The sequence below is a fragment of the Pseudomonas alkylphenolica genome, from assembly GCF_016009175.1.
GTDB classification, from domain to species: domain Bacteria; phylum Pseudomonadota; class Gammaproteobacteria; order Pseudomonadales; family Pseudomonadaceae; genus Aquipseudomonas; species Aquipseudomonas alkylphenolica_B.
Genome location: NZ_JADUCM010000002.1, coordinates 170743 through 228413 on the forward strand (window position 1 = coordinate 170743; position 57671 = coordinate 228413).

51 protein-coding genes (2 of these 51 only partly in view) are annotated in these 57671 nt (G+C 58.9%); 28 read left to right on the plus strand and 23 right to left on the minus strand.

The window, feature by feature from the left end; all coding sequences use genetic code 11:
* Both I5S59_RS03050 and I5S59_RS03055 read left to right on the plus strand, forming a co-directional pair.
* Positions 1-1761, plus strand: the 3' portion of a protein-coding gene (locus I5S59_RS03050; RefSeq protein WP_128325714.1) for an alkyl/aryl-sulfatase. It extends 261 nt beyond the left edge of the window; 1761 of the gene's 2022 nt are visible here — the last part of the coding sequence; its start codon lies beyond the left edge, outside the window; its stop codon occupies positions 1759-1761.
* A gap of 154 nt (positions 1762-1915) precedes the next feature.
* A complete protein-coding gene (locus tag I5S59_RS03055) occupies positions 1916-2428 on the plus strand; it encodes a hypothetical protein (RefSeq protein ID WP_197875341.1) in 513 nt (170 codons plus the stop codon).
* Between the two features lie 268 nt (positions 2429-2696).
* On the opposite strand, the gene I5S59_RS03060 is transcribed toward I5S59_RS03055, so the two are convergent.
* From I5S59_RS03060 to I5S59_RS03070, 3 genes are all read right to left on the minus strand, one after another.
* Positions 2697-4028, minus strand: a complete 1332-nt coding sequence (locus I5S59_RS03060; RefSeq protein ID WP_197875342.1) for a transposase — start codon at positions 4026-4028, stop codon at positions 2697-2699.
* Positions 4025-5926, minus strand: a complete 1902-nt coding sequence (locus I5S59_RS26410) for a transposase (RefSeq protein WP_232239552.1) — start codon at positions 5924-5926, stop codon at positions 4025-4027. The genes I5S59_RS03060 and I5S59_RS26410 overlap by 4 nt, the downstream gene beginning before the upstream one ends.
* A 104-nt stretch (positions 5927-6030) precedes the next feature.
* A complete protein-coding gene (locus I5S59_RS03070) occupies positions 6031-6993 on the minus strand; it encodes a hypothetical protein (RefSeq protein ID WP_232239553.1) in 963 nt (320 codons plus the stop codon).
* 634 nt (positions 6994-7627) lie between these two features.
* Here I5S59_RS03070 and I5S59_RS03075 point away from each other — a divergent pair.
* Positions 7628-9262, plus strand: coding sequence for a TnsD family Tn7-like transposition protein (locus tag I5S59_RS03075; protein WP_197875343.1), 1635 nt, complete (start codon positions 7628-7630; stop codon positions 9260-9262).
* A gap of 27 nt (positions 9263-9289) precedes the next feature.
* On the opposite strand, the gene I5S59_RS03080 is transcribed toward I5S59_RS03075, so the two are convergent.
* Complete coding sequence (locus I5S59_RS03080) at positions 9290-10204, minus strand: hypothetical protein (RefSeq protein WP_197875344.1); 915 nt, start codon at positions 10202-10204, stop codon at positions 9290-9292.
* 704 nt (positions 10205-10908) lie between these two features.
* Here I5S59_RS03080 and I5S59_RS03085 point away from each other — a divergent pair.
* A complete protein-coding gene (locus I5S59_RS03085; protein WP_197875345.1) occupies positions 10909-12141 on the plus strand; it encodes an acetamidase/formamidase family protein in 1233 nt (410 codons plus the stop codon).
* Positions 12142-12209: 68 nt separating this feature from the next.
* Here I5S59_RS03085 and I5S59_RS03090 read toward each other — a convergent pair whose 3' ends face one another.
* The 3 genes from I5S59_RS03090 to I5S59_RS03100 all read right to left on the minus strand — a co-directional run bounded on the left by I5S59_RS03090 (position 12210) and on the right by I5S59_RS03100 (position 15258).
* Complete coding sequence (locus tag I5S59_RS03090) at positions 12210-12926, minus strand: murein L,D-transpeptidase catalytic domain family protein (protein ID WP_197875346.1); 717 nt, start codon at positions 12924-12926, stop codon at positions 12210-12212.
* A 264-nt stretch (positions 12927-13190) separates the two neighbouring features.
* Entirely contained in the window at positions 13191-14225 is a 1035-nt protein-coding gene (locus I5S59_RS03095) for a L,D-transpeptidase (protein ID WP_197875347.1), read from the minus strand.
* A gap of 121 nt (positions 14226-14346) precedes the next feature.
* A complete protein-coding gene (locus I5S59_RS03100; protein ID WP_197875348.1) occupies positions 14347-15258 on the minus strand; it encodes a LysR family transcriptional regulator in 912 nt (303 codons plus the stop codon).
* A 129-nt stretch (positions 15259-15387) separates the two neighbouring features.
* Here I5S59_RS03100 and I5S59_RS03105 point away from each other — a divergent pair, with 129 nt between their 5' ends.
* The 12 genes from I5S59_RS03105 (at position 15388) to I5S59_RS03160 (ending at position 27785) form a co-directional block, all read left to right on the plus strand.
* Positions 15388-16344: an AraC family transcriptional regulator gene (locus I5S59_RS03105; RefSeq protein WP_197875349.1), complete on the plus strand. Its 957-nt coding sequence runs from the start codon at positions 15388-15390 to the stop codon at positions 16342-16344.
* A 147-nt stretch (positions 16345-16491) separates the two neighbouring features.
* Positions 16492-17823: an aromatic acid/H+ symport family MFS transporter gene (locus I5S59_RS03110; RefSeq protein ID WP_197875350.1), complete on the plus strand. Its 1332-nt coding sequence runs from the start codon at positions 16492-16494 to the stop codon at positions 17821-17823.
* Positions 17824-17926: 103 nt separating this feature from the next.
* The gene (locus I5S59_RS03115; protein WP_197875351.1) at positions 17927-19180 is read left to right on the plus strand and encodes an OprD family porin; all 1254 of its coding nucleotides are present in this window, start codon (positions 17927-17929) and stop codon (positions 19178-19180) included.
* Between the two features lie 115 nt (positions 19181-19295).
* Positions 19296-20252 (plus strand): AraC family transcriptional regulator, encoded by a 957-nt coding sequence (locus I5S59_RS03120; RefSeq protein ID WP_197875352.1) that lies wholly within the window; start codon positions 19296-19298, stop codon positions 20250-20252.
* 106 nt (positions 20253-20358) lie between these two features.
* On the plus strand, positions 20359-21717 hold the full coding sequence (benA, locus tag I5S59_RS03125; RefSeq protein ID WP_197875353.1) for a benzoate 1,2-dioxygenase large subunit: 1359 nt from the start codon (positions 20359-20361) through the stop codon (positions 21715-21717).
* Entirely contained in the window at positions 21714-22202 is a 489-nt protein-coding gene (benB, locus tag I5S59_RS03130; protein ID WP_197875354.1) for a benzoate 1,2-dioxygenase small subunit, read from the plus strand. Before benA ends, benB begins: the two co-directional genes overlap by 4 nt.
* A gap of 25 nt (positions 22203-22227) precedes the next feature.
* Positions 22228-23238 carry a benzoate 1,2-dioxygenase electron transfer component BenC gene (benC, locus tag I5S59_RS03135; RefSeq protein WP_197875355.1) on the plus strand — a complete coding sequence of 337 codons (1011 nt, stop codon included), beginning with the start codon at positions 22228-22230 and terminating at the stop codon, positions 23236-23238.
* A gap of 63 nt (positions 23239-23301) precedes the next feature.
* Positions 23302-24063, plus strand: coding sequence for a 1,6-dihydroxycyclohexa-2,4-diene-1-carboxylate dehydrogenase (locus tag I5S59_RS03140; protein WP_197875356.1), 762 nt, complete (start codon positions 23302-23304; stop codon positions 24061-24063).
* 19 nt (positions 24064-24082) lie between these two features.
* Complete coding sequence (locus I5S59_RS03145; protein ID WP_197875357.1) at positions 24083-25204, plus strand: muconate cycloisomerase family protein; 1122 nt, start codon at positions 24083-24085, stop codon at positions 25202-25204.
* Between the two features lie 11 nt (positions 25205-25215).
* Positions 25216-25506, plus strand: a complete 291-nt coding sequence (gene catC, locus I5S59_RS03150) for a muconolactone Delta-isomerase (RefSeq protein ID WP_197875358.1) — start codon at positions 25216-25218, stop codon at positions 25504-25506.
* Positions 25507-25544: 38 nt separating this feature from the next.
* Positions 25545-26477 carry a catechol 1,2-dioxygenase gene (gene catA / locus I5S59_RS03155; RefSeq protein WP_197875359.1) on the plus strand — a complete coding sequence of 311 codons (933 nt, stop codon included), beginning with the start codon at positions 25545-25547 and terminating at the stop codon, positions 26475-26477.
* A 102-nt stretch (positions 26478-26579) separates the two neighbouring features.
* Entirely contained in the window at positions 26580-27785 is a 1206-nt protein-coding gene (locus I5S59_RS03160; protein ID WP_197875360.1) for a benzoate/H(+) symporter BenE family transporter, read from the plus strand.
* Between the two features lie 2 nt (positions 27786-27787).
* Here the strand turns inward: I5S59_RS03160 and lpdA are convergent, their stop codons facing one another.
* A complete protein-coding gene (gene lpdA / locus I5S59_RS03165; RefSeq protein ID WP_197875361.1) occupies positions 27788-29188 on the minus strand; it encodes a dihydrolipoyl dehydrogenase in 1401 nt (466 codons plus the stop codon).
* Positions 29189-29398: 210 nt separating this feature from the next.
* Between lpdA and cfaB the strand changes: the two genes are divergently transcribed.
* Positions 29399-30583, plus strand: a complete 1185-nt coding sequence (cfaB, locus tag I5S59_RS03170; RefSeq protein WP_197875362.1) for a C17 cyclopropane fatty acid synthase CfaB — start codon at positions 29399-29401, stop codon at positions 30581-30583.
* Between the two features lie 4 nt (positions 30584-30587).
* Here cfaB and cls read toward each other — a convergent pair whose 3' ends face one another.
* Positions 30588-32027 (minus strand): cardiolipin synthase, encoded by a 1440-nt coding sequence (gene cls, locus I5S59_RS03175; RefSeq protein WP_197875363.1) that lies wholly within the window; start codon positions 32025-32027, stop codon positions 30588-30590.
* A 128-nt stretch (positions 32028-32155) separates the two neighbouring features.
* On the opposite strand from cls, the gene I5S59_RS03180 reads away from it, so the two are divergent.
* Complete coding sequence (locus I5S59_RS03180) at positions 32156-32683, plus strand: DUF3617 domain-containing protein (protein WP_197875364.1); 528 nt, start codon at positions 32156-32158, stop codon at positions 32681-32683.
* Positions 32684-32689: 6 nt separating this feature from the next.
* On the opposite strand, the gene folE2 is transcribed toward I5S59_RS03180, so the two are convergent.
* Positions 32690-33577: a GTP cyclohydrolase FolE2 gene (gene folE2, locus I5S59_RS03185; RefSeq protein WP_197875365.1), complete on the minus strand. Its 888-nt coding sequence runs from the start codon at positions 33575-33577 to the stop codon at positions 32690-32692.
* A 36-nt stretch (positions 33578-33613) separates the two neighbouring features.
* Positions 33614-33964, minus strand: coding sequence for a glutamine synthetase (locus I5S59_RS03190; RefSeq protein WP_420066434.1), 351 nt, complete (start codon positions 33962-33964; stop codon positions 33614-33616).
* A gap of 161 nt (positions 33965-34125) precedes the next feature.
* Between I5S59_RS03190 and zigA the strand changes: the two genes are divergently transcribed.
* From zigA to I5S59_RS03205, 3 genes are read left to right on the plus strand one after another with little or no spacing between them, the layout of a single operon-like run.
* Positions 34126-35334: a zinc metallochaperone GTPase ZigA gene (gene zigA, locus I5S59_RS03195; protein WP_197875367.1), complete on the plus strand. Its 1209-nt coding sequence runs from the start codon at positions 34126-34128 to the stop codon at positions 35332-35334.
* Entirely contained in the window at positions 35334-35969 is a 636-nt protein-coding gene (locus tag I5S59_RS03200; RefSeq protein ID WP_197875368.1) for a DUF1826 domain-containing protein, read from the plus strand. Before zigA ends, I5S59_RS03200 begins: the two co-directional genes overlap by 1 nt.
* A gap of 42 nt (positions 35970-36011) precedes the next feature.
* Positions 36012-36983 carry a CobW family GTP-binding protein gene (locus I5S59_RS03205; protein WP_197875369.1) on the plus strand — a complete coding sequence of 324 codons (972 nt, stop codon included), beginning with the start codon at positions 36012-36014 and terminating at the stop codon, positions 36981-36983.
* Here the strand turns inward: I5S59_RS03205 and I5S59_RS03210 are convergent.
* Entirely contained in the window at positions 36980-37372 is a 393-nt protein-coding gene (locus tag I5S59_RS03210; RefSeq protein ID WP_128321980.1) for a DUF3301 domain-containing protein, read from the minus strand. The two genes, I5S59_RS03205 and I5S59_RS03210, sit on opposite strands and share 4 nt — an antisense overlap.
* Positions 37373-37490: 118 nt before the next feature.
* Between I5S59_RS03210 and pdxY the strand changes: the two genes are divergently transcribed.
* On the plus strand, positions 37491-38363 hold the full coding sequence (pdxY, locus tag I5S59_RS03215; RefSeq protein ID WP_197875370.1) for a pyridoxal kinase PdxY: 873 nt from the start codon (positions 37491-37493) through the stop codon (positions 38361-38363).
* On the opposite strand, the gene I5S59_RS03220 is transcribed toward pdxY, so the two are convergent.
* Positions 38360-38845 carry an acyl-CoA thioesterase gene (locus I5S59_RS03220; RefSeq protein ID WP_197875371.1) on the minus strand — a complete coding sequence of 162 codons (486 nt, stop codon included), beginning with the start codon at positions 38843-38845 and terminating at the stop codon, positions 38360-38362. The two genes, pdxY and I5S59_RS03220, sit on opposite strands and share 4 nt — an antisense overlap.
* A 322-nt stretch (positions 38846-39167) precedes the next feature.
* On the opposite strand from I5S59_RS03220, the gene I5S59_RS03225 reads away from it, so the two are divergent.
* On the plus strand, positions 39168-40928 hold the full coding sequence (locus I5S59_RS03225) for a cation:proton antiporter (RefSeq protein WP_197875372.1): 1761 nt from the start codon (positions 39168-39170) through the stop codon (positions 40926-40928).
* A 144-nt stretch (positions 40929-41072) separates the two neighbouring features.
* Here the strand turns inward: I5S59_RS03225 and I5S59_RS03230 are convergent, their stop codons facing one another.
* From I5S59_RS03230 to uvrD, 3 genes are all read right to left on the minus strand, one after another.
* Positions 41073-41480 carry an SMI1/KNR4 family protein gene (locus I5S59_RS03230; RefSeq protein ID WP_128321976.1) on the minus strand — a complete coding sequence of 136 codons (408 nt, stop codon included), beginning with the start codon at positions 41478-41480 and terminating at the stop codon, positions 41073-41075.
* Between the two features lie 111 nt (positions 41481-41591).
* Positions 41592-42449, minus strand: coding sequence for a Tim44 domain-containing protein (locus I5S59_RS03235; RefSeq protein WP_197875373.1), 858 nt, complete (start codon positions 42447-42449; stop codon positions 41592-41594).
* A gap of 180 nt (positions 42450-42629) precedes the next feature.
* Positions 42630-44813: a DNA helicase II gene (uvrD, locus tag I5S59_RS03240; protein ID WP_197875374.1), complete on the minus strand. Its 2184-nt coding sequence runs from the start codon at positions 44811-44813 to the stop codon at positions 42630-42632.
* A 223-nt stretch (positions 44814-45036) separates the two neighbouring features.
* Between uvrD and I5S59_RS03245 the strand changes: the two genes are divergently transcribed.
* On the plus strand, positions 45037-47916 hold the full coding sequence (locus tag I5S59_RS03245; RefSeq protein WP_197875375.1) for an EAL domain-containing protein: 2880 nt from the start codon (positions 45037-45039) through the stop codon (positions 47914-47916).
* A 24-nt stretch (positions 47917-47940) separates the two neighbouring features.
* Here I5S59_RS03245 and I5S59_RS03250 read toward each other — a convergent pair whose 3' ends face one another.
* Both I5S59_RS03250 and zwf read right to left on the minus strand, forming a co-directional pair.
* Complete coding sequence (locus I5S59_RS03250) at positions 47941-48264, minus strand: hypothetical protein (RefSeq protein ID WP_197875376.1); 324 nt, start codon at positions 48262-48264, stop codon at positions 47941-47943.
* Positions 48265-48348: 84 nt separating this feature from the next.
* Entirely contained in the window at positions 48349-49791 is a 1443-nt protein-coding gene (gene zwf, locus I5S59_RS03255) for a glucose-6-phosphate dehydrogenase (protein ID WP_197875377.1), read from the minus strand.
* Positions 49792-49895: 104 nt separating this feature from the next.
* On the opposite strand from zwf, the gene hexR reads away from it, so the two are divergent.
* Positions 49896-50762, plus strand: a complete 867-nt coding sequence (gene hexR / locus I5S59_RS03260; RefSeq protein WP_128321970.1) for a transcriptional regulator HexR — start codon at positions 49896-49898, stop codon at positions 50760-50762.
* Between the two features lie 31 nt (positions 50763-50793).
* Here hexR and I5S59_RS03265 read toward each other — a convergent pair whose 3' ends face one another.
* Positions 50794-51105: a hypothetical protein gene (locus I5S59_RS03265; RefSeq protein ID WP_197875378.1), complete on the minus strand. Its 312-nt coding sequence runs from the start codon at positions 51103-51105 to the stop codon at positions 50794-50796.
* A 195-nt stretch (positions 51106-51300) separates the two neighbouring features.
* Here I5S59_RS03265 and I5S59_RS03270 point away from each other — a divergent pair, with 195 nt between their 5' ends.
* Positions 51301-51519 (plus strand): PA3496 family putative envelope integrity protein, encoded by a 219-nt coding sequence (locus I5S59_RS03270; protein ID WP_197875379.1) that lies wholly within the window; start codon positions 51301-51303, stop codon positions 51517-51519.
* Here I5S59_RS03270 and I5S59_RS03275 read toward each other — a convergent pair.
* Positions 51461-52423, minus strand: coding sequence for a LysR family transcriptional regulator (locus I5S59_RS03275; RefSeq protein ID WP_269670174.1), 963 nt, complete (start codon positions 52421-52423; stop codon positions 51461-51463). The genes I5S59_RS03270 and I5S59_RS03275 overlap by 59 nt on opposite strands.
* Positions 52424-52611: 188 nt before the next feature.
* Between I5S59_RS03275 and I5S59_RS03280 the strand changes: the two genes are divergently transcribed.
* Together I5S59_RS03280 and oadA are read left to right on the plus strand one after the other, a co-directional pair.
* Positions 52612-54027, plus strand: a complete 1416-nt coding sequence (locus tag I5S59_RS03280; RefSeq protein WP_128321966.1) for an acetyl-CoA carboxylase biotin carboxylase subunit — start codon at positions 52612-52614, stop codon at positions 54025-54027.
* A gap of 11 nt (positions 54028-54038) precedes the next feature.
* The gene (gene oadA / locus I5S59_RS03285; RefSeq protein ID WP_197875381.1) at positions 54039-55847 is read left to right on the plus strand and encodes a sodium-extruding oxaloacetate decarboxylase subunit alpha; all 1809 of its coding nucleotides are present in this window, start codon (positions 54039-54041) and stop codon (positions 55845-55847) included.
* Between the two features lie 169 nt (positions 55848-56016).
* Here the strand turns inward: oadA and I5S59_RS03290 are convergent, their stop codons facing one another.
* The 3 genes in view from I5S59_RS03290 to I5S59_RS03300 are tightly spaced (at most 16 nt apart) and all read right to left on the minus strand, a layout consistent with a single transcriptional unit that may run on beyond the window.
* Positions 56017-56691 (minus strand): GNAT family N-acetyltransferase, encoded by a 675-nt coding sequence (locus tag I5S59_RS03290; RefSeq protein WP_197875382.1) that lies wholly within the window; start codon positions 56689-56691, stop codon positions 56017-56019.
* A 16-nt stretch (positions 56692-56707) separates the two neighbouring features.
* Positions 56708-57154 (minus strand): GNAT family N-acetyltransferase, encoded by a 447-nt coding sequence (locus I5S59_RS03295; protein ID WP_197875383.1) that lies wholly within the window; start codon positions 57152-57154, stop codon positions 56708-56710.
* Between the two features lie 11 nt (positions 57155-57165).
* A protein-coding gene (locus I5S59_RS03300; protein WP_197875384.1) for an FMN-binding negative transcriptional regulator crosses the window boundary here: on the minus strand, positions 57166-57671 show its 3' portion. Its footprint extends 124 nt past the window's final position; only the last 506 of its 630 coding nucleotides appear in the window; its start codon lies off the right edge, out of view; its stop codon occupies positions 57166-57168.

Here is a 57671-nt window from a genome sequence, read left to right on the forward strand (position 1 = left end):
GGCCCGAACGGCAACATGATCTGGGACCCGAACAAGTACGGTTTCATCAAGGAAGGTGAAACCGCACCGGCCACTACCAACCCCAGCTTGTGGCGCCAGTCGCAACTGATCAACATCTCTGGCCTGTTCGAAGTCACCGATGGTATCTACCAGGTGCGTAACTACGACCTGTCGAACGTGACCATAATCGAGGGCAAGAGCGGCCTCACCATCATCGACCCACTGATATCCACAGAGACCGCCAAGGCGGCACTCGACTTGTACTTCAAGCATCGGCCGAAAAAACCGGTAGTCGCAGTGATCTACACCCACAGCCATATCGACCACTACGGTGGTGTACGCGGTGTGGTGGACGAAAAGGACGTCAAGGCTGGCAAGGTCAAGATCTACGCGCCAAACGGCTTCTTGGAGCATGCAGTGGCTGAGAACGTCATGGCCGGCACCGCAATGAGCCGCCGCGCCAGCTACATGTACGGCAACCTTCTACCACCAAACGAAACCGGACAACTGGGCGCCGGTCTGGGTACGACCACGTCTACCGGTACCGTGACCCTGATTCCGCCGACTGACCTCATCGAAAAGACCGGCGAAACACACGTAATCGACGGACTGACCTACGAGTTCCTCTACGCGCCGGGTAGCGAGGCGCCGGCCGAAATGCTCATCTACATCAAGGAGAAGAAGGCCCTCAACGCGGCAGAGGACTCCACCCATACGCTGCACAATACCTACTCGCTGCGTGGTGCGAAGATTCGCGAGCCACTGCCTTGGTCCAAGTACCTCAATGAGTCCCTGAAGATGTGGGGCAATGAAGTCCAGGTCATGTATGCCCAGCACCACTGGCCGGTCTGGGGCAACAAGGAAGTCAAGGATCAGCTGTCGTCACAGCGCGACATGTACCGCTACATCAACGATGAAACCCTGCGTCTGGCCAACAAGGGGTACACCATGACCGAAATCGCCGAGCAGGTGAAACTGCCCAAGTCGATTGCCGACCGTTTCTCCAACCGTGGTTACTACGGCTCGCTGAACCACAACGTCAAGGCCACTTACGTGCTGCATTTGGGTTGGTATATCGGCAACCCGGCCACTTTGTGGGAGCTGCCGCCGGATGAACAGGCCAAGCGTTACGTCGACATGATGGGCGGCGCCGACGCCGTGCTGAAAAAAGCCAAGGAGTACTACGACAAGGGTGATTACCGCTGGGTAGCCGAGGTGGTCAACCATGTGGTGTTCGCCGATCCGAACAACCAGGCGGCGAAGAACCTGCAAGCCGACACGCTGGAGCAACTGGGCTACCAGGCCGAGAGCGGCCCGTGGCGCAACTTCTACCTGACCGGTGCGCAAGAGCTGCGCAATGGCGTGCAGAAGCTGCCTACACCGGACACCGCCAGCCCCGACACCGTCAAGGCGATGGACCTGGACCTGTTCTTCGACTTCCTGGCCATGCGACTGAAAGGGCCTGAGGTGGGCGACAAGCACATCACCCTGAACCTGGACTTCACTGACCTCAAGCAGAAGTACACGCTGGAGATGGTCAACGGTGTACTCAACCACACCGAGGGCGTGCAAGCGAAGGACGCCGACGCAACCATCACGCTAACCCGTGACACCTTGAACAACATTATGCTCAAGCAGACTACGCTGAAGGATGCTGTCAGCAAAGGCGACGTGAAGATCAACGGCAACGAGGGCAAGCTTGATGAGTTGATGAGCTACATGGACAACTTCGACCTCTGGTTCAATATTGTCACACCGTAACGCTCCTACTGATGCTTGATTGCATCACGGCAAGCCATTGGCACTGGGCCGGTGGCTTGCCGCTTTTTTATTCACTCAATGCAGCAACCCTGGGGTACTTAGACGAAGCTTGTCCTAGTGAAACCGTGCGAACTCTAATTTGAAGGTCAAAAATATGAGCACGCTGATACATAAAATCAAACATGAATTTATGAAAGTCCTTCCGCCGACCATCTTCTTTTTTATCATTTTGCACATTGTCGCCCTTATTCGAGGGCTGATGATCAAGGGGTCGGGAGTTGATCTACCCGTCTCGGCCTCGGTGCTGATTGCCTCCATGATCCTCGGCAAATCGGTGTTGGTCGCGGATATGCTGCCCTTCATCAACCGCTTTCCCGACAAACCCCTGATCTGGAATGTCACTTGGAAGACGCTCATGTATGCGGTGGTCGCGCTGGTTGTGCATTACCTGGAGCGGCTGTACGAGTACTGGAAAGAGGCACCCAGCCTCATTGATGCGAATTCGCTGCTGTGGTCGTCGATGAACTGGCCGCGTTTTTGGGCAATACAGATTCTGCTGGTTACATTGATTTTCATGTATTGCGTGATCGCGGAGCTGGCACGAGTCATTGGTCGTGATCGACTGAAGGTGATGTTCGTGGGCCCGCTTCCGCCAATGCAACGTTGAACCGACGTAAGCCTTTCGACTCATGTCGCCAATCAGCATCGGCAAAAACCTCTCTATTCAGCCAACGCACGAAGGGCACGGGAATAAGGGAAAGAATTCTTTCTCTTAACCGTCTCTGGATTCCACCCAATGCTGCAGGCGTTCTTAATTGCTAACTCAGCGATGTAAACCTGTTTTTTCCACTGTAAACCACCCTAGTTAACAGTGAAAAAAATAGGTTTACAGGCACGCAATCATTGGGCCAGGGACGGAAATCTTCGCTACACCATCACCTAGGTTTGGGGTCCTTATCGTCCTCCATCCAAGCATAGAAAGCTTTGGCCTGATCCTCCTCAGAGAGCTCCTCAACCGAAGGCCGCCGCGGGCGGGCATTCGGCTTCTGCAGAGCATTCGCTAAGGCATCAAGTTGCTTTTTTACAGATCGTTCTGATGCAGTGAGCGATGAGTTGAAAACCTTCTGGGTGACTCGCTCCTGCCGTTCAGCTCGCGCAAACTTCACGACGTTGGACGTGAACGCGGTTGGCAGATCAAACGGACAACGCAGGTCTAGATGCTGTTTGGACACCCGGCCACCCAGAGCCAATTTTTGAAGGTGTTCGACTTGTTTGGCACTGGACGTGTACGCCGCTGAGCGATAAGCCTGGCCGATATCTTGAAGGGACGCTGCATGACGGCCTGCACTGCGGCACTCAATGTACGCCTGCTTCAACAACTCCACCGCCAGACGCTTGATACCGAAGGTGTAACGGTAAATTTCCCGTGCCAAATCACCCTGATTACGGCAAATCGCGCCATTGCCCACACGAACACATTCATCGATGAAAGCTTTCCAGTCGGAACTACCAGGCTCATCGGGCAGCATGATTCTTGGGTCGGTCAGCAAGCGCTGTTGATCCTCACTGTTCCTCTCAAACAGCTTATGGCCCAAGCTGTAGTTGCATACGTAGACCATTGGCGGACCGATACCAGCCATGCTCAAGAGGATATCTGTAACCTTCGCTGCACCAAGCCCCTTTTGGATGTACTGCATTTCATCCAGGATGACTAACGACACCCCATCACGATTCGCCCTACGTCGGCATTCAATCAGCAGCTCAGCAACGGTCAGTCGTGACAGAGGCACCTCAACGAACTCTCGAAGAAGGGCCTTAGCATTGGTGGTACCACGGGCGCTTGCGTACCAATGCGACCGCAACGGTAGATCACCCTGGAAGTGATCGCAGGACAGATCCACGGGGCCCGGCAAAACCTTGCGCAGCGCAGCAATCGTCTGGCTCTTCCCAACCCCAGCAAGTCCTGTAAAACACACCGGCACAGCATCCACTGCAGGTGCTTCATAGAGCCCTCGAGCGTACTCGCTCTCACAAGAGAACAATGCTCGCGCATGCAGCGCTGCGCGCCCCACCATCTCCTGGATGAACTCAATCGTGAATGCGTTGGGAATGAAAGACTCACGCAAGGCTTGAGACAGCACCTCTGCCGCCAACCTGGGTTCGATTTCGTACAGACTTTCCAATGGCTCAGGGCGACGCGTGATGATCTGGCGGACCTGATCAGCCGTTTGGCAGCCGTCGAACCAGCTCGCAATGGCCTCATTCATTTGGCTTTACCTCGGAATCGATCATAATCATCTGCATCTCGCTGCGCCGATGCCGATTTAGGTGGCCGACCAATTCGTCTCACGCCACCCTTACACTCTTCACCGGTATCTTCTTTGAATCTATCATCGTGAAATTGATGAATTGCCGGTATCTCATTACGAAGCGCAGTTTGAGATTTTCGCCTTAAGGCATCTAGTGACTGCAGATCACGCAATGATATGTCACGATCACCCTCAACGGTCCTTTGCGTTGATACAAAGTCCAGTTCGAAAAGAGTGCCTCCTACCTCAATCCATATATGCCGAACACACATAGTCAGTACGTATACGTCAACTTCAATGACACCGCTTCTAGCAACTCGATCAAATATCCCGGTGTTAATCAAATCAACCGACCTATACTTGCGCCCGTACAAATAGACTGCGTCTTGACGTACAACGGCCGGGTGCACAGACAGGAAGCTCTTTATGGCGACCTCTTGCTGCATCCCGATTGCAGAATTACGGAAGCGGCTGTCCCAGTAATTCCAGATACCTAGCGGGGTGGGCTTTATTCCGCACCAATACATTTCGGTTTCCATGCGGCCACTTGCGTCAGACGACCGGTTGTCTTTCAGGACTTGGTGAATCTCCCTACGAGCCATTTGGACAAAATTCAGTCTGCTATGGACATAGGTGGGTTGATCGAGGTCGGATTTTGCTCGCGGGTGCGATGACTCAACCGTAGCTTTAGACTGGCCAGAGAAAACCGGCGTATTTTCAAGGGTGCCTAGCCAATGGATCTCAGGCTCCGTGTCCAGGGCTGCTGCAGGACCTCGATCAAATACCAGCCCACCTGCCAAGCCTTCGCAGGGCCACCACTCCGGTTTGATGGTTACCCCGAAAAGCCCACAAAACCATACTTTGTCTACAGCCATGGAAAACAGACACATCCGATAAGCTTCTTTGGTTTCTTTACCCTCGGCAAATCCAATACCAACCACCATTCCGGACAATCCACACACGGCACGAACGACGCAAAATCCATCAACGGGGCTACCCTCTGTCAGGCCGGAAAGTTTCTCAACTACGTAGTAACCATCAAACTCGACACTTTGATTTAGATTCGTCAATCTTTCTGAGAAACTTCCCAAACTGCCGCTCTGGTCGCGGGTCTTTTGTTTACCTTTTACGCCAATAGATTTTTCTTTAGCACTAACTTGTTTATCGATGCAATACCGCACTTGATCAAAGGTTGGAAATGGGTGCCCTTTACGATTGACGAAAAATGTTGCGCCATTTCGTTCAACGGAAACGCAACCAAATTCCTCTGTAAGAATTTTTCGGTAAACTTGGCTATGAGTTTTGTCAGCGGAACGGAATCTAAGATACGCAGCAAGGATTCTGTCCCTCATGGCGCTATCGGCCCGGTAACCCCACTCTTTGCCATTGGGTGATGGCCGACCCAGCCTGCGCAATTTCCCCGGCCCCTCCCTGTCCCACCTACCGATGCGGTGCAGGGGAGGCATGAGAGCCCACTTGTTTTGTCCAAAAGTAATGTAGGTGTAGAACCACAACCTCAAGCGAGCTGCATTTTGCTGAGGCGACTGGCTTTTGGCGTGAGCGTTGATTACAGCGTCCGGATCGTCACTGGCTAGAACCTCCTGGAGACGAACCATCAGGTCTGAGATAGCCAGAAAACGGCGGTTGACCTTTTGGTCGTAGGTTTCCTTGGCAGAAACCCGCTTTGTTTCACGCTCTGAAATTGCAATCCCCTTAATCGGTTCAAGCCATGGCGGGAATTTGTCCGTCTCCCCTGAAGCCAGCAGCGCACCCGCTTCGAGCGCTTCTTCGAACTCGAACCTTGTGAGGGTGATCAAGGTGGTGCGCACGTCTTTCCCTAGATCGCTGAACTCCACCAAGCGCACCCGGTTGTGGACCGCATCACTGTTCAGGAAATGGTAATAGTGACCTTTGACAAGGCTCCGATAACCTTCTGGGGCAAATAACCTAGCGCCCGTGATCACAGCTCAATCTCCAAGAAAAATTTGCCGTAGGCTGCAAGCAGATCACCACCATCGGTATCGAGAGGATGGTCGATCAGAATCGGCTTGAAGAAATTTACTGGCAGCTTTCTATCCCAGATGTCTTGGTAGATCCTCGCAATAAACTGGTCACGTTTACCCCATCGGGCTGCATACCGGTAAATGATGGGGTGGATCAAGGCTCCAGCATCCACAGCGTCCTCAATCTCTGCGCTAAACTCCCCGAGCAGCTCGGGTTCGAGGGTCAGCGGCAAGCCATGCATCGGAAAAAGCAGATCGAGATTGCCCACGACGATCGGGTCCAGACGATCCAAAGACATTTGAACGGTCCTGATACCGCCGCTTGCATAATGCAGTTGCTCTAGGGCTGTGCGCAGCTCAGCGTGATCACGGTCCTTTTTTTGCTGGTTAGGGGTCTTGGCTGCTGAGTAGCGCCTCTCGCGGAAGGCGTGAGCTTGATCCTTCACTGTCCAATTGACCGCGTAGGGTCTCCCATCTGAACCCATCAAATACAGTAAAAGGTCCCCCTGATAGGGAAAGGGCATTCTCTGTCGGCTACCAGCATTAGTGGTAATCACCACTTGGTGATGCTTGAAGCCAATTTGCTTGGCGATTTCCATCGTCCCAGTGACAGGATGAGGAAAATGTCCTTTGGTGAGTGGATGCCCGTGCAAAGGATGCGGGGCGTGATATGGCCACAGCATCTTCTGCTCGTGAATGTCGAGCAGTTGAGGATGGAAGAGCGCGAGCTGGGTGAACACCGCTTCTGGAGTGGACAGCGAGTGAATCGCACGGCCGAGCTTCCGGCTATTCATTCTGCTGATACGAGAGCCCTTAGGGGCTTCTCGTGGAACCGCTAAAACCGATGGCGTGTAGATATCGCCCCACGCGAAGTGAGCTTGTCGGCTCCTGATGAGGGCAAATCTCTCCTGCAAAGTCATCAATACAGTCCAATGTCTACGGACCCAAGATTGTCATCCAGCCTGGGGATAATTTGCTGGATGCCCCTGTAGCCCTTGCTTCCCGGGCAGGCCCAAGAGTGCCGGGTTGTGGATAACGCTCACCTTCTTGTGGATGAACGAAGTCCTGCAGGACTTGACGTCCCGCATGTTCGGAATAGACAATGGAAAGGTCAGGTCGCTAAATTCTGACTTATCCACAGAGGCCCAAGGTCGCACTTGGGCCTTTGTCTATCTGATTTCTAGCGTTATTCAACTAGTCAGATTTCATTCAATACTTCCTTATTATTAATACGTGTTAAGAATCTAGTACGCAGTTAGTCAGGCATCTGCAATGGGTGGCGCTGGATACACACGGCTCTGTGTGCACATTTTAAAGCGCTTAGCTCAGCAGGATATGTTACCGCCGTGGTTAACTGGGTGACAACTGAAAAGTCACCCCTCTCTGGTCGGAACTGGCTTCAAAATTGTCCAGCTCGTGTCATTATCAAGAGCAACCGTGCGCATCATACCCATCAAAGGCTATATATCATCACTCCCTTATCTCGACTGATAATTTAAGGGATTAGCCCTAACCAAATAAAATATTGAAAACGGCAAGCGTTTGGTGACGGAAATGGCTGATTCTGCAAATGCATCGGTCCCTATCGTTCGATGGCTGCCAGATGAAACCTTTTTCAGCATTTGTTGTCGTCAGCACCGCTTCATGTGCCAAGTTACTACGGCTATCACTACTGCATGGTTATTTGGTGAGGGATCAAGTCGTATGCAGCATGACTTCCCAAGCAGACTGAACTCTTTGCCGCAAAAAGCCAAAGAGGTATGGGGCAGCCCATTTAACATCATTACAGAACATACGATATTGCCGTTGTTTTTTCATTTTCAATCTAAGGAAAGAATTGAAGACATCTTTGATACGGTTTCAAACAATTCTTTAGGCACCTTAAAATTTCGACTGGGTCTGGTGACCGGTCGCTTTGGCGCAGAGCATCCACTGAAAGCATGCCTCGAATGTTTAAAGGAAGACCGTATCAAGTATGGGGTCGCCTACTGGCACCTGTCCCATCAGTATCCAGGCGTCACGATATGCCCTAAACACGGAACTCTAATTGGGATTTGCTCAGCCAACCGGCAATGGTCGGACTCAGCGCTATGGGTGCTACCCACCGAAGACATAATAGCGAGCGTTGCAGAGCAACCCATATGTCCGACAGTGGAGCAAATTCTCAAGCGCTTAGGACACTCGGTGATTGAGTTAGCCAAGCTAGGCGTCTCTGTGCAGTTTCGTCCTGAAGATGTCACGGCTGCTTATAACGAAGCTATTCGTCGTCTCTCCGTAAACACAGAAGGATGCATTGATGTCGAAGCAGACCTAGCTTCGTTCGCTTTACAACTGCAACCGTATCTTCCACTGGCCTCGCTTCCGACGACTCCACGGAAAGCTGGAAATTTTATACAGAGTCTGACCCGCACACCGCGCGTTAACTCCCATCCGCTCAAACATTTGATTCTGATCACCTGTATCTTCGGCGAGTTTGCGCAGTTTTTGGGTGCGTTACACAGGTTCCAGTCTCTAGGTGATCAGGAGATCCCACTACATTCTCCAGACCACGGAAGACGAGCAGTAGACGATAAACCAGCACACGGATTTAAAGGTCAGGAAATCAGCGACAGGGTCTTCAAAAAACTGAAGCCTAAAAAACTGAAACCCCAGTTTCGGGAGCAGATCTTGGGTTGCTTGCGCAAAGGAGTGGAGAAAAATTCCATAGAGGAACGATATGGTATCTCGGTTTCTACGATAAACAGGATCCTGAGCTCTGATCCTCACCTGATGGCTGCTTGGAAAACTCAGCGCAGGGAGCTATTGCTACACGATCACCGTACGAAGTGGGTTAGCGGCATCGGCATGAATCCAGACGCAAGTCCGAAAATCCTGAGATTAATGCTCCCCAAGATCTATCAATGGCTATACCGGAACGATAATGATTGGTTGATGGCTCAAACAAAGCGGATGCCAAGTGGCCGCGTAGGCAACTATCAAAAAATTGATTGGAGTGCACGCGACCGGCAGCTATGCGAATCAATTGAATTAAGCATTCAAAAATCGAAAGCTTCGGGTACGAATTTTCCTGTTCGAGCTAGTCATATTTTCGCGTTGGTGCCGACACTGCATAGGTGCCTAGAGAAAAGAAATCGCTACCCAGAAGCACGAAAGCTATTAGAACGCATTATCCAATCGGCCAAGACTTAATATGCAATTGCAGCGACGCTCAGTAATCTATTCCCGGCAAGTGGTCGCATACCTACCATTACCATAATTACGCCATAGAGACTCAATAGGAATTAACTCTTTATCATAGTCCCGTAAATCAACAACAAACTCATCGAAAGCTTCATAGGAATAAATTATAATCTGCAGAATTTCTTCAGGGTGACATTCCAAATTTATCAAAAAAGTCTCGAAGCTTTTTACTTCAAAATTCCTTGAAATCCGATCTATAAGCTCAATCATGGATGTTTGTTCAGATTTCATCCGCTTCGCCGATTTTTTTAGGCTGCGCAACTTATCGGACAGAATGGCCGCTGCAGAATGGATTGAAATAGAGAATTGAAAAGCGCATAGAGCTTCAACGAAGCGAGCACGTTTGAGAGCATCTTCATCCAAGTTGATAACGCTCTCTGCGCTACCGAGGTGTCGCCCAGAACACTTTCTCCACATCACATCGAGATTGTGGCCTTTCGATGAGAAAGGTTGGTCGCAGTATGGGCAAGTGGACAGCAGCACCACGTTGTGCGTGGCACACACGCTCACATGATCAGGGAAATTTCGTCGCCAGTAGGAAAAACCCAAATTTTGCACGTCCTGTCTGACGCATTCCGGGCAGTAGGCGTGCAAGTCGGAATTAATAATCGCCATTCGGGGTTTGAGATACGCCGTTCGAGAATAGGTGACATCTCGGGTATCCCTGATAACAAACTGAAGGGGCAATTGGGTGTGTTCGTGCAGCAAGCGGTTGAAGCCATAGCAACCTTCCCACCCCATCGTTGAGGCGATCACCTTAACTGCTTGGTGAGTAATCTCCCCTTCAGAAAGCCAGCGTAATCTGTCTACCCTCCAATCCATAAAATTCACGAGCAAATTGCGGTCAACATATGAGCGCAGAGATTCATTAGGTTGGATACGCAACAGCATGGATGGGTTGGCCCCTCAGCGACTGATCCCGCGTCTTCGTTCAAGGGTTGCGATTGGGCAACCAACGCCAGATATCAGGTGTAAAAAAGGCACCCAAAGGTGCCTTTTCGGAAGGTTCGAGGAGTAGTCGCAGCGATCCTTTAACTCCCAGCCTTGCGACCTTGGGTTCAGAATCCGACCGGCTATGCCCGTCGTCACTACTTCAGAGAAACCAGCATTCTCTGCTGCCGAAGTTGCGGGGGACCTTGCTGGTACCCAGTCCCGACGGATGCGCAGTTGCAGTCCTCGACTACAAGCCTATACAGGGTGACACGCGTGTCAATTAGATTCTGAGGCGTAATTCCAAGCAGGGTGCATCACTGCACCCCGCCAGCCCGGATTGGTCCCGAACAGGATTACCTGCGACAGCTTTAATTCCCGTGCGACAGGTTTAATTCCCTAAATCCACATAACCGTCGCAACTACAAGGGAGCCTCTTTTTGGCTCCCTTTTTGTGTTCGGCATACAGATCAACGTGCCGATTCCACTTAGTCGTGCCTGCAAGTGCCTGGCCGGGAGGAGCCCCTGCATTTGAGGAAAGCTATTGCACCGTTTAGAGGCAGTTTCTGCTTCATTCCTGCGGTGCCGAGCCTGTAAACAGCCATTTTGTACGTTGGCGTGGATTTTGCGGTGGCTTCGCTGAGCTAAATCAACGAGGACGATTCATGCTTGCCAATCGCCGTTTCATTTCCTGCTTTCTTCCATTTGCCTTTCTCCCGCTGGCCGAAGTTGTTCAGGCAGACACACAGCCACCGTTTGCCATTCTGGAACAGCTCTCTGCAATACCGACCAAGTTGGAACAAGGTCAATATGCGGGGAATTACTATGTACCTTCCTCGCTGGAGAATGTCAGTTGGGGATACTTGCCAAATCGCACCGCGAAGCCGGTTTTGAGCATCCCCTCCGGAAGCGTGGTGACCTTTGACACATTGTCCCATGAAGGCCTCATGGAAGATCAGGGGCGGGATCCGGTCGCTTATTTCGGGGCGCACGGTGTCAAGCCAGGGCAGGTGTTGAAGGAAGCCATTGCCTTGACAGCCTCCGATCGTGCCCATGATTTCGCCAAGGATGGTCCCCACGTGGTTACGGGTCCAGTTGCCGTGGAAGGGGCGCAACCGGGCGATGTGCTCAAGGTTGAAATCCTGGCAGTTGAGCCACGGGTTCCTTATGGCGTTATTTCAAGTCGACACGGCTTTGGTGCGCTTCCGGGCGAATATCCCAAAACCCCAGCCCAGGCCAATGCGAGCGCCGAGCACCCGGAGCGCTACGGCAACCTATCGATCTTTACACCCATCGAGCAGGGCGAGGCGGGGTATGTCGGTACCCTGGATGGTGGCGCGGGCAAGAAGATACGATTTCCGCTGCACCCCTTCATGGGCATCATGGGCGTCGCGGCTAACACCGACCAGCCCGTACATTCTGTTCCCCCGGCCCATTATGGCGGCAATCTGGACGTGAATGATCTGGGAGCGGGCGCCACAGCCTACTACCCGGTAATGGTTCCCGGTGCCCTGTTTTACACCGGTGATAGCCACTTTGTTCAAGGGGATGGCGAGGTGGCGTTGACTGCGCTGGAAGGATCGGCGCGGGCAACCTTTCGCCTCACACTGCTGAAAAGCGGCGCCAAGCAGATTCCTGGCAAATCGATTTCCCAGCCGATGGGCGAAACAGATGACTTCTGGATCACCCTTGGGCTGGATGAGGATCTGGATGAGGCAATGAAGAAGTCCACGCGTGAAGCGATCCGCTTCCTCAAGGCGAAATATGGCATCGATGAAGCGGTTGCGTTCGCCTACCTGAGTGCCGCAACTGACTTTCAGGTCTCTCAGGTGGTCGATAGAACCAAGGGCATCAATTCAATGATCCGCAAGGCAGACTTCAGCGAGTTCGAGGACTAAGGCTGCAATGCCTAACCACAAAAAACCCCGTTTATCGGGGGTTTTTGTGGTTCTGCCGGTCCAGCAAGTTACTTGCTGGCCAGCGACTGATGGGCCAGCGGGCAGCTCTGGGCGCTGAGGTAGCGCGATTTTTTCAGCCAGTCCTGTTGCGGGTAGTAGGCGAAGACATAGCTGCCGCGTTGCAGCGTATCGATAAGCTTGCCGGCAATGGCCGGCCTCACGGCAGGGCAGCCCTGGCTGCGGCCCAGGCGGCCGAGGCCGGGAACGACCTTGGGATCGGCGTAGGCGGCGGCATGCATGACAATCGCACGCGACATGCTGTTGTCGTTGAACCCCGGCTCCAGCCCCTGCAAGCGCAGCGAACGGCCGTGCTTGCCGTTGTAGGTCTGGCCGGTTTCATACATACCGATCGAAGACTGGTAGCTGTTCGGCGTGTTGGAAAATGCGGTCGGTACATCGGCACCACTGTTCTTGCCGTGGGCAACCCATTCCTCGAACAACAGCTTCCGTGCGCGCAAGTCGAACACCCACAGGCGTTTGTCGCGCGAGGCCTTGGAGTAGTCGATTACTGTCAGCAGCTTGTCCTCATCGCTGTCACTGGCGCACTCGTAGGCGGTGAGTGCCAGGGTCAGGGTCGAGAGGCTGGCGCTTGGCGCCAATTGCTGCAGTTGGGCAGCGGTAGGCAGGGGCTGGGCGTAGGCAGTGTGCCAGGCACTCAGGAAAAACAGGCCAATACTGGCCGCTGAGAGCCGGAGGGCTCCCCGCAAGGGTTCGAACATCGACATGGAGTATCCTGTAAAAAACCTGTCTGCGATCGAGGGTGTGTCAGCCGTACGGCGTTAAACCGGGCGGCATTCGTCCCTTGCAAACTGCGCTGTGCGCCTACTGCTGCTTTGCCTAGCAGGGCGCCAGCTCGCTAAATCGTCAACAGGTGCTAAGTCCTAATGGTCGGTTTTGCTATGCGTTGTTATGGCACGTTTTCTAAGCGAAAAATCGGCTTGTTCAGAGCCAAAGCCCGCTACTTTGCTTGATTTCTACAGGATTGCCGATCATTTCTTGACCAATGGTTTGGTTTCTTCGCTGTCTTCGGTGCTGATCACAGTGAATTTTCCATTGCTGCGGGTATCCCGGGTGGAAGCCCAATCGGTGATCACCAGCATCGTGCCGACGTCCATTGCCGCGCGTAAATGACTGCGGAATTCCGCGCTCATGTTCAATTTGCCCAATTGCTCATAGGGCGTATCGCCATACTCCGGATTGCTCACACCCACCACCGACCAGCGCAATGGCTGCGCGGCGTCGAGTGCCATGGCGGAAGGTTTTTGCAGCAGGGAATACACCGCCATGCCACTGCGATGCCGACTGCTTTCAAGTGACAATGCCGGCGCCGAGCCAATCAGTTGGCCACCGCGAAACACGTAGGCGCGTAGATCGGCGCGACTGATCAGGATCGACAGCGGCCCCGATGTCGGGTCCGGATCGTTCCAGAACTGCTGGTTGTTGAGTACCAGTGGACCCTGGGCTTTGCCCTCGCTGACCGTAGGCGCCAGCACGCCAGGGTGGTTGACCTCCACCGGTGCACTGTGGGTATCGGAAACGATTACGGTGGTGGAACTGAAACCGGTGACTTCATACAGCTTTTTGGCAAAGGCCATTGGCAGGCGCACGCAACCATGAGAGGCGGGGTAGCCCGGCAGATGGCCGGCATGCAGGGCAATGCCGTCCCACGTCAGCCGCTCCATGTAGGGCATCGGCGCGCTGTTGTAGAGGCTGGATTTATGCTCGACCTTCTTCTGCAGAATGCTGAACACCCCGGTAGGGGTTTCCCGGCCAGGCTTGCCACTGCTCACCGTACTGACGCCAATGGCGATGCCGTTGCGATAGACGTAAGCCCGTTGCTCGGTGAGGCTGACCACCACGGTCACCGGTCCCACCGGCGAGACCTGCGGGTACCAGAGAAACTGGCCAGGCTTGAGGCTGTCGAGCTGGGTCCTGAGTTCGGCCGGAGTGGGCACCTGCAGCGGCGCCGCTTCGACCACGGCGGCGGCAAGTAACAGGCCCAGTGCGAGCGGTAGATGCATCATCGAATCAATCCTTTGATAACCTGCTGCCAGCTTAGTCGGAGCCTTTGCCATCGGGCAATGATTCAAGGTGCCGCGAGGCTTCTATTGGCGGTGCCAGTGCGTACGAGTGCCTGTGGATATCTCAACCTGGTAGCGCAGGTGCGCTTTTTATATGCCCTGTGGATAAAATCAGGCGCTCCACCAGGTCAAGGCAATGGCGGACCTGTGGAGAGTTATCCCCAACCCGGCGGCTGAGAATGATCGGCGAAACGGCGGCGGACTCGCTCAGCGGCGCATAAACGATATCGTCGCGATGCTGGCGCTGCACCGACGCCGGCACCAGGGTTATCCCCAGGCCAGCCGCCACCAGTCCCAATGCCGTCTGCAGTTCATTGGTCCACTGGATAACTTGCACACTCAGGCCCTGGCTGGAGAACAGGCCCATGATGTGGTCGGCATAGCTTGGTCGAGGTGTGGCGGGATAGAGGATGAATGGCTCGAACGCCAGGCGCACCAGGTCAATGGGTTGGCCGATCAGCGGGTGGCCGCAGGGCAGGGCAACCACCAGCGGGTCTTCGCGCAGAACCTGCTGTTCGATGGCCGGGTCCCTGATATGAATACGGCCGAAGCCGATATCAATGCGTCCGGCTTTCAGGGCTTCGACCTGTTGCAAGGTAATCATCTCCTGCAGGCCCAGTTCCAGTTCGGCATTGCGGCGTAACTGGCGGATCAGTTCAGGCAGCAGGTCGTAGAGCGTCGAAGGTGCGAAACCTATGCGCAACCATTGTCGCTCGCTGTTGGCGATGCGTTTGGCGCCTTCGGCGATCTGTTCGAGTTGATCGAGCAGCATCGCACTCTGTTCGTAAAAGTAGCGGCCTGCTTCAGTCAGGCGCAGCGGCCGGTTGCGCTCCAGCAACTCGACGCCGAGGGTTTCCTCCAGCTGACGGATCTGCCGGCTCAGGGGCGGTTGGGCGATATGCAGCTGCTCGGCGGCGCGGGTGAAGTTCAGGGTCTGCGCGAGCACCCGAAAATAACGCAGATGGCGCAGTTCCATGATACCTCCAGGGTATTGTTGCCTACCCAACAGATATTGGACTGCCTACCACCGGTGACGCAAGCTGCTTCCCTGTGGATAACCAGACCCTGTGGATATCGTCCAGCAAGAACAAAAAGAGGGCAGCCCATGAGCAGCCACCTGTTGAGCGAGCGCAGCCGTGTGTTTCAGCGCGCCGATCCTTATGCCGTGTCCGAATACGTCAATCAGCATGTCGGTGGCCACAGCCTGCGCCTGCCCCGAACCGGCGACCTGCAGGCGAGCATCAACCACCGCAAGTTTGCCAGCCTTGACCTGTGCCGCCTGAGCTACGGCGGAAAGGCGCGGATTACCTCGCCCGCACTGGGCACCCTGTATCACCTGCAGATATTGCTCAAGGGACATTGCCAGTCGAACTGTCGCGGCAATGAGCATTACTACGTCCCCGGTGAGCTGCTGTTGATCAACCCGGACGATCCGGTAGACCTGACCTACTCGGCCGACTGCGAAAAATTCATCCTCAAACTGCCGGTCGCCCTGCTGGAACAGGCTTGCCAGGAGCAGCGCTGGCAGGTGCCGGACGGGGGCATCCGTTTCAATAGCGCACGCCATGTCACCGGCGAGCTGGAAGGATTTATCGGGTTGCTTGGCCTGGTGTGCGAAGAGGCGGAGTCGACGAATTCGTTGCTGCAGGTACAGGAGCATTACGGTCGCATCGTTGCCAGCAAACTGCTCAGCTTGCTGGGCAATAACGTTCAGCGCGGGGAGCCTTCGCAACAGCCGCACTCGTTTGAGCAACTGGCCGCCTATATCGACGCTCACCTGGATCAGGACATCAGTGTCGTGCAGCTGATGAATGTGGCGCGGGTCAGTGAGCGCTCGTTGTATTCGCTGTTCGAAAGGCATGCCGGGTTGTCGCCCAAGGGCTATGTGCGCCAGCGCAAGCTTGACCGCATTCATGCGGCGCTTCAGGACCCGTCCAGCACGGTGCGTAATGTCACCGAGATTGCCCTGGACTACGGTTTTCTGCACCTGGGGCGTTTTGCCGAAAGCTACCGCCAGCGCTTCGGCGAACTGCCTTCGGTTACCTTCAAACGCCATCGCTGACACCTGGTCAGCCCCTGCGCAAACTGGATAGCGATTCGCAGGAAACGGCTATTGGCGCTTTTGTGCTGCTCCTAACCTGATACCGCGAACACTGCTCGGCAGGTTCGCCTTCGGGTTTCGATAACAACAACAAAAGAGACACGCCACATGCGAGCGATCGATATCAACAGCCTGATCGATCAGGCGAAGTTCAATACCTTTCACTGGCGTGTACTGTTCTGGTGCGCGCTGATCATCATCTTCGACGGCTATGATCTGGTCATCTACGGCGTAGTGTTGCCGGCGTTGATGCAGGAGTGGGGCATGACCCCGCTGCAGGCTGGCGCCCTGGGCAGCTACGCCCTGTTCGGCATGATGTTCGGTGCCCTGGTGTTCGGGCCGCTGTCCGACCGCATCGGGCGCAAGAAAGCCATCATGATCTGCGTGATCCTCTTCAGTGGCTTTACCGTGCTCAATGGCTTTGCCCGCAACCCCACCGAGTTCGGTATCTGCCGTTTCCTAGCGGGGCTGGGCATCGGCGGGGTGATGCCCAACGTGGTCGCGTTGATGAACGAGTACGCCCCAAAACGCATGCGCAGCACGCTGGTGGCAATCATGTTCAGTGGCTATTCGGTAGGCGGCATGCTTTCGGCGGGCCTGGGTATCGTGCTGTTGCCGGCCTTTGGTTGGCAGTCGGTGTTCTACGTCGCCGTCATCCCGTTGCTGCTGTTGCCGTTGATCCTGCGCTTCTTGCCAGAGTCGCTGGGTTTTCTGGTACGCCAGGGCCATACCGAACAGGCCAGCCAATTGCTGCAACGGGTCGAGCCCGGTTACCAGCCACAGGCAGGCGATCGTCTGGAAGTGGTCACTGGCGTCGAAGCCGGCGGTTCTGTGCCGCAGCTGTTCCGTGAAGGTCGGGCACTGAGCACGTTGATGCTCTGGGTCGCGTTCTTCTGCTGCTTGCTGATGGTTTACGCCCTCAACTCCTGGCTGCCAAAACTGATGAGCAATGCCGGTTATGGATTGGGATCGAGCCTGGCCTTTCTCCTGGTGCTTAACTTCGGGGCGATTTTTGGCGCGGTCGGTGGCGGCTGGATTGGTGATCGATTCAAGCTAGACCGCGTGCTGGTGGTGTTCTTCGCGCTGGCCGCACTGTCGATCAGCCTGCTGGGCTTCAAAAGTCCGACACCGGTGCTGTACCTGCTGATCGCCATTGCCGGGGCGACCACGATCGGTACACAGATCCTGGCCTATGCCTGCGTCGCGCAGTTCTACCCGATGGGGATTCGCTCCACAGGGCTGGGTTGGGCCTCGGGCATTGGGCGTAGCGGGGCAATCGTTGGCCCGATCCTCGGCGGTCTGTTGCTGGGGATTCAACTGCCGCTGGCGCTGAATTTCATGGCCTTTGCCGTACCGGGCGCCGTGGCGGCGGTGGCGATGATGGTGTTTGCCTGCCGCAGTACGGCCAAGCGCACCGCGACCCTGCCATCAGCGGCCTAGCCAACCACTAAACCAGCTCCCGCAAATCCTGTAGGAGCTGGCGCAGCCTGCGATGCGGACCCCGCAGTCCTCACGTCAAAACAACAATAAAGAGCACGCCATCATGAACAACCTTCGTCCAACCGGGTTGCTGTCTTTGCTCGCCCTGAGTTTTACCACCCAGGCCGCCGAACCTGATTTCTTCAAGGACACCACCGCCACGCTGCAAGCGCGCAACTATTACTTCAGCCGCGATTTTTCCGGCATCGTCGGCGCCAACCAGCAATCGAAGGCCGAGGAATGGGGGCAGGGCTTCATCCTCAACGTCAAGTCGGGCTATACCCCGGGGATCATTGGTGTAGGCGTCGATGCCATCGGCCTGCTCGGGATCAAGCTCGACAGCAGCCCGGACCGTACCGGTACCGGGTTGCTACCGGTTCAGGACGACGGCCGCGCGGCAGACGAATACAGCCGGGCAGGGGCGACCTTGAAGCTGCGTTATTCGAAGACCGAAGTGAAAGTCGGTGAGCTGCAAACCAACCTGCCCATTCTCCAGTACAACGATTCGCGCTTGCTGCCGCCGACTTATCAGGGAGCCAGCATTTCTTCGGCCGAGATCAGTGGCCTGACCCTGCAGGCAGGCCACCTGAGCTCCACCAGCCTGCGCAACGAAGCGGGCGATGAAAAATTGATCGCCATGCTCGGCCACCTGCCGCAGCGCCAGGCCGACAGCGATGCCTTCAATTTCGCCGGTGGCGATTACAGCTTCAACGCCAACCGCAGCACCTTGAGCCTGTGGTATGGCCGACTCGAAGACATTTATCAACAGGGCTTTGTCGGTCTCAAGCACAGCGAGCCGGTGGGCGATTGGGTGCTGGGCGCCAACCTGGGTTATTTCAGCGCCAAGGAGCAAGGTGAAAGCCGTATTGGCGATATCGATAACCAGGCTTTCTATTCGCTGCTGTCGGCCAAGCGTGGTGGGCATACCTTTACCGTCGGCTACCAGGGCATCTTTGGCGAGAACGCGTTTCCCCGTGTGTTTCCGAATATTTCACCTTTGGGTAACGAAGTGCCGACCTATGAGTTCTCCTATGCCGATGAGCGCTCCTGGCAGGTGCGCTACGACTACGACTTCGTCGCAATGGGCGTGCCGGGGCTGACGGCAACGGTGCGCTACCTGAAGGGTAACAACGTCGATACCGGGCTCGGCTTTGAAGGCAAGGAGCATGAGCGCGATCTGGATATCGGCTATGCGGTGCAGAGCGGCGTGCTCAAGGGGCTTGGGGTGCGCTTGCGCAATGCCATGGCGCGCTCCAACTACCGCTCGGATATTGATGAGAACCGGGTGGTGCTGACGTATACCTGGACCTTGTTGTAAAGCGCATCGCGGGTAATTGAGCGATGTGTTTGGCAACACACCGTCCATCCCGCGATTGGTCGAAGACGCGTGCTTTCGCTTAGACTGCCAGGATAACTACAACGAGTGTCCTGGTATGGAGAGTCCCCTGCTCAGTGAGCGCAGCCGGGTTTTCGATCGTGCCGATCCTTATGCCGTGTCGACCTACGTCAATCAGCATGTGGGCGTGCACCACATCCGTCTGCCGCATCACGGTCACCCCGAGGCGTGCCTCGACCATCGCAAGTTCGCCAGCCTGGATCTGTGTCGGATCAGCTACGGCGGCGAAGTACGGGTGATGTCGCCGGCGTTGGAAAACGTCTTTCACCTGCAAATCCTGCTGCGTGGCCATTGCCTGTGGCGGCGCGGTCGTGCCGAGCGTTTGCTGGGGCCGGGTGAGCTGCTGCTGATCAACCCGGACGAACCGGTTGACCTCGCGTACTCGGCCGACTGCGAAAAATTCATTCTCAAACTGCCCAACCGCCTGCTCGAAAGTGTCTGCGACGAACAACGCTGGCAACGCCCCAGCGAGGGCGTGCGGTTTATCCACAGCCACTATCAGTTGCTGGCGCTGGAAGGGTTTGCCGGGCTGCTGGCCATGGTTTGCCATGAAGCCGAAGCCAGCGAACCACTGCTGCGGGTTCAGGAACACTACAGCCAGATCGTCGCCAGCAAGCTGCTGACCCTGATGCCGACCAACGTCAGCCGTGAGGCCATCAACAGCCAGGGCGTCACCTTCGACCGGATCGCCGGTTACATCGAGGGCAACCTCAAGCTGGATATCAGCAGCGAACAATTGGCACGCATGGCCAGCATGAGCCTGCGCTCGCTGTATGCGCTGTTTGAGCGAAATGCCGGCACCACGCCGAAAATGTACATCCGCCAGAAAAAACTCGAACGCATCCACGCCAACCTGGCCGATGCCAATTGCCCGGTGCGCAGCATCACGGAACTGGCCATGGACTACGGTTTCGTCCACCTCGGCCGCTTTTCGGAAAACTACAAGTCGCTGTTCGGCGAACTGCCCTCCGACACCCTCAAGCGTCGTTCCTGACACTTTGCAGAAAACGGATAAAGGTCTGCACAAAGCGGATATTTGCCGTTCCCCTCGCTCCTTAACCTGACATGGCCTGAACACAATAACAACGGAGGCCCCGGCCATGTCCCTGGGATTCGATTACCTTAATTCCCTGCTTGAAGAAGATCAGGAGAAGGGCGTCTTTCGCTGCAAGCGCGAGATGTTCACCGACCCCCGTCTGTTCGATCTTGAAATGAAACACATCTTCGAGGGCAACTGGCTGTACCTTGCCCACGAAAGCCAGATTCCTGAAAAGAACGACTTCCTCACCACCACCATGGGGCGCCAGCCGATCTTCATCGCGCGCAACAAGGAGGGGGTGCTCAATGCCTTTCTCAATGCCTGCAGCCACCGCGGTGCGATGCTCTGCCGGCACAAGAGCGGTAACCGCTCGTCCTACACCTGCCCGTTCCACGGCTGGACGTTCAACAACTCCGGCAAGCTGCTCAAGGTCAAGGATCCGGTCGATGCCGGCTACCCGGCGAGCTTCAACTGTGACGGCTCCCATGACCTGACCAAGGTCGCCCGTTTCGAGTCCTATCGCGGCTTCTTGTTTGGCAGCCTGAACCCGGACGTAGTGCCGCTGGTAGAACACCTGGGCGAGTCGGCGAAGATCATCGACATGATCGTCGATCAGTCGCCTGAAGGACTGGAAGTGCTTCGCGGCTCTTCTTCCTACATCTATGAAGGCAACTGGAAGCTGACCGCCGAGAACGGTGCCGACGGCTACCACGTCAGTGCCGTGCACTGGAACTACGCCGCCACCCAGAACCAGCGCAAGCAGCGCGAGGCGGGCGGTGAAGTGAAGACAATGAGTGCTGGCGGCTGGGCCAAGAGCGGCGGCGGCTTCTACTCCTTCGACAGGGGCCACCTGTTGCTCTGGACCCGTTGGGCCAACCCCGAGGACCGTCCGCTGTTCGAGCGCCGTGACGAACTGGCTGCCGACTTCGGCCAGGCCCGCGCCAACTGGATGATCGAGAACTCACGCAACCTGTGCCTGTACCCCAACGTCTACCTGATGGACCAGTTCAGCTCGCAGATCCGTATCGCCCGGCCAATCGCCGTGGACAAGACCGAGATCACCATCTATTGCATCGCGCCGAAAGGCGAGAGCGACGAGGCCCGGGCCCAGCGTATCCGTCAGTACGAAGACTTCTTCAACGTCAGTGGCATGGCTACCCCGGATGACCTCGAAGAGTTCCGCTCGTGCCAGATGGGCTACCAGGGCGGGCGTGGCTGGAACGACATGTCCCGCGGGGCCACCCACTGGGTCGACGGTGCCGATGCTGCTGCGCAGGAAATCGACCTGCATCCGCAAATGAGCGGTGTGCGCACTGAAGACGAAGGCCTGTTCGTGCTGCAACACAAGTACTGGCAGGAAACCATGCTCAAGGCCCTCGCCGACGACCAGCAACTGATCCCCGTGGAGGCCGTGCAATGAGCATTTCCTTCGAGCAAGTGCGCGACTTCCTCTACGAAGAAGCGCGTTACCTGGACGACAGCCAGTGGGACAACTGGCTGGAGTGCTACGCCGCCGACGCCACCTTCTGGATGCCGGCCTGGGACGACAACGACCAGCTCACCGAAGACCCGCAACGGGAAATCTCGCTGATCTGGTACGGCAACCGTGGCGGCCTGGAAGACCGGGTGTTCCGGATCAAGACCGAACGCTCCAGTGCGACCATGCCCGACACCCGCACGTCGCACAACATCAGCAACATCGAACTGCTGGAACAGGGCGATGGCGTCTGCAAGGTACGCTTCAACTGGCACACCTTAAGCTTTCGCTACAAGACAGTGGACAGTCACTTCGGCACCAGTTTCTACACCCTTGATGTGCGCGGCGACCGGCCGCTGATCAAGGCCAAGAAAGTCGTGCTCAAGAACGACTACGTGCGTCAGGTCATCGACGTTTACCACATCTGAATCCAGCTTTTCTGCGAGGTGCGCCATGCACAAGATCGCCTTGAATTTCGAGGACGGGGTTACCCGTTTCATTGACGCCGCTGCTGACGAAACCGTGGCGGATGCCGCCTACCGCCAGGGCATCAACATTCCACTGGATTGCCGTGATGGCGCCTGCGGTACCTGCAAGTGCTTTGCCGAGGCCGGTCGTTACGACCTCGGCCAGGAATACATCGAAGACGCTTTGAGCGAAGAGGAAGCCGCCCAGGGTTATGTACTGACCTGCCAGATGCGTGCTGAGAGTGATTGCGTGGTGCGCATTCCGGCTTCCTCCCAGGTGTGCAAGACCGAGCAATCCAGCTACCAGGCCAGCATCAGCGCGGTGCGCCAGCTCTCAGACAGCACCATTGCGCTGTCGATCAAGGGCGATGCCCTGAGCCGCCTGGCCTTCCTGCCCGGGCAGTACGTCAACCTCGGCGTGCCCGGCAGCGAACAGACCCGCGCCTATTCCTTCAGCTCGCTGCAAAAGGATGGCGAAGTCAGCTTCCTGATCCGCAACGTGCCGGGCGGCCTGATGAGCAGTTTTCTCACCGGTCTCGCGAAAGCGGGCGACAACATGACCCTGGCCGGGCCGCTGGGCAGTTTCTACCTGCGCGAAATCCGCCGACCGTTGCTGTTGCTGGCGGGGGGGACCGGGCTCGCACCGTTCACCGCAATGCTGGAGAAAATCGCCGAAGAGGGCAGTGAGCATCCGCTGCACCTGATCTACGGCGTGACCAACGACTTCGATCTGGTGGAGCTTGACCGCCTGCAAGCGTTGGCTGCACGCATCCCCAACTTCAGCTACAGCGCCTGCGTGGCCAACCCCGAGAGCCAGCACCCGCTCAAGGGCTATGTCACCCAGCACATCGAGCCGCGCCACCTCAACGAGGGCGACGTCGATGTGTACCTGTGCGGCCCGCCACCGATGGTCGAAGCGGTCAGCCAGTACATCCGCGAACAGGGCATCACCCCGGCGAATTTCTACTACGAAAAATTCGCCGCCGCCGCTGCCTGAACCTGTTTACGGGGCCGGGCGCATCGTGCGGGTACGTTCGGTCCCTTTTTACTCGAGGTTGTCATGAACAACAGATTCGACAACAAGGTCGCGCTGGTTACCGGCGCGGCGCAGGGCATCGGCCGCCGTCTGTGCGAGCGCTTGCTTGAAGAGGGCGCGACCCTGGTGGCCGTGGATCGCTCGGAACTGGTCCACGAACTGCAAGGCGAGGGCGTACTGACCCTGACCGCAGACCTGGAGCAGTACGACGACTGCAACCGGGTCATGGCCGCTGCGGTGGAGCGCTTCGGTCGCCTCGATGTGCTGGTCAACAACGTTGGCGGCACCATCTGGGCCAAGCCGTTCGAGCACTATGAAGCCGCGCAGATCGAAGCCGAAGTGCGTCGCTCGTTGTTCCCGACCTTGTGGTGCTGTCATGCCGCCTTGCCCTACATGCTCGAGCAGGGCCATGGCGCCATCGTCAACGTTTCCTCGATCGCCACGCGCAGCGTCAACCGTGTGCCGTACGGCGCCGCCAAAGGCGGGGTGAACGCACTGACCGCTTGCCTGGCCTTTGAAACCGCTGGCCGCGGTGTGCGGGTCAACGCTACGGCCCCCGGTGGCACCGAAGCACCGCCACGTCGGGTGCCGCGTAACAGTGCCGAACAGAGCGGCGACGAGAAAGTCTGGTACCAGCAGATCGTCGACCAGACCCTCGACAGCAGCCTGATGAAACGCTACGGCAACCTCGATGAGCAGGTTGGCGCGATCCTCTTCCTGGCCTCCGACGAGGCTTCCTATATCACCGGCACGGTATTGCCGGTCGGCGGCGGCGATCTCGGCTGAGCGCCCCCTGGAGATATCGATGAGTCATCCCCTGATTGAACGCATCTCGACGCTGATCGTCGACCTGCCCACCATTCGCCCGCACAAACTGGCGATGCACACCATGCAGAAACAGACGCTGGTGATCATCCGCCTGCAGTGTTCGGATGGCATCGAAGGCCTCGGTGAGTCCACCACAATCGGCGGCCTGGCCTATGGCAACGAAAGCCCGGAAAGCATCAAGCAGAACATCGACAGCTACTTCGCACCGCTGCTGATCGGCCAGAATGCCAGCAACATCAATGCCGCCATGCAACGCCTGGACAAGGTCATCAAAGGCAACACCTTTGCCCGTTCCGGGATCGAAAGTGCGTTGCTCGATGCGCAGGGCAAGCGTCAGGGCCTGGCCGTCAGTGAACTGCTTGGCGGGCGTGTGCGCGACAGCCTGGAAGTGGCCTGGACCCTGGCCAGCGGCGACACTGCGCGCGACATTGCCGAGGCCGAGCAGATGCTCGATCTGCGCCGTCACCGCATCTTCAAACTGAAGATCGGTTCCAACGAAGTCGCCCATGACCTCAACCATGTGATCGCCATCAAACGCGCACTGGGCGAACGCGCCAGCGTGCGGGTCGACGTCAATCAGTATTGGGACGAGTCCCAGGCCATCCGCGCCTGTCAGGTGCTGGGCGACAACGGTATCGACCTGGTCGAGCAACCGATTTCGCGGATCAACCGTGCCGGTCAAGTGCGCCTGAACCAGCGCAGCCCGGCACCGATCATGGCCGATGAATCCATCGAGAGCGTCGAGGATGCCTTCAGCCTGGCGGCCGATGGCGCAGCGAGCATCTTCGCCTTGAAGATCGCCAAGAACGGCGGCCCGCGTGCCGTATTGCGCACCGCGCAGATCGCCGAAGCCGCCGGTATCGCCCTGTACGGCGGGACCATGCTCGAAGGTTCGATCGGCACCCTGGCCGCTGCCCATGCCTTTGTCACCCTGAACACACTGACCTGGCACACCGAACTGTTCGGCCCGCTGCTGCTGACCGAAGAGATCGTCAACGAGGCGCCGGTGTACCGCGACTTCGCCCTGCACGTACCCCGCACCCCGGGCCTGGGCCTGACCCTGGACGAAGAGCGCCTGGCGTTCTTCAGCCGCAAGTAAGGAGAGATGCCATGTTGTTCCACGTGAAAATGACCGTGAACCTGCCCCTGGACATTGACCCGGCCAAAGCCGCGCAACTCAAGGCCGACGAAAAGGCACTGGCCCAGCGCCTGCAGCGCGAAGGCAGCTGGCGCCACCTGTGGCGCATCGCCGGGCACTACGCCAACTACAGCGTGTTCGACCTGCCCAGCGTCGAGGCGCTGCACGACACCCTGATGCAGCTGCCGCTGTTCCCCTACATGGCCATCGAAATCGATGGCCTGTGCCGCCACCCGTCATCGATCCACAGCGACGACCGTTGAACGCGAAACGCCGATAACAACAATTCGAGGTACATACCATGACCGTGAAGATCGCTCACACTGCCGATGTCCAGAAATTCTTCGAAGAAGTCAGTGGCCTGAACAACGACCTGGGCAGCCCGCGCATGAAGCGGGTGACCAACCGCATCGTCAACGATGTGGCGCGCATCATCGAAGACCTGCAGGTGACACCTGATGAGTTCTGGAAGGCGGTGGATTACCTCAACCGCCTGGGTTCGCGCCAGGAGGCCGGCTTGCTGGTCGCAGGACTGGGCGTGGAACACTACCTGGACCTGCAACTGGATGCCCAGGACGCCGAAGCCGGCATCAGCGGCGGTACGCCGCGCACCATCGAAGGTCCGCTGTATGTCGCCGGCGCACCGCTGGCCGAAGGCGAAGTGCGCATGGACGACGGCCTGGACCCGGGTACCGTGATGTTCCTTCAGGGCCGTGTCCTCGACGAGCAAGGTCAGCCGGTGGCTGGCGCCGTGGTCGACCTGTGGCATGCCAACACCCAGGGTACCTATTCGTATTTCGACAGCACCCAGTCAGACTACAACCTGCGTCGGCGCATCGTTACCGATGGCGAAGGCCGCTACCGTGCCCGCAGCATCGTACCGTCCGGCTATGGTTGCCCCGCTGACGGCCCGACCCAGGAGTTGCTCGACCACCTGGGGCGTCACGGCAATCGTCCGGCGCACATCCACTTCTTCATCTCGGCACCGGGCTATCGTCACCTGACCACCCAGATCAACCTGGCCGGTGATCAGTACCTGTGGGACGACTTTGCCTATGCCACCCGTGATGGCTTGATCGGCGAACTGCGCTTTGTCGAGGACGCGGCGGCAGCCGATGCCCGCGGTGTTGAAGGGCGCTTTGCCGAAATGGACTTCGACTTCCAGTTGCTCGCGGCACCCAAGCCTGCCAGCGAAGCACGCAGCAAGCGGCCGCGGGCGTTGCAGGACGCCTGAGAACCGGGTTGAATCCGGCGCGGGGCAAGCGCGCTCCCACAGTGTTTGTGGAAGCGCGCTTGCCCCGCGCTGCTTTTCAGAAGCCATTTACTGGATGATCCAATGAAAACAATACTCCAGGACTGCTCCCTCTCTGCCTTGGTTGCGGGCTTCATTGCCACGCTGATTTCTTATGCAGGCCCCTTGGTGATCATCTTTCAGGCTGCTCACAGCGCGCAGTTGTCGGCGGCCGAACTGTCTTCCTGGGTGTGGGCCATTTCCATCGGCAGCGGTGTGTTGGGCATCGTGCTCAGCCTGCGCTTCAAGGTCCCGCTGGTGATTGCCTGGTCGGCACCGGGGTCGGCGCTGTTGGTGGCACTACTACCGGATATCGCGTTTGCCGAGGCGGTCGGCGCTTACATCGTCGCCAACCTGGTGATTCTGCTGGTGGGGTTGTCGGGCGCTTTTGACCGTATCGTCGGCAAGCTGCCACCTGCCATCTCCGCGGCGATGCTGGCCGGTATCCTGTTCAGCTTCGGTACCGGGCTGTTCACCTCGCTGAAGTCGCAACCGTTGTTGGTGCTGGCGATGTTCGTCACCTACCTGCTGTTCAAGCGTATCGCGCCACGCTATGCGGTGCTGGCCGTACTGGTGTGCGGTGTGAGCATTGCCGTGTTCAGCGGCGAAATGAACAGTTCGGCGCTGGTGGTGGGGTTGGCGACGCCGGTGTGGACTACGCCGGTGTTCATCTGGCATGCCTTGCTGAGCATCAGCTTGCCGTTGGTGATGGTGGCGCTGACCGGGCAGTTTGTGCCGGGCATCGCCGTGTTGCGCAACGACGGCTATCAAACCCCGGCAAGCCCGATCATCGCCAGTAATGCGTTCACCAGCCTGATGCTGGCGCCTTTTGGTTGCCATGGCCTCAACCTCGCGGCAATCACGGCGGCGATCTGCACCGGCCGCGAAGCGCATGACGATCCGCGCAAGCGCTATTGGGCGGGGGTCAGCGGCGGTGTGTTGTACCTGATGCTGGGCGTGTTCGGGGCGACGCTGGTATCGCTGTTCACAGCGTTTCCGGCAGCCTTGATCGCGGCGCTGGCCGGGCTGGCTCTGTTCGGGGCCATCGGTGGCGCACTGGCTGGCGCCATGAGCGTGCCGAATGATCGCGAGGCGGCGTTGATCACCTTTCTGGTGACGGCCTCGGGGATGTCGTTCCTGGGTTTGTCGGCGGCGTTCTGGGGGCTGATCTTCGGTGTGTTCGCGCACCTGCTGCTGCACCTGCGGCGGCCAGCGCCACAGGTGAGCAGGGTAGGGGTGCAGGCTGACTGAGGTCAGATCTGCATGGCCATACCTTCGACGTTCATCGCCGCCTGGCGCAAGGCTTCGGAGCGGGTCGGGTGCGGGTGGCAGGTCAGGGCGATGTCTTCGGCCGAGGCCGAGAACTCCATGGCCACGCAGAACTCGCCGATCATTTCGCTGACGCTCGGGCCGACCAGGTGTACGCCCAGCACCTCGTCGGTGTTGGCATCCGCCAGGACCTTGGCGAAGCCTTCGGTCTCGTGGTTGATCTTCGCCCGGCTGTTGGCGGTGAAGGGAAACTTGCCGACCTTGTAGGCGCGCCCTTCAGCCTTCAGTTGCTCCTCGGTCTTGCCGACACTGGCCAGTTCCGGACGGGTGTAGATCACCCCGGGAATGAGGTTGTAATTCACCTCATGGGCCTTGCCGGCAATCCGCTCGATGCAGGCCACTGCTTCGTCTTCGGCCTTGTGCGCAAGCATCGGCCCGGAAGTGACGTCGCCGATCACCCAGATACCCGGCACGCCGGAGCGATGGTGCTCATTGGCGAGCATGCCGCGCTTGTCGGTTTCGAGGCCGACGTTTTCCAGGCCCAGGCCCTTGGTATAGGGGCGGCGACCGATAGCCACCAGCACATAGTCTGCTTGCAGGGTTTCACTGGCGCCGCCGGCGGCGGGTTCCAGGCTCAGGCTGACACCTTCCGCCGAGGCGGTGGCCTGGGTGACCTTGCTGCCCAGCTTGAAGCTGATGCCCTGTTTGGCCAGTGAGCGTTGCAGGGTCTTGGCGGTTTCTTCGTCGGTACCCGGGCAGATGCGGTCGAGGTATTCGATCACCGTGACCTGGCTGCCCAGGCGGCGCCATACCGAGCCCAGCTCCAGGCCGATGACACCGGCACCGATCACCACCAGGTGCTTGGGTACGCCGGGCAGCGACAGGGCGCCGGTGGAGTCGATGATGCGCTGGTTGTCGATGGTCACACCGGGAAGCGGCGTGGGCTCAGAGCCGGTGGCGATGACGATGTCCTTGGCCTGCAGTTCGGTGACGCTGCCATCTTCGGCGGTGACATTGACCCGGCCCGTGCCTGCGATCTGGCCCCAGCCCTTGATCCAGTCGACCTTGTTCTTGCGGAACAGGAACTCGATGCCCTTGGTCAGGCCTGTCACGCTTTCGTCTTTCTGTTTCATCATCTGGGCGAGGTTGAGAGTGGGTTTGACCTCGATTCCCAGGTTGGCGAACTCGCTTCCTGCCGCCGCTTCATACAGCTCCGAAGCGTGCAGCAGGGCCTTGGATGGCATGCAACCGACATTCAGGCAGGTGCCTCCCAGGGTCGAGCGGCCTTCCACGCAGGCGACGCTCATGCCCAGTTGGCCGGCGCGGATTGCGGCGTTATAGCCGCCCGGGCCGCCGCCGATGATCACCACATCATAGGTTTTCATTGTTGTACTCCAGGATGAAGAATCGACAATGGCGCCAAGATTAGTCTGCCCGGCGATTGATTGTATACAATTTATCGCGCAGCTTGATTACCCCAAAAGGGTCTGGAACGGGGCCGAGCGCTTCAGACTATGGTCGCGATAGGCTGAAACTTCCAACAGATGAACTACCCTTTTGCGGTGACGTCCGATGAAGAAAGGGAGGCTCAATTCATGCTTGCGCAACTTCCGCCTGTTCTGCAAAGCCTGCGACTGCCACTGCGCCTGAAGCTGTGGGATGGTCATGAGATCGATCTGGGGCCCAAGCCGCAGGTCACCATCCTGGTCAAGGATCCGCAGCTGATCAGCCAACTGACCCATCCAAGCCTGGACGAACTGGGCGCTGCCTTCGTCGAAGGCAAGCTGGAACTGGAGGGCACCATCAGTGAGGTGATCCGGGTTTGCGATGAACTCAGTGAAGCGCTGCTCAAGCATGAAGTCGATGAACAGCCGGTGCGCCGCGAGCACGACAAGGCGACTGACGCGGCGGCCATTTCCTATCACTACGACCTGTCCAACGACTTCTATCAGCTGTGGCTGGATCAGGACATGGCCTACTCCTGTGCCTATTTCAAATCGGAACAGGACACCCTGGAACAGGCCCAGCAGAACAAGTTCGAACACCTGTGCCGCAAGCTGCGTTTACAGAAGGGTGACTACCTGCTCGATGTCGGGTGCGGTTGGGGTGGCCTGTCGCGGTTCGCTGCACGGGAGTTCGGCGCCAAGGTGTTCGGCATCACCCTGAGCAAGGAGCAGCTCAAGCTGGGTCGGGAACGGATCAAGGCCGAAGGCCTGCAGGATCAGGTGGACCTGCAGATACTCGACTACCGCGACCTCCCTCAGGACGGTCGCTTCGACAAGGTGGTCAGTGTCGGCATGTTCGAGCATGTCGGCCATGCCAACCTTGCGCTGTATTGTGAGCGGCTGTTCGGTGCCGTGCGAGAAGGAGGGCTGGTGATGAACCATGGCATCACCGCCAAGCATGTGGACGGGCGTCCGGTAGGGCGAGGCGCAGGAAGTTTCATCGAGCGCTATGTGTTCCCTCACGGCGAGTTGCCGCACCTGTCGATGATTGCCGCCAGCATCAGCCAGGCCGGCCTTGAGGTTGTCGACGTTGAGAGCCTGCGCCTGCACTATGCGCGTACCCTCAAACACTGGAGTGACCGCCTGGAAAGCCAGCTGCAGTTAGCCGCGACGCTGGTGCCGGAGAAAGCCCTGCGGATCTGGCGCCTGTACCTGGCCGGTTGCTCTTATGCCTTTGCCAAGGGCTGGATCAACCTGCATCAGATTCTTGCGGTGAAACCCTTCGCCGATGGCCACCATGACCTGCCGCTGACCCGCGAAGACCTCTACCGCTAAGCGCTCAGAGGATCGGCGAAATCAGCCGGGCGATACGCATCCCCAGTTGTTGCACGCGATGCGTATCCTGGCTGTCTTCAGCGCTGATCTCTCGGGAAAGGTCGAAGTCATGGATGAGCATGGTTTCGACCTGGTCGGCGAAATCGCGGTCGACGGTCAGCAGCATCACTTCGAAGTTAAGCCGGAACGAGCGGTTGTCCAGGTTGGCGCTGCCGATGGCGCTGACGTCATTGTCGATGAGCACCACCTTCTGGTGCAGGAACCCCGGACCATAGCGGAACATGCGAACACCGGCCCGTACTGCCTCGAACGCGAACAGGCTGGAGGCGGCATAGACGATGCGATGGTCTGCGCGCGACGGTAGCAGGATGCGCACATCGACGCCGCGCAGCACAGCCAGTCGCAGGGCGGCGAACACCGCTTCGTCCGGGATGAAGTAGGGGCTGGTGATCCACAGGCGTTGTTGCGCCGAATGAATCGCTTCGACAAAAAACAGCGAGCAGGTTTCCTGTGGGTCAGCCGGCCCGCTGGCCAACACCTGACAAAGCACACCGTCTTCTGGATAGGCGTCAGGAAGGATCAGCGGCGGCAACTCGCGTGCGGCCCAGAACCAGTCCTCGGCGAACGACTCCTGCAGGCATGCCAGCACCGGGCCTGTGACCTGGACATGGGTGTCGCGCCAGGGTGACAGCCGCGGCTTCTCGCCCAGGTACTCGTCACCGACGTTATGACCGCCAAGGAACCCCTGTACACCATCGACCACCACGATTTTACGGTGGTTGCGAAAGTTGACCTGGAAGCGGTTGAACAAGCCGCGGCGTGTGGCAAAGGCGCGCACATTCACACCGCCATCGCGCAAGGTCTGGCTGTAGCTGGCAGGCAGGGCATGGCTACCAACCCCGTCGTAGAGCACATAAACCTTCACGCCGTGGGCGGCTTTTTTTAGCAACAGCGCTTGCAGGGCCCGTCCCAGTTTGTCGTCATGGATGATGAAGAACTGCACCAGCACGGTGGTACTGGCCTGCTCGATGGCGGCAAAGATGGCGTCGAAGGTGGCCTTGCCGTCGATCAGCAGCCGTACCTGATTGTTCGCCAGGCAAGGCATTCGTCCCAGCTTGGGCATCGCCCGCAATGCGCCGTAGGATTCAGAGTTTCGTGCCGCCAATGCTTCATCCACCCACGGCCGCCAGTTCAGGTCGGCCATGGCGACATGCATTTCCCGGTTGGCCTGACGCCGGGCCTGAATGTAGGCGTCGAAGGTCCGGCTACCAAAGATCAGGTAGGGGATCAGGGTGAAGTAAGGGATGAACAATAGTGACAGGGCCCAGGCAATTGCACCCTGGGCGGTGCGTACGGTGAGCACCGCATGCATGGCAGCGATCGCACCGAGCAAGTGCAGGGCACCGATCAGGTAACCGAAGAAGTAGGGGCTGTGGTAATCCATACGCATCCTGCTGTCCAAAGGTACTGGCTACTAACAGAGCATGTTCCACACTGCACTTGCAACCGAAAGGGCAAATTGGCGTCTAAGCTGTGTTCCAGCTTGGGGCTGGAGTTTCGAGGAGTCATTACATGAAAAGTCGTCTGCCAGTGCTGGCACTGGTTCTGGGGCTGGCGAGCCCGTTGGTGCATGCGCAGATGTTGCAACCGGGTCTGTGGGAGCTGACCACCAGCAATATGCAGGTGGATGGCAAGGCGCTGCCGGACATGGGCTTCATGCTCGGCCAGCTGAAGAACCTGCCACCCGAACAGCGGGCGATGATTGAAGGCGGCCTGGCCAAGCAGGGCATCAGTGTTGCAGGTCAGGGGGTGCGTTCGTGCCTGACGCCGGAACAGGTCAAGACCAACGACATTCCATTGCAAGACCCGAAGTCCGGTTGCACCCAGAAGATTACCGATCGCACGGGCAATGTCTGGAAGTTCACCTTCAGCTGCCCGAAAGCGCAGGGCAACGGTGTGGCAACCTTCCAGAGTGACAAAGAGTTCACCACCACAGTGAATGGCACCTTCAATGCCTCAGGTGTCCAGCAACAAGGCAGCATGAACACCCGTGCCGTCTGGCTGGGTGAAGACTGTGGCACCGTCAAGCCGCGGACCTGAAGCGCGCTACCAGTGCCACTGGCTCTGAGCGACTGCGTCGTGGGCATGCAGACTTTCGGCATGTTCCACACGCAGGGTGAAGCCGCTCAGCCAGGGCAATCGCTGCAGTACCCGGTGCAAGCGTCGCGCGGCGTCTTCGCAGAACATCAGGTTCTGACCATTGGCCAAGGCGAACGCCTGTTCGTCTGCGCGCTTCACTGCTGTTTGCACAGCGGTGCCTAGAGCGGCTTCCGCCTGATCGATCAGGGCTTTGATCGGCAGCCCGTTCATTCCCTCCTTCAAACGGATCCGCAGCTGTGCGGAACTGCGTTGGCTGTGTGGCGTTGCCACCACACCCTGAGCGCTACCCAGCCAATTGAGTACTGCGTCTTGGCTAAGGCTTCGGTCGCCGAAATCGGCAAGAAATTGCTGTTGAATCAATTGCCTGGCCAGGGCAGCGGAGCAAGGGCAGGTGGAGGAATAATCCAGCTGCACATTTAGTTCCACGTGGAACACTTCATCTTTGAGCTGTGCGGATAGAGTGACGGGATACGCTTTCCAGCCCGCCAATGGGCTGATCAATGCAGGGCGTTTAAGCATCAGCTCAAAGCGCAATTCCAAATAGGCGCCCGTGGATAGCCCGGCATGACTCTGAAGAAAAGTATCCAGCACCTGGTGAACGAGCTGCGGTGTTAAAGGCTGCTGCTCGAAAACATCCAGCGCCAGGTACAGGCGCGACATGTGGATTCCGCGTGAGTTGCCATCGTCCAGGTTGACGCCCGCGTCGGCACTTGCACGCATCAGGCGGCCGTCAAACAGCACGGGCAGGGCAATGTTGCACATACCGACCCAGTTCAGTGGCAACGAACTTTGATTGGTTTGCGCGGCAATATCAGGAAGCGTCAGGGCGGTCATGGGCAGCTCAAATTCCAGGGCAGGAGAGTGTGGTGTTTACTGGCAGCCGCTAAGACGTTCGCAACGTACCTTGAAGCGTTGCCCGCTGGAGCTGGACACCCGGTTGAAGGTGGTCCAGCCGACTTTGCGGCTGTAGCCCACCCAGGTTTCACCGTCACTGGCCAGCCCGGTGTAGAACGTCAGCTGGCCGTAGCGGCTGTTGGTTTGTGTCCAGAGCCGCCGTCCTTCCACTTCATAGCCGCGCAGGTACGTCGTGCTGCCGTCGATGCGCACGCTGTAGTAGTTGCCTTGAGCGTCGCCACAGGCCAACAAGGTGGCGCTGCGGGTGCACAACGCCAGGCCTTTGCTCAGGGGCAGCGCCTGCGCGGCAACGGGCAGGCACAGCAGTAACGCGACAGCGACAGACGAGCAAAAGCTGTTCAATGTTTGGCGTCCTTGGCGAAGCCTTTGGTCGAGGTTGGGTAAAGCAGCTTGGCGAGATTGTATTGTTATATTATAACATTGTGCAATGCATCGCTTGAATGCACCTGCCCGATGAGGATCTGACCATGCCCAACCGCCTTCCTGTCACTGTGCTTTCCGGCTTCCTCGGGGCTGGTAAAAGTACGCTGCTGAACCATGTGCTGCGCAACCGCGAGAACCTGCGGGTGGCGGTGATCGTCAACGACATGAGTGAAATCAACATCGACGCCAGCGAGGTGCAACGTCATGTCAGCTTCAACCGCGCTGAAGAAAATCTGGTGGAAATGAGCAATGGCTGCATTTGCTGCACTTTGCGCGAGGACTTGCTGGAAGAAGTCGGGCGTCTGGCGCGTGAAGGCCGCTTTGACTACTTGTTGATCGAGTCCACCGGTATTTCCGAGCCGCTGCCGGTTGCCGAGACCTTTACCTTCCGTGATGAACAGGGCACGAGCCTCGCCGACCAGGCGCGCCTGGATACCATGGTGACGGTCGTCGATGGGCTGAACTTCCTGCGCGATTATCAGGGCGCGCAGAGCCTGGCCAGTCAGGGGGAAACGTTGGGCGAGGACGACCAGCGCTCGATCAGTGACCTGCTGATCGAACAGGTGGAGTTCGCCGATGTGATCCTGCTCAGCAAGATCGATCTGATCAGCCGCGATGAGCGTGAAGAACTCACGGCCATTTTGCGCAGCCTCAACGCCCAGGCGCGAATAGTGCCGATGCTGATGGGGCAGGTGCCGCTGGCGTCGATCCTCAACACCGGGCTGTTCGATTTCGAGCGTGCCGCACAAGCTCCGGGGTGGCTGCAGGAACTGCGCGGCGAACATGTGCCGGAAACAGAGGAGTACGGTATCGCCGCCAGTGTCTGGCAGGCGCGTCGACCGCTTCATCCACAGCGCTTCTTCGACTTTATCAACAGGCCCTGGGTAAACGGCCGGTTGCTGCGTTCCAAAGGCTTTTTCTGGCTGGCCAGCAAGCACCAGGACGCCGGCAGCTGGTCGCAGGCCGGCGGCATGATGCGTTATGGCTTTGCCGGGCGTTGGTGGCGGTTTGTACCGCGTCCGGACTGGCCGCAGGATGAACACAGCACTGCCGCGATCCTCAAGCACTGGACGGCCCAGCAGGGTGATTGCCGCCAGGAGTTGGTGTTCATCGGCCAGCATATCGACTTCAGGCGTCTGGAGGCGGACCTCGAAGCCTGCCTGCTGAACGAGGTAGAAATGGCGCAGGGCGTCGAAGGCTGGCGGCAACTGCCGGACCCGTTTGACGGCTGGTATGACGAGGAGGCGGTCTGATGCTGGCGAGCAGGCCGCAACTGCCCATTCGGCAGGCCCAGGGCGACACGCCGCAGGTGTTGACCGACGTGTTGCAGGACACCGTCAACATGGCGGTCTGGCAGCGGCGCTTGCCGGTGCAGATCGAGGACTTTGCCAACGCATTGTTGTCGTTGAACCAACCGGTTGGCGAGCGCCGGGTGCTGGAACTGGATGCCCGGCATCAATCGCCAGAGCTTGACGGGGTGTTGGCCGGTTACGCCGACGTGCAGGGCCGTGAGGCCTTCATCGCCGACGTTGCCTGGCTGGTGGCGGCGTTTTCCTGTCTGCTCGATGCCCGCCGCGTTGGCCTGCGTGTCACTGCGCTGGATCGCGCCATGTGCCCGCGCTTTCATGTCGATCATGTGCCGGTGCGTCTGCTCACCACCTATGCCGGCCCCGGTAGTGAATGGCTGAAGGAAGGGGCGATCCAGCGCTCGCGGCTGGCTGATGAGCAACCCGACCTGTGCGAAATTCAGCAACTGGTCGCGGGCGATGTTGCCCTGCTGAAAGGCGAAAAGTGGCTGGGTAACCAGGGTGCCGGCCTGGTCCACCGTTCGCCGTCGCTGGCCCGTGGTGAGCGACGCTTGATACTCAGCCTTGACTGGTTGGCCTGAAATCGAGGCATAGTGACGAAAATCCGGAGCCTATACCGTCCTATGCTGCAGAACATTCCTACTCATGTGATTGCCGGGCCGTTGGGCGCCGGGAAGACCAGCCTGATTCGCCAGCTGCTGTCTCAACGACCGGCCGATGAGCGCTGGGCTGTGCTGATCAATGAGTTCGGTCAGATCGGCCTCGACGCGGCGCTGTTGAGCACCGACGATCAGGGCATTGCTATGGGGGAAGTGGCCGGTGGCTGCCTGTGCTGTGTCAATGGCGCACCCTTTCAGGTCGGGTTGGGGCGCTTGCTGCGTAAGGCCCGACCGCATCGGCTGTTCATCGAGCCGTCGGGCCTTGGGCATCCGTTGCAGCTCCTCGAGCAGCTGCGACAGCCGCCGTGGCGTGGTGTGCTGGCGGTACAACCCGGCGTGATGGTGCTGGATGCCGAGCAACTGGCAGCCGGTCAGACGCTGCCCGAGGCGCAGCAGCAGGCGTTGGCCGGTGCTGGTCTGTTGGTGTTGAACAAGTCAGCCGGTGTGAGCACGGATCGCCGCCTGTGGATAAGTTCACAGCTGCCGAGTCAGGCGTTGTATTGGACCGAGCAAGGTTATCTACCCTTGTCGATGCTCCCCGGTCAGGCCCCGCAACCTTCGTTCATCGAGGCTGTGGATAAGCTGACATTGCCCCCTGCGGACGGGCCTGTGGCGACCCTGTGGACAAATCCACACGAGGCTATCTGTAGCGTGCAGGACGCTGCAGAAGGCTGGAGTATCGGTTGGCGCTGGCATCCGCAGCAGGTGTTTGACCGGGAGCGCATCGAGCTGTTTTTGCACAGCACTGACTGGCGTCGGGCCAAGCTGGTTATCCACAGCGCGCAAGGATGGCAATCGATCAACGCCTTGGCGGGTCAGCAGGCGCTGATCTGGCAGACCAGCGAATGGCGCCGCGACTCACGCATCGAGCTCATTTTTGCATCGGCGCAGAATCGCGATGCCTTGCAGGCGGCCATGCAGGCCTGCTTACGCTAGTTACGCCAGCGGTTGTGATCCTGGCGCCACTGGTTCATTTCGATGACGTTGTCAGCCTGTGGTGCAGGCTTGATTTCGAACGGGTAGGGCGCCAGCTCGATCTGCATCGTGTGCGCGCCGAACTGGGTGACGGTGCCAGGGTGGCGCTGCTCACCGGTGACCGTGAATTCGAAGTTGTACACCCGCGCCAGGCGTTTACGACCGCTGGCATCGCGGACAAAGCCGATGCGCTTGAGCGCGACGTTGCCGTCCAGCAACTCCAGGTCGAGCTTGGCGCAATGCTGCTTGACCCGTTCCAGGGCTTTTTCGCGCAATCCATGGTTGTGCCACAGCCAGGCGCCGGCCGTGGCCAGCAGCATCAGCACGAAGAGATTACCCAGGGTCAACATTTACATTTGCTCCAGCGATGTACGTTCAGCTTAACTGGCTCTGCGGTCTGTCGTACAGGTGGCATTTAGCGCCATACTGCGTGCCGTGTTTTTCATCTAATTGTTTCGGAAGTTTTGCATGAAACGTACGCCACACTTGCTTGCTATCCAGTCCCATGTGGTTTTCGGCCATGCCGGTAACGGCGCGGCGGTGTTTCCGATGCAGCGAGTGGGCGTCAACGTGTGGCCGCTCAATACGGTGCAGTTCTCTAACCACACTCAGTATGGCCAGTGGACGGGGGAAGTGCTTGCTCCAGCGCAAATTCCTGCACTGGTCGAAGGCATTGCAGCGATCGGCGAGCTGGGCAATTGCGATGCAGTGCTGTCGGGCTACCTGGGTAGCGCCGAGCAAGGACGGGCGATCCTCAGCGGCGTTGCCCGCATCAAATCGGTTAACCCCAAAGCCCTGTATCTGTGTGACCCGGTCATGGGCCACCCGGAAAAGGGCTGCATTGTGCCGGCCGAAGTCAGCAGCTTCCTGCTGGACGAAGCGGTGGCGGTGGCCGATGTGCTGTGCCCCAACCAGCTGGAACTTGATAGCTTCTGCGGGCGTCGCCCCGAATCGCTGGAAGACTGCGTTGCCATGGCACGCAGCCTGCTGGCGCGTGGGCCGAAAGCGGTGCTGGTCAAGCACCTGGCGTATCCGGGACGCGGCGCGCAGGATTTCGAGATGCTGCTGGTGACGGCAGCAGGCAGTTGGCACATCCGCCGCCCGCTGCTGGCGTTTCCGCGCCAGCCGGTGGGCGTCGGCGACCTGACCTCGGGGTTGTTCCTCGCCCGCGTGCTGCTGGGCGATGACTGGCTGGCAGCGTTCGAATTCACCGCTGCTGCCGTGCACGAAGTGCTGCTTGAAACCCAGGCCTGCGCCAGTTACGAACTTGAACTGGTGCGGGCCCAGGACCGCATCGTGCATCCGCGGGTGCGCTTCGAGGCGCATCCGGTCTCGGTTTAAAGTGTGTCGCCCTTGAGTTCCTGGTAGCGCTTTTCCAGCTCCTGGCGAATCAGTCGGCGCTGCTTGCCTTGCAGGAAGCGGCGCTTCTCCTCGCTGGTTTCTGGCTGGCGCGGCGGCACCGCGACCGGTTTGCGGTCGTCATCAACGGCCCCCATGGTGAAAAAGCAGCTATTGCTGTGGCGTACCGAGCGCTCGCGAATGTTCTCAGTGACCACCTTTATGCCCACCTCCATCGAGGTGTTGCCAGTGTAGTTGACCGAGGCGAGAAAGGTGACCAGTTCGCCGACATGCACCGGCTCGCGGAAGACCACCTGATCCACCGACAGGGTTACCACATAGCGCCCGGCATAGCGGCTGGCACAGGCATAGGCGACTTCATCAAGGTACTTCAGCAGGGTGCCGCCATGCACATTGCCGGAAAAGTTGGCTTTGTCCGGGGTCATCAGGACGGTCATCGACAGTTGGGCGTTTCCAGGTTCCATAGTGTGCTCACGGTTAGGTTGCGCTGAGGCGGGGTGGCGACTGGTATTCACGCTTCTTTCCCCTAATACGATTCCCATCTAAAAGACGGGACGCTGACAGCGGCCTTGCCGTCACGCTGGTTTTGCCATTTATGGCGTTGATTTGGTCGATCTGTTTCCACTTATTGCATCGGCTTTTCGTGACAAGCGCCAGTGTTAACCTGAACAGACCCACGCAAAGTGGGTTTCCTACATTAAAAACACTAAGTACCCGCAACTCAATCGGTCTGTTTTCGGGAGAGTCGCGGTTTTTCCTTCGTGACAAGGTAAGGAGTACCGCGCCGTGCATGCCATCAGTTTCATCCAGGATTTGGCAGTGATCATGCTGATCGCCGGTGTGGTTACTATCCTGTTCCACCGCTTCAAGCAGCCGGTGGTGCTGGGCTACATCGTTGCCGGCTTCATTATCGGCCCGCACACGCCGCCGTTCGGGCTGATCCACGACGAAGACACGATCAAGACCCTGGCCGAGCTTGGAGTGATCTTCCTGATGTTCTGCCTGGGCCTGGAGTTCAGCCTGCGCAAGCTGTTCAAGGTCGGTGCTACGGCGTTTATCGCGGCGTTCCTGGAAATCGTCCTGATGATCTGGATCGGTTTCGAGATCGGACGCTGGTTTGGCTGGAGCACCATGGACTCGCTGTTCCTCGGCGCGATCCTGGCGATTTCTTCGACCACCATCATCGTCAAGGCGCTCAACGACCTGAAGATGAAAAACGAACGCTTTGCCCAGTTGATCTTTGGCGTGCTGATTGTCGAGGACATCCTCGGCATCGGCATCATCGCCTTGCTCTCAGGCATCGCGGTGAGCGGTTCGGTAAGCTCCGGCGAGGTATTTTCCACGGTCGGCAAGCTGTCGCTGTTCATGATCGTGGCCCTGGTTGTGGGGATCTTGCTGGTGCCGCGGTTGCTGGCCTACGTGGCGCGTTTTGAAAGCAACGAGATGTTGCTGATCACTGTGTTGGGGCTGTGTTTCGGCTTTTGCCTGCTGGTGGTCAAGCTTGAGTACAGCATGGTGCTGGGGGCGTTCCTGATCGGCGCGATCATGGCTGAGTCTCGGCAGCTGATTAAGATTGAACGCCTGATCGAACCCGTCCGTGATCTGTTCAGCGCCATTTTCTTTGTCGCCATCGGCATGATGATCGATCCGAGCGTGCTGGTTGAATATGCCTGGCCGATCGTGGTGATCACCATTGCCGTCGTGTTGGGCAAGATGCTGTCGTGTGGCATGGGCGCGTTTATTGCGGGCAACGATGGCCGCACGTCGCTACGGGTGGGGATGGGGCTGTCGCAGATTGGCGAGTTCTCTTTCATCATCGCCGCGCTTGGCATGACCTTGCAGGTCACCAGTGACTTCCTCTACCCGGTGGCAGTGGCCGTCTCGGCCATTACCACGCTGCTCACGCCTTACCTGATCCGTGGTGCCGATCCCTTGTCTCTTAAATTGGCCACCATTGTTCCCCGACGGTTGGCGCGGGTGCTGTCGTTGTACGGTGAGTGGTTGCGCAGTATCCAGCCCCACGGTGAAGGCGCGCTACTGGCTTCGATGATTCGACGCATCCTGCTTCAGGTGGGCGTGAACCTGGCGTTGGTGATTGCGATTTTTTTCAGTGGCGGTTACTTCGCGGCGCGGATCGGCGAGTACCTGAGCGAGTGGATCAACGATGCCGGTCAGCAAAAGGCACTGATCTGGGGTGCGGCATTACTGCTGTCGTTGCCGTTCCTTATCGCGGCTTACCGCAAGCTCAAGGCACTGTCGATGCTCCTGGCGGAGATGGGGGTCAAGCCGGAAATGGCCGGGCGGCATACCCAGCGTGTGCGGCGGGTGATAGCCGAGGTCATCCCGTTGCTGTCGCTGCTGGTGATTTTCCTGCTCTTGTCGGCACTTTCAGCCAGCATTCTGCCTACCAGCGAGCTGCTGGTGCTGATTGTGGTAGTGGCGGCGGTGGTGGTGGCTTTGCTCTGGCGCTGGTTCATCCGCGTGCACACGCGCATGCAGATTGCGTTGCTGGAGACACTGGATAACCATCAGGACAATCACCCTTGAGGTGATGGGCGGGGCGCTTCCTGTACGGGACGATTCGTATGTCCGAGGGGATGGAGCGGTAGCGAATCGCCACGCACAGGAATGCATGGCGATTCTACGAACATTAATGGCAAGGGGCCATTAATTTATGCGGATATTTCTCATTCAGCTTTCCAGCCAGACATCCCGGGCCCAGTGCCAGACCGATTCCCAGCTGTCTTCAGTGACGATCTCTTCTTCGCCGGACCACAGCACGACGGTGCCGTCTTCTTCGACGCAGTAATAATCATCGCCGTCCTGGCAGATCGGGATCAGGTCGCGTGGAACGCCGGCGTCCCAGGCGTTTGCGGCAACTTCTGGCAGGTAGGTATGCGATTGCGGGTCGGTGACAGTGACGGGCTCGAGGCTGCCGTACACCACATCGCTGACCGTTAGCAGAAACTCTTTGAAGACGAATGGAATGTTGATGAACAACTCTTCCTCGATCTCGACCAGTTGGTCTTCGTCCGGTAGCTCAAGCGGCACGGGTACCGGCTCGTTGGCTTCTCGGAGCTGCTCGATGACTTCTTCCACGGTTCTATCCTCTAACCTTCACGACACGCTGCGCGTTATACCCTAGTAGCCCGGTGCGCTAAAAGCAAAACCCCGGGACAGGCCCGGGGTTTTTTGTGCAATGCCTCAAGATCAGCCGTTCTGGCGGATCCCGGCGACCAGCCAAGGCTGGTTTTCGCCCTGGGCGCGTTCCATGTTCCAGCTTTCGCTGAACACTTCACCCTGGTCGAAGCGCGAGTTTTTCGACACACCGCTGAAGGTCAGGGTGGCGATGGTCTTGTCGGCGCGGTCGTCGACACCTTCAAGCTGCACGTTCAGGTTGTCGATGTAGGTGGACTGGAAGCCATCACCCAGCTCGGCGCGCTCCTGCTTGAGGAACTGCAGCATTTGCGGGGTAACGAACTCGGCGATCTTGTCCATTTCGTTGGCATCCCAGTGCTGCTGCAGCGTCTGGAAGTGGTTACGGGCAGCGGCCAGGAAGCTTTGCTCGTTGAACCAGGCCGGTGCGTTGATGACCGGACTGGCTGCGGCGGCAGGCGCGGCGGAGCCACCGAAAATCGACGGTTGGGCAGCCGGCTGATGGGCTTCACGCTGGAACGGCGCATGACCGGCAGCGGCCATTTGTGGCTGCTGCTTGCGGCGGCGCGCGGCGATGAAGCGGAACACCAGGAAAGCGATCACGGCCATGATCAGGATGTCGAAGATCTGCATGCCGTCGAAGCCATCGCCCATGAACATCGAGGCCAGCAGGCCACCGGCGGCGAGACCGGCCAGCGGGCCGAGCCATTTCGATGCGCCGCTGGCGGCTGCAGGGGCACGACCTGGTGCGGTTGGCGAGGCACCCGGGGTGGTCGGGGTTGCCTGGCGAGTCTGGTGCATAGGCGCGGCGCCGGAGCTTTTACCGCCGCCCATGCGTTTGGCGGCGCTGGCGTCGAGGCTCATTGTCAGGCCGATGCACAACGCCAGGGCGATGCTGAGAAAACGTTGCATAGAAGGGTATTCCCGTTTTGTGGATTGCACGCGTGTCATGGTGCACAGGTTGCAGGACACATGACCAGCGCCAAGATGTTTCCATCTTTTGCTCAAAAAGCCGGGGCTGGCGCTGCGGCGCAGGCCCCGCCCGGCGATTGCCGTTAGTCAGGCCCCGCGGATCACAGGGCCCTATCGTTCCTACAGGGCTTCGAGTTTGGCGTAGCCGAGCATCAGCCACTTGCTGCCTTCGGCGAAGTTGACCTGCACCCGCGCCTGGGCGCCGGAGCCTTCGAAGTTGAGGATCACGCCTTCGCCGAACACGGCGTGTTGCACCCGCTGGCCAAGGTTGAACGCGGTTTGCGGAATGTTCGCGTTGGCGAACAGGCTGCTGGTGTTTTGCTGTTGGCCGGAACCGAAAGGGCGGCTGACGCTGTTGGACAGGCGTACTTCCTGGATCAGGCCCGCCGGAATTTCGCGAACGAAACGGGACACTTTGTTGTAGGTCTCGCTGCCGTACAGGCGTCGGGTTTCGGCGTAGGTCATCACCAGTTGCTGCATGGCCCGGGTAATGCCGACATAGGCCAGCCGACGCTCTTCCGCCAGACGGCCGGGCTCTTCCAGGCTCATCTTGTGCGGGAACAGGCCTTCTTCCATGCCGACCAGGAACACGTGAGGGAACTCCAGGCCTTTGGCGCTATGCAGCGTCATCAGCTGGATGCTGTCTTCGTGCTCGTCCGCCTGCGCATCGCCGGCTTCCAGCGACGCGTGGCCAAGGAAAGCCGCCAGGGGTGAAAGCTCGGCGTCTTCTTCACTGGTTTCGAAGTTGCGCGCAGCGCTGACCAGTTCCTCAAGGTTTTCTACCCGCGCCTGGCCCTTTTCACCCTTTTCTTCCTGGTGATAGATGATCAGGCCCGACTGCTCGATGACCGTCTGGGTCATCAGGTGCAGGGGCATCTCCATGACCTTGGCGGCGAGGTTTTCGATCAGCTCGATAAAGGCGGCCAGGGCACTGGCGGCGCGGCCCTTGAGGGCTTTGTTGGCGATCAGCAGGCGCATCGATTCCCACATCGACACTTGCGCGTGGCGCGCGTGGTCGCGAATCGCTTCGACGGTTTTTTCGCCGATACCGCGTGGCGGTACGTTGATCACCCGCTCCAGTGCCGCGTCGTTGCCACGGCCTTCAAGCAGGCGCAGGTAGGCCATGGCGTTCTTGATTTCGGCACGTTCGAAGAAGCGTTGGCCACCGTAGATGCGATACGGGATACGTTCGCGCAGCAGGGCCTCTTCGAGTACGCGCGACTGGGCGTTGGAACGGTACAGAATGGCAATGTCGCTGCGCGCCAGACCGGTCTTGAGCACGCTCTCGATGGTTTCGACCACGTAGCGTGCTTCATCGTGTTCGTTGAATGCGGCATACAGGCTCAGCGGCTCGCCGTCGCCACCGTCGGTCCACAGCTCCTTGCCCAGGCGGTCGCTGTTGTTGGCGATCAGGGCGTTGGCAGCCTTGAGGATGCCGGCGGTGGAGCGGTAGTTCTGCTCAAGGCGGATCATCTCGGCGTCGGGGAAGTCGGCGCTGTACTGGTGAATGTTCTCGATCTTGGCGCCGCGCCAGCCGTAAATCGACTGGTCGTCGTCGCCCACCACCATCAGGCTTTCGCCACCTTTGCACAGCAGCCGCAACCAGGCGTACTGCACGGCGTTGGTGTCCTGGAACTCGTCCACCAGCACGTGACGGAAGCGTCGCTGGTAGTGTTCGAGCAGGCCCGGGTGGTCACGCCACAGGTCCAGGGCGCGCAAAAGCAATTCGGAGAAGTCGATCACGCCGGCACGCTGGCAGGCGGCTTCGTAAGCTTCATAAATGCTGCGCATGGTACCCAGGTACAGGTCGCCACTGGCCTGAATGTGCTGAGGGCGCAGGCCTTCGTCTTTCTGGCCGTTGATGAACCACTGGGCCTGGCGTGCCGGCCAGCGCTGTTCGTCGAGTCCCAGCTCACGGATCACGCGTTTGACCAAGCGTTGCTGGTCATCGCTGTCGAGAATCTGGAAGTTCTGGTTGAGCCCGGCTTCTTGCCAGTGGGCACGCAGCAGGCGATGGGCCAGGCCGTGGAAGGTACCCACCCACATACCGGCCGGGTTGATACCCATCAGCTGCTCGATACGCTGGCGCATTTCTGCCGCGGCCTTGTTGGTAAACGTCACCGACAGGATCGAGTGGGGCGAGGCCTGCTCGACCTGGATCAACCAGGCGATGCGGTGCACCAGCACACGGGTCTTGCCGGAGCCGGCACCGGCCAGGACCAACTGACGACCCACGGGGGCCGCTACGGCCTGACGTTGGGCGTCGTTGAGAGAGTTCAACAGGAGAGAGAGATCATCGCGCATCCGGGCATTTTAGGGGCGCAGGCAACTCTTGGGCAAACATACAGTAGAAAAACTTGCCCGCCTGCGCCCGACGGTCATCGGCCTGCAGCCCAAGGCCTGCACGTTTGAGCGCTTTGCGTCGAAAAATGCACGACAGAATTATGATCCAGAGCAGTTTGGTCCAGGCGCCTGCTTGTGTATGCTCCGTGCTCGTTTAGGGCTAACCATTACAAGAACACTGCCTATGACACTCGGTTCCGGCGCCGTCGGCGTGCCTCAAGCGGCACGCAGGCATATTCGCAAGCAATTTGCCACGCAACTCGCGGTGGAGCGTACCCGACTGCTCTACCAGGGCTCGTTGCTGCCCACTTTGCTCATGCTGCTTAATGGCCTGGTCTGCGCCTGGTTGCTGTGGAACCCGGCACGCTACCTGCTGGTCAGCGTCTGGGTAGTCTGGCTGATGGCGCTGGTTGCACTGAGAGTCATCCAGGTGGCGGCTTTTGACGCGGCGATGCCCGAACGTCAGGCCCAGCCGACATGGCGGCGGATGTTTCTGCTGGGTTCGGCGTTCAGTGGCCTGACCCTGGCCAGCGCGGCGATCGCTCTGGTGCCTGTGGATAATTTTGTGCAGCAGGCCTGGGTGTTCGGCCTGCTGGGGGCGGCGACCCTGTCCGCCAGTATCGCCTACGCCGTCAGCCTGCCAGCCTTCCTCAGCTTTACCTTGCCCTGCCTGTTGCCACCCATCGCCTTTCTGTTCTGGAAGGGCGACGAACTGCATCAAGGTTGGGGCTGGTTGGGGCTGATTCTGCTGGTGGCATTGCTGGTGGTTGCCTGGCAGGTCAATCGCCTGATTGAGCGTGGCCTGCTCAGACGCTTTCAGAATCAGGCCTTGATTGAACACCTGCAGGAGGCGCAGCGCTGCAGTGAACGCCTCAATCAGGCGCTGGCCGGAGAAGTGGAGCAGCGGCGTCAGGTCGAAGAGCAATTGCGCGAGGCCCAGGCCGGCCTGGAATCACGCGTGGCCCAGCGTGGACAGGAACTGGACCAGGCCAACCATGCCCTGAGCAAGAGCGAACAACGCCTGGCCCTGGCCCTCGAGGCCAGTGAACTGGGGTTGTGGGACTGGAACCTGGAGACCGACGAGGTTCACCACACCCAGCTACGTGAGCTGTTCGGCCTTGATCCTGCTGTGGTGCGCAGTGTGCGCAACGACCTCAAGCCGCGCTTGCACCCGGAAGACTTGCCGCTGCTACGGCGAACCCTGGTCGACCACCTCAAGGGGCGCACCGAGGATTATCGTGTCGAATACCGGATACGCCACAGCCAGGGGCACTGGTGCTGGATCGAGGACCGTGGACGGGCGGTAGAACACGGCGCCAATGGCACGGTCGTGCGCATGCTGGGCACACGCCGGGATGTCTCCGCACAGAAGGCGCAGGAAGAACAGCAGCGGCTGGCGGCCACAGTGTTTGAGGCTGCCAGTGAGGGGATTGCCATCCTGGACCCGGACTTTGTGCTGCTGGCGGTCAATCAGTCTTACTGTGATGTCACCGGCTATAACCGTGAAGAGTTGCTCGCACGCAACGCACTCGAATTGCCGTGCAGTCACGACGCCCGGCGACACAGCCTGGCCATTGAGCAGGCGCTGGAACAGCAGGGGCGCTGGCAGGGCGAGTTGGTTGAAGCGCGCAAGAATGGCGAGCTGTACCCGCAGTGGCTGCAACTCAACGGGGTACGTGATGCCCGCGGCGTGATCAGTCATATCGTTGGCTTCTTTACCGACCTCTCGGCACGCCGGGAATCCGAGGAGCGCCTGCGTTATCTGGCGCACTACGACGAACTGACCGGGTTGGCCAACCGGGCGTTGTTCCGCCTGCGCCTGCATGATGCCAGCCAGCGGGTACGCCTGAATGGCCGCAGCCTGGCGTTGCTGCACATCGACCTGGACCGCTTCAAGTTGCTCAATGAGAGCCTGGGCCACGAAGTGGCGGACCAACTGCTGCAGAAAATGGCGCGTCGCATCGCCAGCGCGGTACCGGAAGCGGATACCGTGGCGCGTCTGTCCGGTGACGAGTTTGCCGTGCTGTTCGATGGCTACAACAACCTGTCCAGCCTGGTGCGGGTGACCACCCGGCTGCTGGACAAACTGCGTGTGCCACAGCGTCTGGATGGACATGAGGTAGTGATCAGCGCGTCGGTCGGCATCAGTGTATTGTCGGATGCCACCTTCGACCTGAGCGCCCTGGTCAGTCAGGCCGACATGGCCAAGCAGCATGCCAAGCACCTGGGGGGCGACAGTTTCCAGTTCTATACCGAGAGCCTGCGTGCCAGCACCCTCGAACGCCTGCAGCTTGAGAACCACCTGCGCAAGGCCATCGAGGAGCGTCAGTTGCTGGTCTACTACCAGCCCAAGTTGTGCCTGCGTAAAGGTCAGTTGCTGGCTGCCGAAGCACTGGTGCGCTGGCAGCATCCAGAATGGGGCATGGTGCCACCGAGCGAGTTCATCGGCCTGGCCGAAGAAACCGGGCTGATTGCGCCGATTGGTGAGTTCGTCCTGCGCCAGGCTTGCTGGCAGGCGTGTGAGTGGCAGCGCCAGGGGCTGACGCCGATCCGGGTGTCGGTCAATCTCTCTGTGTACCAGTTGCGTCAGGGCAAGCTGGTCAGCCTGGTGCGTCAGGTCCTCAAGGAAAGCGGCCTGGCGCCGCACCTGCTGGAGCTGGAACTGACCGAGAGCCAGTTGCTCGACAGCGTCGAGCACATCATCACCACCTTTGCGCAATTGCATGAACTGGGGGTCAAGCTGGCGATCGATGACTTTGGCACCGGCTATTCATCGCTCAGCTACCTCAAGCGTTTCCCGGTGGATTACGTCAAAATCGACCAGGCGTTTATCCGTGGGCTGCATGAAGGCAGCGAAGACGCCGCGATCACCCGGGCGATCATTGCCATGGCCAAGAGTCTGGACCTGAAAGTGGTAGCCGAGGGCGTGGAAACCCGCGAGCAACTGGCCTTGCTGCGCGAGCAGGGGTGCGACGAAGTGCAGGGTTACCTGATCAGCAAACCGCTGGATGCCACGTCGTTCAGTGAGCTGCTCGGCAGCAGCACGGCCCGCTTCCTCGGCTAGCGGGCCGTGCTGCTGGCTAAAGCGTCAGCTGGTGGTAATGACTTTTTTGACCGTGATCAGTCGCTTGCCGTCGTGCAGGATGTTCACCCACGGGATTTCGCTATGATCGCCAGGCAGTTCGAAGCACACTTCTTTATCGGTCAACACGCTCAGGAATGAACCCGTTTCTTCCTCCAGCTTGAGCTCCAGGTTCAATGCATAGGATTTATCTTGAATGCGGGCTTGTTCAAGTACCGGCTTGATCCCTGGGTGAGCGACAGTGACCGTGCCGCGCACACGGAAGCAGGCTCCGTCCGGGCCCGGCATCAGATCGTTTTGAAGAGTCCAGTCTTTGGTTTCGATGGTCATGGTGTTACTCCTTATGATGGTCTGCAACGTCTGTTGCAGATCCATCTTCCGGTGATCACGGCGTCCAATGGAGCTGGAAAACCTTCAATCGTGCCAGGCACTGCCCTTACGGGCCAACAGGCTATGGGCCTGGTCCGGCCCGTTGGAGCCGGCCGGGTAGGGCCGGGGCGCCTGAAAGTGTTCTTGCCAGCCATTGAGGATCGGGTCGATCCAGGCCCAGGCAGCCTCGACTTCATCGCGGCGCATGAACAGTGTTGAGTCACCATCGAGCACATCCAGCAGCAGGCGCTCGTAAGCGTCCCAGCGGCGGGTCTGGCCAAATACCTGAGCGAGGTTGAGGTTCAGCTCAACGGGTTCCAGGCGCATCCCTTTGCCGGGCGTCTTCGTCATCATCTGCAGGCTGATGCGCTCATCAGGCTGCAACTGGATGAGCAACTGGTTGGCCTGGTCGCCTTCGAACAGACGATGGGGCACCGGCTTGAACTGAATGACAATTTGCGAGGAGCGTTTGCCCAGGCGTTTGCCGGTGCGCAGGTAAAAGGGCACACCCGCCCAGCGCCAGGTATCGATATGGGCCTCAACGGCTACGAACGTCTCGGTATCACTGTCGTTGTCGACATCTTTTTCGAAATAGTAGGCCGGCACTTCCTGGCCACCGATCTTGCCGGCGCTGTATTGGCCGCGCACGGTCTTGTCCTGCACGTCCTGGCCACTGATGGGCTTGAGGGCCTTGAGGATCTTCACCTTTTCGTCACGCACCGCTTCAGCTTCAAACTGTGCAGGAGGCTCCATTGCTACAAGGCACAGCAGCTGCAGCAGGTGATTCTGCAGCATGTCGCGGGTGGCGCCGGCGCGATCGTAATAGGCCCCGCGGTTTTCGACGCCCAGGGTTTCACAGACGCTGATCTGCACGTGATCGATCTGGCTGTTGCGCCACACCGGCTCCAGCAACGCATTGGCAAAGCGCAGGGCCATCAGGTTCTGCACCGTTTCCTTGCCCAGGTAGTGATCGATGCGAAACACCTGCGACTCGTCGAATACCGCACCGATGGCCTGGTTGATCGCAGTGGCTGACTCCAGTGAGTGGCCAATGGGCTTCTCCAGAACGATGCGCGCTTCGCTTTCGGCCAGCCCGGCCACTTTCAGGTGGTTGGCGATGGGCACGAACAGATTGGGGGCGGTGGCCAGGTAGTAAATCCGGGTCAGTCCGCCGGGCTCACCGAGAAAACGCGACAGGCGGCCGAAGTCGGCGCTTTGCGATGCGTCCATGGCGAAGTAGTCCAGGCGTGCGGAAAAGCGTGCCCAGACATCCTCGTCGAAGTCATTGCGGGCAATCTGGGCGCGGCAACGGCGTTCGGCAAGTTTGAGATAGTCATTACGCGGGAGCGGTCGTCGGGCCAGGGCGATAATGCGCACGGCGATGTGCAGGCGCCCCTCGCGATACAGGTGATAGAGCGCCGGAAGCAGCTTGTGCAGGGCCAGATCACCGGTGCCGCCGAACACCATGATGTCGCAAGGGATAGTCAATACCACCACTCTCCTAGTTCGTTTAGCTGGGCGGGTCGCCGGTCATGTAGTATAACTACAAGAAAGCTACAACCCGGTCAGTCGATCATAACCGAGTCCTGCCCTTGAATCTGTTGCAACACATCGCCCAGTCGCGCCATCTGCTACGCAAATCGGAACTGAAGGTTGCCGATCACGTGCTGCTTGATCCTGCAGCCGTCATGCACAGCTCGATGGCCGATCTTGCCCATAGCGTTGGTATCAGCGAGCCGACCATCGTGCGCTTTTGCCGAGCTATCGGCTGTTCAGGCTTTCAGGACCTCAAGCTCAAATTGGCCCAGAGCCTGGCAGCGGGCGCCAGCTTCGGCCAGTTCGCGATTCATGAAGACGACTCGGTCGCTGACTACAGCCTGAAAATTTTCGACACCACCCTGCATACGCTGATGGAGGTGCGCGAGCATCTCGACCCCCAGGCGTTGCAACGTGCAGTGTCCGCCATGGCCCAGGCCCAGCGCGTCGAATTCTATGGTTTTGGTGCGTCCGGTGCGGTGGCGGCGGATGCCCAGCACAAGTTCTTCCGCTTGCTGCTGACGGCGGCGGCGTATTCCGATCCGCACATGCAGGCAATGTCGGCGGTCACGCTCAAGCCCGGCGATGTAGCCATCTGCATTTCCCAGTCCGGGCGCTCCAAAGACCTGCTGATCACTGCCAACCTGGTGCGTGAAAGCGGTGCAACGCTGATTACCCTGTGCCCGAGCCAGACGCCACTGGCCGAACTGTCGACCGTCAACCTGGCGATCGATGTGCACGAAGACACCGAGATCTATACGCCCCTGACTTCGCGTATCGCCCACCTGGTAGTGATCGACGTGTTGGCCATGGGAGTGGCGATGGCCCGTGGCCCAAGCCTGGTCAACCATCTCAAGAGCGTTAAGCGCAGCCTGCGCAGCTTGCGCCTGTCGCCCAAGTCGGTGAAGGCGTTCGACGACTGAGACTGCATTGACCCCGGCGGTCGCCAAGCTATCAGCCGGCCTCGGCATCGAGTACCAAGTTGGCCAACGTATGTCCCTGGTGGCTGATTTCTATTGGTGTGCGCCCGGTGCGATTGCTTATCGTGCAAGACACCGCATGAATTGGAAGCTGTACCGTCAGGTCCGGGGCTGGCTCCGCTTCAAGTCTGAAGCATTCAGGAAAATCGGCAGCTTTTCTTTGGCCTTCATGGATCAGGGACGGTGTGCTGTCGAGTGCCGAAATTACTGAGCCGGTTACCATTATTCTGGTTGTACCGTCTATGTTGATGCGCAGGGCATTCCACGTACCGGTTTCGATTTTCATGGGGTTCTCCGTTGGCTTTTGGGCGCGGCTTTTTGCCGCCACGAAATTATTCATCCGCCACCGAAACGAAGGCATCTGGACAGGTTTCTCGCAGTTATTGCAGAGAAATTCACCGTTTTGTAATCGAGGTGGCACCAAACCGTAAAACCTGAGGGCCACTCTGAAACTCCCCGCACTCGATCAGGGAGATATGCAATGGCTCGTGAATTCGATGGCTCGTATCAACCCAACGCCAAGTCCCGCAAGCAGCAGGAGAAAGATCAGCGCCGCATGGAGTTTCGCCGCGCGATCGAAAGCTACTCCGAGCAACGGCGCCTGCTTCAGGAAATAGCCGATTTTCCGGAGCTGCAGGCCATCAGCGTGTGGCAGGTATCGGCGGCAGATTCCCAGAAAATCGCTCAACAAGCTCGCTGATTTGCGCACGTTCGCTACGGATAAACGCAAGAAAGGCCAAGGCTACCGGCGATTGCCGCTTGGCCTTGGATTGCACCACGCACCAGCTTCGGTACAGGGGTAGCTCTTCGATCGGTAGCTCGCGCAAGATGCCCGTGGCTAGCTCCAGGTTCAGTGCGTGACGGGTCAGCAGGGCAATGCCCAGCCCGGCAATCACGCATTCACGCTGGGCATCGGCCGAGGCGACCTCAAGGGTCTGGGTGAAGTGCACGCGCTTGTCCTTGAAGTACTCTTCGCAAGCCTTGCGGGTGCCCGAACCTTGCTCGCGAACCAGCAGGGTATGCGGTTCCAGGTCCTGCAGGCGCAGCTTCTCCAGCTTGCACAGAGGGTGATCGGGCGGCGCCACGGCGACAATCGGGTTGTTCAGGAACGGTAAAAATTCCAGGCCCATGTCCTGGGGCACCATGGACATGATGATCAGGTCGTCGCGGTTGTCCGACAGGCGGCGGATGGCCTGGGCCCGATTGACCACAGTAAGGGTAAGATTGACTTCAGGGTGCTGGCGCTTGAAGGCGGCGAACAGGTGCGGGACGAAGTACTTGGCGCTGGATTCCACAGCCAGTTTCAGCTGACCCTGCAGCGAGCCCTGCATGTCGGACAGCTGCATGTCGAGGCTTTCCAGGCGGCCGAAAATGTCGCGGCTGGCGCGTTGCAGGGCCTCGGCGGCTTCCGTCAGGTAGAGTTTTTTGCCGACGTACTCGAACAGCGGCTGGCCGACCAATTCTTCGAGTTGGCGGATTTGTAGACTAACGGCGGGTTGCGTCAGGCTCATCTCGTCGGCTGCGCGGCTGTAAGAGCGCAAATCACAGACCTCATTGAAGATCTGCAATTGACGCAATGTCATACGCATCAATGACTTACGCATTTTTTTATTGTCTCGGCAAAACCTTGTAACAGCACTATAAGCTTTTGCTAATGCACACCCTAATAAATATTGATTTTTGTTTATCCAGAGACAGCGCTAGGGTAAAGATGCGACTGGCCAGCGACGATTGGTCACGCGCCGACCGGCTTTGCCGACTCGTTTGTTCTAGCGGCCTTGGGAATACTCCAGTGATAAAAAAGATCCTGATCGCCAACCGCGGTGAAATTGCTGTTCGAATCGTGCGTGCCTGCGCCGAGATGGGCATTCGCTCCGTGGCGATCTACTCCGACGCCGACCGCCACGCCTTGCACGTCAAACGTGCCGACGAGGCTCACAGCATTGGTGCCGAGCCCCTGGCCGGTTACCTGAACCCGCGCAAGCTGGTGAACCTTGCAGTGGAAACCGGTTGTGATGCCTTGCATCCCGGTTACGGTTTTCTGTCAGAGAACGCTGAGCTTGCAGACATTTGTGCCGAGCGCGGTATCAAGTTCATCGGGCCGGCAGCCGAAGTCATTCGCCGCATGGGCGACAAGACCGAAGCCCGCCGCAGCATGATCAAGGCCGGTGTACCGGTCACGCCGGGCACCGAAGGCAACGTTGCCGACATCCATGAAGCCCTTTCCGAAGGCGAGCGCATCGGTTATCCGGTGATGCTCAAGGCGACATCGGGTGGTGGTGGCCGCGGTATTCGTCGCTGCAACAGCCGCGAGGAGCTGGAACAGGCATTCCCACGAGTGATTTCCGAAGCGACCAAAGCGTTCGGTTCGGCAGAAGTCTTCCTGGAAAAATGCATCGTCAACCCGAAACACATCGAGGCGCAGATCCTTGGCGACAGCTTCGGCAACGTTGTGCACCTGTTCGAGCGCGACTGCTCGATCCAGCGTCGCAACCAGAAGCTCATCGAGATTGCCCCAAGCCCGCAGCTGACTCCTGAACAGCGCGCCTATATCGGCGACCTGTCGGTGCGCGCAGCCAAGGCCGTCGGCTATGAGAACGCCGGTACCGTGGAGTTTCTGCTCGCCGATGGCGAGGTGTACTTCATGGAGATGAACACCCGGGTGCAGGTGGAACACACCATCACCGAAGAAATCACCGGTATCGACATCGTTCGCGAGCAGATCCGGATTGCCTCGGGCCTGCCGCTGTCGGTCAAGCAGGAAGATATCCAGCACCGCGGCTTTGCCCTGCAGTTCCGGATCAACGCTGAAGACCCGAAGAACAACTTTTTGCCCAGCTTCGGCAAGATCACCCGTTACTACGCACCCGGCGGCCCCGGCGTACGTACCGATACGGCGATCTACACCGGCTACACCATTCCACCGTTCTATGACTCCATGTGCCTGAAACTGGTGGTCTGGGCGTTGACCTGGGAAGAAGCCATGGACCGTGGCCTGCGCGCCCTGGACGACATGCGCGTGCAAGGGGTGAAGACCACCGCCGCGTATTACCAGGAAATCCTGCGCAATCCGGAATTCCGTAGTGGCCAGTTCAATACCAGCTTTGTTGAAAGCCATCCGGAACTGACCAACTACTCGATCAAGCGCAAACCCGAAGAGCTGGCCCTGGCCATCGCTGCCGCCATTGCCGCCCACGCAGGCCTGTGAGGAATCCCATAATGTCCAAGAAAATCTTTGTAACCGACACAATCCTGCGCGATGCCCACCAGTCCCTGCTGGCCACCCGCATGCGCACCGAAGACATGCTGCCGATCTGCGACAAGCTCGACAAAGTCGGCTACTGGTCGCTGGAAGTCTGGGGCGGCGCCACCTTCGACGCCTGCGTACGCTTCCTCAAGGAAGACCCGTGGGAGCGTCTGCGCAAGCTGCGCGCAGCCCTGCCTAACACCCGCCTGCAAATGCTGCTGCGTGGTCAGAACCTGCTGGGCTACCGTCACTATAGCGACGACGTGGTCAAAGCGTTCGTGGCCAAGGCGGCGGTCAATGGCATCGACGTGTTCCGTATCTTCGACGCCATGAACGATGTGCGAAACCTGCGTGTGGCCATCGAAGCTGTGAAAGCCGCTGGCAAACATGCCCAGGGCACCATTGCCTACACCACCAGCCCGGTGCACACCATCGACGCGTTCGTGGCTCAGGCCAAGCAGATGGAAGCCATGGGTTGCGACTCGATCGCGATCAAGGACATGGCCGGCCTGCTGACCCCTTATGCTACCGGTGAACTGGTCAAGGCCCTGAAAGCCGAGCAGTCGCTGCCGGTGTTCATCCACTCCCACGACACCGCCGGCCTGGCTGCCATGTGCCAGCTCAAGGCGATCGAGAACGGTGCTGATCATATCGACACCGCGATCTCCAGCTTTGCCTGGGGCACCAGCCACCCGGGTACCGAGTCGATGGTCGCGGCGCTCAAGGGCAGCGAATTCGACACCGGTCTGGATCTGGAACTGCTGCAGGAAATCGGCCTGTACTTCTACGCCGTGCGCAAGAAGTACCACCAGTTCGAAAGCGAATTCACCTCTGTGGATACCCGCGTGCAAGTGAACCAGGTGCCAGGCGGGATGATTTCCAACCTCGCCAACCAGCTCAAGGAGCAGGGCGCGCTCAACCGCATGAACGAAGTGCTGGCAGAGATTCCGCGCGTGCGTGAAGACCTCGGCTTCCCGCCGCTGGTGACCCCGACCTCGCAGATCGTCGGTACCCAGGCGTTCTTCAACGTGTTGGCTGGCGAGCGCTACAAAACCATCACCAACGAGGTGAAGCTGTACCTGCAAGGCGGTTACGGCAAGGCCCCGGGTGTCGTCGACGAGACCCTGCGCCGTCAGGCAATCGGTAGCGAAGAAGTCATCGACGTGCGCCCGGCCGACCTGCTCAAGCCGGAAATGACCAAGCTGCGTGCCGATATCGGCAACCTGGCCAAGTCCGAAGAAGACGTGCTGACCTTCGCTATGTTCCCGGACATCGGGCGCAAGTTCCTCGAAGAGCGCGAAGCCGGAACCCTGACCCCAGAAGTGCTGCTGCCGATTCCCGAAGCGGGCAAGGTGGCTGCGGCTGGTGGAGAAGGTGTGCCGACCGAGTTCGTCATCGACGTCCACGGCGAAACCTACCGCGTCGACATTACCGGTGTGGGCGTCAAGGCCGAAGGCAAGCGTCACTTCTACCTGTCCATCGACGGCATGCCGGAAGAAGTGGTGTTCGAGCCGCTCAACGAATTCGTCGGCGGTGGCAGCAGCAAGCGCAAGCAGGCCAGTGCACCGGGCCATGTCAGCACCACCATGCCAGGCAACATCGTCGATGTGCTGGTCAAGGAAGGCGACGTGGTCAAGGCCGGCCAGCCAGTGCTGATCACCGAAGCCATGAAGATGGAAACCGAAGTGCAGGCGGACATCGCCGGCAAGGTAGTTGCCATCCACGTGGCCAAGGGTGACCGGGTCAACCCGGGCGAGATCCTGATCGAGATCGAAGGCTGATTTTCAGGCCTTCATCTACAAGCAGTTAACCTCTGGGGGGCGTATGCCTCCCTTTTTTTTGCGCTTTTATCCTCGGTGAGCGCTTCGCGCTCAATCGCCAGCGCCTACAGGATGTGAGAGCTGGCGAAGCCTGCGATCGACCGCGTAGCGGGCGCCTTGGCTTCAAGCGTCAGCGAGCTGCGCGGCAGGCTTCCAGCGTTTGCACCTGGCCGCTTGGCCGCTGGTTGTCTTCCCCCAACCAGCGTTCAAACCCGGCCGCAATCGCTGGCCACTCATCGTCGGTAATCGAGAACCAGGCGGTGTCGCGGTTACGGTCCTTGATCACCATGTGCTTGCGAAACACACCTTCAAAGCTGAAGCCGAAGCGCTCGGCTGCTCTTTTCGAGCGGGCGTTGTCGTTATTGCACTTCCACTCCAGGCGACGGTTACCCAGTTCGAATGCCAGCTTGCTCAACAGGTAGACCGCTTCGGTGCCCCTGGGCGTGCGCTGCATGGCGGCGCCAAAGGCTATGTGGCCGACCTCGATGCGGCCCTGATCGGGCACGATCGACATCAGGCTGAGAATCCCCTGGGTCTGGCCACTGGCGCTGTCGATGACGCTGTAGAACAGCGGGTCGCTGCTGGCGGCGTTGCTGTCGAGCCAGTGGTCGAAGTCTTCGCGTTCGGTGAAAGGCCCGTAGGCCAGGTAATCCCAGAGTTTCGGATCGGCGTCGGGCCCCTGGAATACCTGCCAGAGGTCTTCCCGGTCGCGGCGGGGGTCGAGCTTTTCCAGGCGAATGAAGCGTCCGGTCAACGTTGTGGGGGGTGGACGTTTGGCCGGTCGCCAGTTCAGCAGTGCACTCATGTAATGGCTCCCGGGCTTACAGTGGTTTGCGAAACTGGATAAAGCCAGGCCGCTCGGCAACTTGCTCGTAAAGGCTGATCGCGGTGGCGTTGGTTTCGTGGGTCAACCAGTGCACTTTTGCGCAACCTGCTGCCTTAGCCGTAGCGTAGACGTATTCGATCAACTGGCGGCCGATACCGAGGCCACGCTGTTCGCTCTGGACATACAGATCCTGCAGGTAGCAGGAGTTCTCGATGCTCCAGTTGGAACGGTGATAGATCCAGTGGACCATGCCCACTGCCTTGCCATCGACCCAGGCCAACGCGGCGTTGGTCGGCTCAGTGGGGTCGAGCATGCGCTGCCAGGCAACCGCAGTCACCTCATCGGCAATACGGGTCTCGTAGAAGCGTTGATAGGCTTGCCACAGTGGCAGCCAGGCGCTGTGGTCTTCGGCAGAAACCGGGCGGATCGTAACGCTGGGCATGAGAGCTTCCTTCACGATTGGCGCATCACTGCGGCCAGTTGATTGTCCAGAGGGTCGGTGCTGCTGGCCAGGCACGTACGCACACCTTCGATATCGATGGCCGAACGGTTCTGGCTGAGTTTGCGGGTGCCTTGCAAGCGCTCTATGGGCAGGGCAAAGCCGACAATGGCCTTGAGCATGCCGGCCATGTAGTCAGCGGGAGCTTCATCCACCGACCAGGGTTTGGCCTGTGCTTGTTCATGGCGGTCGCTCAGGCGCCTGACGATGTCCAGCAGGCGTTCGGCGTCGTGATAGACCTCGGCCTTGCCCCAGGCGTGCACGCTGACGTAGTTCCAGGTGGGCACGGTGCGTGGGTCCTGGGCTTTGCTTGGGTAGTAGCCGGCGCTGACATAGGCATCCGGTCCGGCAAATACCACCAGCGCTTCGGCACCGTTTTCCAATTCCTGCCACTGGCGGTTGGCGCGAGCGAAGTGACCGTACAGCGTGCCATTGCTGCCTTGGCTGCGATCGAGCAGCA

What these genes read in the sequence shown, in the direction of transcription:
- I5S59_RS03110 (WP_197875350.1), top strand. Translation starts at nt 16,492, where the DNA reads ATGCGAGCGATCGATATCAACAGCCTGATCGATCAGGCGAAGTTCAAT.
- cfaB (WP_197875362.1), top strand. Translation starts at nt 29,399, where the DNA reads ATGCTTGCGCAACTTCCGCCTGTTCTGCAAAGCCTGCGACTGCCACTG.
- I5S59_RS03105 (WP_197875349.1), top strand. Translation starts at nt 15,388, where the DNA reads ATGAGCAGCCACCTGTTGAGCGAGCGCAGCCGTGTGTTTCAGCGCGCC.
- I5S59_RS03180 (WP_197875364.1), top strand. Translation starts at nt 32,156, where the DNA reads ATGAAAAGTCGTCTGCCAGTGCTGGCACTGGTTCTGGGGCTGGCGAGC.
- I5S59_RS03115 (WP_197875351.1), top strand. Translation starts at nt 17,927, where the DNA reads ATGAACAACCTTCGTCCAACCGGGTTGCTGTCTTTGCTCGCCCTGAGT.
- I5S59_RS03290 (WP_197875382.1), bottom strand. Translation starts at nt 56,691, where the DNA reads ATGAGTGCACTGCTGAACTGGCGACCGGCCAAACGTCCACCCCCCACA.
- I5S59_RS03080 (WP_197875344.1), bottom strand. Translation starts at nt 10,204, where the DNA reads ATGCTGTTGCGTATCCAACCTAATGAATCTCTGCGCTCATATGTTGAC.
- I5S59_RS03250 (WP_197875376.1), bottom strand. Translation starts at nt 48,264, where the DNA reads ATGACCATCGAAACCAAAGACTGGACTCTTCAAAACGATCTGATGCCG.
- I5S59_RS03205 (WP_197875369.1), top strand. Translation starts at nt 36,012, where the DNA reads ATGCTGCAGAACATTCCTACTCATGTGATTGCCGGGCCGTTGGGCGCC.
- I5S59_RS03210 (WP_128321980.1), bottom strand. Translation starts at nt 37,372, where the DNA reads ATGTTGACCCTGGGTAATCTCTTCGTGCTGATGCTGCTGGCCACGGCC.
- I5S59_RS03120 (WP_197875352.1), top strand. Translation starts at nt 19,296, where the DNA reads ATGGAGAGTCCCCTGCTCAGTGAGCGCAGCCGGGTTTTCGATCGTGCC.
- I5S59_RS03270 (WP_197875379.1), top strand. Translation starts at nt 51,301, where the DNA reads ATGGCTCGTGAATTCGATGGCTCGTATCAACCCAACGCCAAGTCCCGC.
- zigA (WP_197875367.1), top strand. Translation starts at nt 34,126, where the DNA reads ATGCCCAACCGCCTTCCTGTCACTGTGCTTTCCGGCTTCCTCGGGGCT.
- I5S59_RS03200 (WP_197875368.1), top strand. Translation starts at nt 35,334, where the DNA reads ATGCTGGCGAGCAGGCCGCAACTGCCCATTCGGCAGGCCCAGGGCGAC.
- I5S59_RS03090 (WP_197875346.1), bottom strand. Translation starts at nt 12,926, where the DNA reads ATGTCGATGTTCGAACCCTTGCGGGGAGCCCTCCGGCTCTCAGCGGCC.
- catA (WP_197875359.1), top strand. Translation starts at nt 25,545, where the DNA reads ATGACCGTGAAGATCGCTCACACTGCCGATGTCCAGAAATTCTTCGAA.
- oadA (WP_197875381.1), top strand. Translation starts at nt 54,039, where the DNA reads ATGTCCAAGAAAATCTTTGTAACCGACACAATCCTGCGCGATGCCCAC.
- I5S59_RS03075 (WP_197875343.1), top strand. Translation starts at nt 7,628, where the DNA reads ATGGCTGATTCTGCAAATGCATCGGTCCCTATCGTTCGATGGCTGCCA.
- I5S59_RS03160 (WP_197875360.1), top strand. Translation starts at nt 26,580, where the DNA reads ATGAAAACAATACTCCAGGACTGCTCCCTCTCTGCCTTGGTTGCGGGC.
- I5S59_RS03095 (WP_197875347.1), bottom strand. Translation starts at nt 14,225, where the DNA reads ATGATGCATCTACCGCTCGCACTGGGCCTGTTACTTGCCGCCGCCGTG.
- cls (WP_197875363.1), bottom strand. Translation starts at nt 32,027, where the DNA reads ATGGATTACCACAGCCCCTACTTCTTCGGTTACCTGATCGGTGCCCTG.
- uvrD (WP_197875374.1), bottom strand. Translation starts at nt 44,813, where the DNA reads ATGCGCGATGATCTCTCTCTCCTGTTGAACTCTCTCAACGACGCCCAA.
- I5S59_RS03295 (WP_197875383.1), bottom strand. Translation starts at nt 57,154, where the DNA reads ATGCCCAGCGTTACGATCCGCCCGGTTTCTGCCGAAGACCACAGCGCC.
- I5S59_RS03245 (WP_197875375.1), top strand. Translation starts at nt 45,037, where the DNA reads ATGACACTCGGTTCCGGCGCCGTCGGCGTGCCTCAAGCGGCACGCAGG.
- pdxY (WP_197875370.1), top strand. Translation starts at nt 37,491, where the DNA reads ATGAAACGTACGCCACACTTGCTTGCTATCCAGTCCCATGTGGTTTTC.
- lpdA (WP_197875361.1), bottom strand. Translation starts at nt 29,188, where the DNA reads ATGAAAACCTATGATGTGGTGATCATCGGCGGCGGCCCGGGCGGCTAT.
- I5S59_RS03220 (WP_197875371.1), bottom strand. Translation starts at nt 38,845, where the DNA reads ATGGAACCTGGAAACGCCCAACTGTCGATGACCGTCCTGATGACCCCG.
- benC (WP_197875355.1), top strand. Translation starts at nt 22,228, where the DNA reads ATGCACAAGATCGCCTTGAATTTCGAGGACGGGGTTACCCGTTTCATT.
- I5S59_RS03060 (WP_197875342.1), bottom strand. Translation starts at nt 4,028, where the DNA reads ATGAATGAGGCCATTGCGAGCTGGTTCGACGGCTGCCAAACGGCTGAT.
- folE2 (WP_197875365.1), bottom strand. Translation starts at nt 33,577, where the DNA reads ATGACCGCCCTGACGCTTCCTGATATTGCCGCGCAAACCAATCAAAGT.
- I5S59_RS03265 (WP_197875378.1), bottom strand. Translation starts at nt 51,105, where the DNA reads ATGAAAATCGAAACCGGTACGTGGAATGCCCTGCGCATCAACATAGAC.
- I5S59_RS03070 (WP_232239553.1), bottom strand. Translation starts at nt 6,993, where the DNA reads ATGACTTTGCAGGAGAGATTTGCCCTCATCAGGAGCCGACAAGCTCAC.
- benB (WP_197875354.1), top strand. Translation starts at nt 21,714, where the DNA reads ATGAGCATTTCCTTCGAGCAAGTGCGCGACTTCCTCTACGAAGAAGCG.
- catC (WP_197875358.1), top strand. Translation starts at nt 25,216, where the DNA reads ATGTTGTTCCACGTGAAAATGACCGTGAACCTGCCCCTGGACATTGAC.
- I5S59_RS03085 (WP_197875345.1), top strand. Translation starts at nt 10,909, where the DNA reads ATGCTTGCCAATCGCCGTTTCATTTCCTGCTTTCTTCCATTTGCCTTT.
- I5S59_RS03275 (WP_269670174.1), bottom strand. Translation starts at nt 52,423, where the DNA reads ATGCGTAAGTCATTGATGCGTATGACATTGCGTCAATTGCAGATCTTC.
- I5S59_RS03100 (WP_197875348.1), bottom strand. Translation starts at nt 15,258, where the DNA reads ATGGAACTGCGCCATCTGCGTTATTTTCGGGTGCTCGCGCAGACCCTG.
- I5S59_RS03140 (WP_197875356.1), top strand. Translation starts at nt 23,302, where the DNA reads ATGAACAACAGATTCGACAACAAGGTCGCGCTGGTTACCGGCGCGGCG.
- I5S59_RS03235 (WP_197875373.1), bottom strand. Translation starts at nt 42,449, where the DNA reads ATGCAACGTTTTCTCAGCATCGCCCTGGCGTTGTGCATCGGCCTGACA.
- benA (WP_197875353.1), top strand. Translation starts at nt 20,359, where the DNA reads ATGTCCCTGGGATTCGATTACCTTAATTCCCTGCTTGAAGAAGATCAG.
- I5S59_RS03055 (WP_197875341.1), top strand. Translation starts at nt 1,916, where the DNA reads ATGAGCACGCTGATACATAAAATCAAACATGAATTTATGAAAGTCCTT.
- I5S59_RS03145 (WP_197875357.1), top strand. Translation starts at nt 24,083, where the DNA reads ATGAGTCATCCCCTGATTGAACGCATCTCGACGCTGATCGTCGACCTG.